The following is a 57,671-nucleotide window of genomic DNA, read 5'->3' as shown; positions in this document are numbered from 1 at the left end:
GAACGGCGAGACGGTTGGTAAGACGCTTGTCGGCACGCATGGCGGCTCCACGATCGAGCATCAGGCCAAGCCACTCGTCGCGGCTGAGATCGCCGGCTTGGCTTTGTTCGGCCAATTCCCGGTAGTCGCCATTCCACCAAGGTCGAGACCTGCATCTGCTTGAGGGTTGGATGTGTCAGCATGGTTGGTTTCCTTTCCTTCATTGGTCATAGGAGCTGCCGCGGATGTTGGTGTGCGATGGCGTGGGCTTGACCGGCTCGGCCACGGGCGGGCACGCGGTCGAGGCCGGATTTGAGGATGGCGTTGACGGAGGAGTAGGTGATCGCGTTGATGGTCAGCGCCCGCTCGCAGGCCGCCTCAAGCCGATCCCGCTCGTAGCGACGGGCCAGCGAAAGGATACCAAACGCGAAGCGGTATCCCTGCTCGGGATGGGGACGGTCGCGCATCATCCGCTCGACCAGGATGCGGTGTTGGCGCCGATCCCGGCTGCCTGCCGGATCAGGTTCGCCGGCGTCGTGTTGGCATAGCGCTGGTGCGCCTTGGGCATTAGCGGAATCACTGTGCCGTAATTACTGAAATCGCTGTCCGCGAATTAGCGGAATGGCTGTCCGCGAATTTCTGAAACACGCACACCACCTCGTCGCGGGCGAATTCCGGCTCCATATAGTCCGGAATCGCCGCGCCGAAAGTGTCGCCGTTGCGTTCCGGCTCCTCTTTGAGCTTCTCGCGGCCGACACTCTCACGGATAGCGATGTTAATAAAACTCTTGCTAGAAGTGGCAGATGACGAGCCTCCAGACCGACGAGGATAAGCCAACGGAAATCGTTCAGCGCTAGGCTTCTGGAGCTGGAGCAAAGCTGCGGGAACGCGATCTGGGATTGCCGTTTTCCGGGAACTTTTTTAGGCTTCGATAATTCCGAGGCTTAACGCTTTTATAGCAGCGACCGTTCTGCTGGTGGTACCCAGCTTCCGCATCGCATTTTTTAAATGGAAATTCACTGTATTGTCTGTTATCCCTAATATAATTCCTGTTTCCCATGACGATTTACCTCTCGATGACCACAAAATGCACTCCTTTTCCCGAAGAGAGAGGTTATGAACTTTCTTTGGTGTGCTCGAATTAACAAATTTCGAAATCCTAAGATGGAAATGCAAGGCGGCTATTTCCAAGTAGGTGATCGTTCTCTCTTGGAATTCGCGGTCCGAGGGCTGAGCAAAACTCATGATCGTAAAGCTGCCAGCGGGGCCATGTAGTGGAACAGTAACGCCTGACCTTAGGCCGAACGTCGCCGCTTCGTCTAACACGCGTCGTTCGTTTTCGGTCGTGCTTGCATCAGTGTACACTTCGCTCCATCGAAAGGCGCCTACCCCCTGTCGACTTTTCTTGATGATCGGGTCTATTCTGTCATAGCCCATTTTCAAGTAGCGCTCCTGCCATTCATCGGGATAATTCAAGATGACTGCCGAATCCCGTCTGGCCGGCTTCAAAATCTTTTGGTCGGGTGCAAGAGGACCGTAGGCGATCCACGGGCAATCAAAACTCAGGGCAAACGCAGACAACAGATCGAACAACTGTTCGGATTGAGCGATACCTTCAGTCTTGTCGAGAAATCGGCCTAGCTCGACCGCAATCCGCGGGAGTCCCATGGTCTCTCCTTCAGTTGCGTTGTCCCGGTTCCCAAATGAGACGGCTGTAAGAGCCTGTGGCTCTATGCCCCGTCGGCGCCAGGCCAGCATATGCGCTGTCGATGCGGATCTGTTCAGAGTTCCTGACGCCACGAGGTGCTTTCAAAAGTCGTGCCAGCTTAGCAGCAAAAGATTTTCTTCAGGTTTTTCAACCGGCTGTTTAGGGTACGCTGCAAGCAGGCCGATCAACATTGTGTCGCAGAGTCGACAAAACCGTACAGTAGGTATCGATTGCTGATATTTCCCCAGATGGGACGGATCCGCTTCGTTGTGAAATCAGCATTTCCGTGGACCCTAAAACCACGGCGTGTCGGCCCGACATGACTCCGCGGTGGAGAACATTATTTGTAAATCAAAGTCTTTGCTTGGGGTCCGATTCCGATTTGGTACGCGAAGCTCAGCTCGGCCAGCAATCCCGTGCACGCTCCCGATCCCCTGACATGCCAGAAGTTCATCCGGCGAGCGTCCGTCAAGGAGTCGTTTCTCGAGTACCTGCCGCGCGTGCGCGTCGTCATCGCGCAACACCAAACTGTACGCCCGGTTCGGCTTGCCTGGCCGAACCTGCTGGCGAGATCCTGTTCGAGAAGTTTGCTCAGCATCAGCGACTGAACCGGCAGAGCGAGCGCTATACCCGCAAAGGCGTCAACCTTAGCCTTTCCACATAATATGTCTTCCGCGGCTAAGCCACCCACGTGAATTGGTAGGTATGACGAGCTTGAGGACAAGCTATATTCGCTAAATGAATTCTTGGGAATGAAATCGTTGAGTTTTGTCCCGCAGAAAGACGCGCACTGCCGATCCCAGTGATGTGTTGGCCTTAGCGGAGGAGGTGCCCCCGTTATGGGATAGGGGGTAGGGAGAGGCACAGCGGCGTACCTGAATGGCCGAATCCTCGATGGCAGTTCCGTTGTGTGCGATCATGGAGAGTAGGCACTCATCAAGCACCTGTTCGCGGACGATCCGCGTATGCTGGATGCGGATGCTTCGGCGAGGACGCTGGTGAGGATGTGGTCGGTTGACCCCCGGGATGACGGCTTTCAGATGTTTCGATGAGCGATGTCCGAGCCGGGGGGGGCGGCTAGTATCAGCTCCGCATTTGAGTGGCGCGCGCAAGCGCGCGATGGCGGCGTTGATTTGATGCTGTCGCCGCCAGAGCGACCAGGCCATGATGAAGGACGGGCTGATTGGCGGCCTAAGTAGGAATTGCGGGCAAAGGAGGAGGTTTGCGGCGAGAACAGGCGAGCCTCGTAGGCGAGCGAGGATCGCCCCGCGGCCGTAGGCTTCTTTGAACTGACCATTACCGGTGAATGACGGCCGGAAGCTTAACGACAGCCGCGTCCGTGAACACAATGTAAGAAAAACTGGTGGACACAATGTAGGGAACACGCCATGCTCAGCAACCAAGAAGAAACATACGATGTGGACAAGGTCTTCGATCGCGGCAACACTGTGTACGTCAAAAACGTTCCTGGAAAGGGCCGCGGTGTATTTGCTAATATTCCATTCAAGGCTGGAGATGTTATTGAGCGCGCTCCATCATGGGAATTCGACGATGCGACAGCAAAACTGTTGGATCGTACGGGACTATTTGAGTACTACTTCGTGCGTCACGATCGGAAAATCAAAAAGGGTCCTCTGACGAGCTACGTTGTTTTCGGTTTTATCTCGATAGTGAATCACTCTTCGAACCCAAATGCAGAAACAGTTTGGATCGATAAAAACTCTGGGGCGTGGGCTAGCCTCGTGGCAATAAAGGACATAAGGGTGGACGAAGAAATAACGCACCGCTATGTGAATATTTCCGAATATCCTAGGGCTATAAATTTCGTAGAATGAGGGTGTATCTTTTGCTTCAGCAATGAGGCGTGGCAGGACAGCGGAGGGCCAGTTGAGTTGGGGCGCGATCCTCATTGCACGCCTCCCGCCACAGGCCAGCGCTGTGATGGACGCGCAGCGATATCGAGCCGAGGATATATCATGGTCGATGTCCGTGAGCGGTGCCGCAGCCCATCGCCCTTCTCTTCGAGCCACGCGCCCTCGTTCCCAGGCCGTGTACAAGGCTCTGACGCAGGCGGTGCGATCCACATTAGGGTGTGACGGGCTTCTGGCCAGTCGCAACCAAGGCATCCTTAAGGTTGGCGTTGACGATCTGGCCGTCCTTAAACGCACGATGCGTCGCCCGCTGCGCGTGACCAACACCGTGCGGCGCGTCGTCGGCCCACTCTCGCTAAGTTGTCGGCTCAACGCTTTGCCGACCTCGGCGGATACCGGCTCACCGACGACGTTCGCCGCCGCAGGGTGCGTCGCGGAGCGGCGAGTTGGCCAGCCATCTCGCCTGTGTGCTACCGGCGGCCTTAAAGTGCAGGGATGCTCCTCGAAGCGCTCGAAAGCATTTTCAGCATGTCCTCCCGGGTCAACCAAACGAGCCAGTCGTCTTCGTATATTCGCTGCGCGGGCAAGCGCAGGATTGCCCCATGAGGCTCTTTGTGCTGATAGCCGTTGCGATCTGCTACGCCTTTTTCGATATTCCAGCCAGCGACCAGCGCGTAAATGAAATCTGGCGACCATTTAGCCCAAGCCAGTCCAAATGCGATCCGACCAAGGAAGGCCAGAAGACCGCGTCCCCGAAAATCCTCCCGCAGCCAGAGGTCGCCGCGATATCCTACAAGCCCGGTAATCCCCCGAGCGGACGGTGCGTAGCAGCGACACGAAGAACCAGGGCCTGCTTTGAGTTCAGGGGCCGCGAAGAAGGCCCTGAGCGTCCCAAGGTGCTCATCAAGACTTGTATTGGATAGATCGTACAGCCGCATTGCTTGGACATGCGCTATTCTATCTTCCCGGTCCCGTCCCATGATCCAAAAAGCCTTTCCGGGTAGAAGATCAGAACAGTCCGGACGGAAGTTTGGATCGGTCGGTGACTTTCGGGGAAGCTTGCCCGTGATCCTGACATACTCCTCAAAATCGTCTCCCATTGTGATGTGGAGACCGGACTTGCGCGCCAGTTTGTCCGCTGCACAGATGAACTTCGAAACTTCCAGCGTCGTCACGTTACCCTGCATGCCGGTACATCCTCAAATTCCTGCACTTACGCTGCTAAGCCTCGTGCTGATTAAAGGGGACACCTGCCTGTCAAGCGGGGTCACTCGCATTCCGCCTCAGCGCGTCCGTTGTCGAACATTCGCCGTACAGGTAGACAGAGCCGGTTACAAACGCATCCTTGTCCCATTTCTTGTCGATTCACGCTCGCGAAGTCTGACCACTGTCCATTGGCGCCCGCTATAGCAGCCGTTGCGGATCGTAGCGGGGCGCTAAACTCTCGAAAACACTCGCGCCAGCCCTGCTGCTTGACTGCTATTGCCGTAAGTCCTTTTCGGCTTGTACGTCGCAGTTGCAATCCGTCGCGCTCCCGAGACGGATCAGCTATTCCGCTGGACAACCGCATGCCGGACGATACGGCGACCGTCACCTCTTACCTACTTGCCACCTCCGATCGCATGGGAGGTGAGGGACGGTGATTGCTCCTGTTCGCCGTCGGCCGAAATTGGTGTGATCGACCAACTAATTAGGTCGACGGCGCGCTGAAGTATCTTCTCGGTCTGAGCACGGCTGGGGGAAGCTACCATGACATGTCCGAGACAGTCCCGGTAGTCGCCCGTCCTGACGATTGGCGTCTTGGGTTCAACATACAACTTTACCTCGGCGACACCTGATATAGCCGCCGCCCGATTGTCGCCATCGATCCTGTCGAGGAAGCCATCGCGATCAGGTATTAGTTTCCGCGCGGCCGCGATGTGCGAATGCCTTCTGCGCAAATCCCATTCGTCGCCTATGACAAGCTTGATGTGCTCGGTGATGAGATCGACACCATAAGCCAACTGAACCAGTTGAGGAACGGTCCCACCTGCAAGACGCGGATTGACTTCAATGACGACGGGGCCACGTTTCGTCCATTTGAATTCAATATTCGTCGGTCCCCAGCCGAGGTCGAGAGCTCGCAAACAGCTCAGCGAAGCATCAACCATACGCCTATGCTCGTCACCTGTCAGCAACGCCGGATACGTGCACTCGCGAGCGACGAAATGCGGTGGGCGGCCCCAGGCAATGGCGGCAGTCCCAATGACCTCACTTCCCATTACCTCAGCGCTATAGTGGGGCCCTTTTACGAATTCTTCGACCAGTATCCTCGGCGAAGAGCGCCATATGTACTTCCCGCCCAACAGATAGGTCGTATGTTCGGCTAGCTCGTCTACGTTGCGACACAATCGGACACCGCTGCTGCCGCTGCCTACTGCTGGCTTAACAATCACCGGAAGACCGATCTCCGCAGCAGAGCTTTCTACCTCCGTTGCATTTGCGGCCAGGCGATAAGCAGGTATTGGAACGCCGGCCTTCGCGAGGAGTTGACGTTGAAAGAATTTGTCGCAACACCGTTCAACGGATTCAGGGTTCGGCCCCGGTAGATCGAAATGCCGGCAGAGCTTGCCAACTGTCGCATAGACCTCCTCCTCAGCGGCCGTAATCCCGGCAATATCATAGGTCGCACGCAGCCGCGAACATTCCTGGATCAGCGTATCAAGGTTGTCTGTATCGACACGGATCGCTTCAATGCTTCCCGGCGCATGATAGTCGTAGAGAGCTGGATCAGCCGACAGAGTAATTGGATGAAGGCCAAGACGTTGGGCCGCTTTGGCGTAAAGCGGACCATTGCTCCTTGTGCCTTCAATTAAAATAAGTGCTCTTCTTGCCATTGGCGGCAACCTCCTTCGCGATCTGTGTAGTGGTCCGAGGGTACAACGGCGAGCTTATCTTCCGTGCCTAACTCATCCTTTACGGTGAAGGTACCATTTGCCAGTGATCAGCGGCGCGAAGATTTTGTAAATTTGATTGAAGGATTTGTTTCAACTATCCTCACGAAATATCCGGCGGGATGCGCCAGCGCGCCGTCGTGGCACAAAAATAACGATAGTTTTTTATCGAAGTTGACCTGCGACGGGGTTTTTCCTGCACCTGGAGTTAAAGTCCGCCCTCAAAGAAGGACCGGACGATGTAGCGATCGAAGTTTCACGGAAGAGCAAATCATCGCGGTGCTGCGAGACCCTGGCGGCTCGTCGGTACTCGCTCTGTCGCGGATAGCCGAGCGCAGATTATCCAGCGACAGCCTTGAGTGGGTTTCCGCCGGCACCGGCTGCAGGTCGTAGATCGGAACGATCGCCGAGGATCTCCTCGCCGGACAAGTGCGAGCAACGCAGTAAGGTCCCTAGCATCCGCTCGCCAGGAAAGCGGCGTCTTCATTTCATTTCCGAGCAATCATTCTAGCGTCTGCGGCTGGCGCGAGGAGGGGATAGCAGATTGTGCCTATTCGCCAACCGTCGGAAATGGCTTGATCGACCAATGGAGCGAATCGACGGCACGTTGGAGTATCTCTTCGGTCTGAGTGTGCCAGGGCGAGGTGGCGATGATATGTCCGATCCAGTCCCGGTAATCGCCTCTCCTAACGATCGGCGTCCTGGGTGAAATATAGAATTTGACCTCGGCAACGCCCGGTACAGCAGCTTCTTGACTGCCGTCGGCGATCCTATCAAGGATGCCATCGCGATCAGCAACTAGGAACCGCGCAGCCGCAATGTGCGAATGCCTTCTGCGCAAATCCCATTTTTCGCCAATAGCAATCTTGATGTGCTCGGTGACGAGATCGATACCGTAAGCCAGCTGAAGCAGTTGGGGAGTGGGCGCGCCATGAAGCCGCGGATTGACTTCAATGACGACTGGGCCACGCTTCGTCCACCGGAATTCGATGCCCGCCGGCCCCCAGCCAAGCCCAAGAGCTCGCAAACAACTCAGCGAAACATCGGCGATACGTTCATGCTCGTCATCAGTCAGCGGGGCCGGAATGGTGCACGCACGGCAGACGAAATGCGGGGGAGGGTCGTAGTCAGCGGTCCCAATTCCAATGATCTGATCTCCCATTGTGTCTGCCCAATAGTAAGGACCTTTTGCGAATTCCTCGACCAGCACCCTAGGCGAAGACCACCATTTGTGCTGCCCGCCCAACATATAGGTCGTATGTTTAGCTAACTCATCGAGGTCGCGGCACAATCGAACACCCATGCTGCCGCTGCCTACAGCCGGCTTAACAATTACTGGTAGTCCGATCTCTGCGGCAGAGCTTTCTACGTCCGCCATGTTCGCTGCCAGGCGATAAGCCGGTATCGGAATGCCGGCATCCGAGAGAAGCTGACGTTGAGTGAATTTGTCGTGACATTGTTCGATGGATTCGGGGTTCGGCCCTGGTAGATCGAAATGCCGGCAGAGCTTGCCAACTGTTGCATAGACCGACTCATCGTCACCCGAAAAGCCAGTAATGCCAGCAATCTCGTAGTTCTCTCCTAAGCGGGAAAGTTCGCGGATCAGAGCATCGAGATTGTCTGTATCGACGGCGATTGCCTCCATCCCTTCCGCCGCCAGATAGTCGTACTGAGCTGGATTAGTCGATACGGTGATTGGATGAAGACCAAGACGCTTGGCGGCTTCGACGTATAGCAGACCATTGCCCCTTGAATGACCCTCAAGGAGGATGAATGCTCTTTTGGCCATCTGCTGTTGCTCCGATTTCCCTTGCTTTGCCAAGGTCATGGCACAGCTTCATCCGTGCCTGATCTCAGCCTGGGGTGAACGTACCCTAGTCGGCAATCTGCAGTTGCAAAGGTTCGGTAAATTCATTTGAAGGTTCTGTTGCAGCGGATCATTAATCACAAGGAAGGGTGGCAAACCGCTGTCGGGCAATGAGACACGAACTGCTCTGCCAGTGAGAGCATTGGGATTCAATTTTCGCCTGCCCCTTACGACATCGTCCACATCGATGCTTCGCGATCCGAGCCAGCGCAAGCTGGGACTGCTTGGCCGTTCGTGGCGTTATCGATCGTCACTGACGAAAACATGCGAAATAGGACCACCAATAGGGACGTCCGACATGTTCCAAACTGAACAACCTGAACGAAACCCTCTCTTAACATCAACAAGGCCGCCCAAGACAATGGTAAGGCCGAGCTCATCCAGACCGCCGTCGCCCCCGAGACTACCCTTTTGCGGATCACCCGTGATGCGATGGCCGGCTTGGCTGAAGCGGCCGAGCTTCCTGATGTCGTTATGGATCATCTCGGGGTCTCGCGCTCATTAGTGTCGGACCGGTTCGTCCGGCTCGATATCGCTAAGCCGCGACAGCCCGCCACGCTTGAGAGCCCGGCTGACGGTGGCGGGCGAGACGCCGCCCTCCATGGCGATGTGACTGCGGTTTAAAGGGCTTCGATGTCCCCGCCGTTGGTTGTCGACCGCACCTTCGGCGGGATGCAAGATGGCGCCGCCACGTGCGCCACTACGAGCAGCGCACCGACGTCTCTCCACGCCATGATCCTTGCTATGGGCGGCAATCTCATCCGCAGAGACGCTCATCGCTTTGCGCACTGACCTATGGAGGGAAGGGAACCCAACATTAAACTGAGTGGCAAAGGTCGACGTCAGACTTCATTTTGCCGGATTGATTGAGGTGCGACCGATGGCATTGTGGTTCTCCGTCCAGCCAGCATAGACAACTCCGATCCACTTCCGACATTTTGTGTCGGGTTTGTCAGGTCCGCCACACCGTTTGGCAGCCTTTTTCATGTGCTGCATCGAGAGAAATGGCTGAACAGCAACGAGAAGACTCTTGTTTCAGCTCGTGTCAGCTGAATTGGCACACATATTGAATGCCTTCGTTGTCGAACCAGTACCTCCAGCCGCCATCGACGGGCGCTCGAAGGTCCGAAAACCTGATCGCGACGATATTTCCGGTTCTGGGCCAGAAATAAGCGGAAAGCCTTAAATACTCCCGTTACCAAAGGATCGCTGCTTTGTCGAACAAGATAAAAAGAAAAAGTTATTCTATATTGGATGATGATGCTGAATGCGCGAGAATAATAAATGAAAGAAATGTAAAGATCGCCGATACAGGAATCGACCGGGGGCGCGGCGTCTTTTCTTCCCGTCATTTCCTTCCGGGAGAGGTAGTCATGATTGGGTTAATCGACAGACTTGAGGAAGAGAGGACAATATATAGCATTCAAACTGACTGGAACGTTCATGCTACATTCGAGGAGCCCGTTGTCCTCTCGAATCATTCTTGTAATCCAAATCTAGCGATCGTGCCTAACCGATTCGGTGCCTATGATTTTATTGCTATTCACGAAATCGCTCATAATGTCGAACTGACATGGGATTACGCTACCACTGAATTCGATTCGATTGCGGTACAAGTTTGTCTTTGTTCCTCGAAAAATTGCCGAGGCGCAGCTGGGGGGTTCTCCACGTTGCCTCCTGATCATCCGATGCTCTCGGCGGGGTTTTACGCTCCCTATCTCAAACGACCCTCTGGTTTTCCGAGGGGGATAGGAATGTTTGCAAGTTTGGTTGGCTCGTAGAGCACGTCCTGTCGCGGGCATTTCTATCCGGCCCAGCTGAGTGATAAGAGCATAGGCATGTCGCCGATGTCTCGCTGAGATGTTTGAAAGCTCTCGGCCTGGGTTGGGGGCCAGCAAACATTTGCACACTGCGGCCGCGCGGTACCTAATTCCCGAATGCGATGGCACTCTCGATTGGATCGATGGCGCGAGTCGGGCGGCTGCCGCACCAGGTGTTGCGGAGGTAAAATTGTACGTTGAACCCAAGACGGCGATCATCAGAAAAGGCCATTCTGGAGACCGCATCGCCCATGTCATCGCCACTTCGCCCAACCGTGCTCGGCCCGAGGCGCTACTTCAGCGTGCGGTCGGCTTAATCGATTGGTCAATCGCAGCATTTCCGGCCCGGGGCGAATAGCAACAATCTGCGGCTTCTTGCCTCCGGACTGATGAAGAGAAAAAGGGTTACTGAAGAGCAATCCATCGCGATGCTTTGAGCATGAGGTGGCCACCACATCTATCGATATTGAATTCGCCTTGCGCCGGGGCGGTCGTTCTTTTCGATGACCTTGAAGATCCCGTCTCGCCAGGAGCGCTGCTCTGACGATGCTTCCGCCAAGTGCCGCAAGGCTCGCGATCACATGGAGATCGAGCTGCTGTTGCCCGACTTTCTGCTCCAATTCCCTGATCCGGCGCCTGGCCTTTGTCAGTGCCTTTTCCTGAGGTGCCGGCACGTCGACCGCGCTCTGCAAATGGGCCGGCCCGTCCTGCTGTCGATCTGCCCGGCCGGCCGCGCCGAAGTGACTTCAGATTGCCATGAAGCCTAAGATGATCACGCCACTCGTAAAGACGGTGGCGACTGATGCCAACCTCATCTGCCAACTTGCTAACGGTCTCGCCCGCTTCCATGCGTTGGAGAGGCTCCAGCTTTTGGTCCTCATGTATAAGGATCTAAACTCTTTGCCTCCGCGCATCACTCGAACTGGGCCAAGCACGCATATGACGCAGGTACCCTCGCGAAGAGGCGGGTGCGGGAAATCCGCCCGCCCGGATCTGTGAAAGCCCAATGGCTGAGCTACTCGACCACGATCCCATGACATCAGTCGAGACGACGCGCCGATCTCGCCCGGGTGAGATCAACCCACCAGGAGTGATAGGATGCGGTGCGACTGGAGACGCGGTAACACTACCCCCCCAGCGAACAGGAGACAGCAGGGAGACAACAGTATGCAAGCCATACCGTCGAGTTCGAGTCCGCGAGAGCCTCTGGCCGTGATGCCCATCCAAGGATATATACCACAGAATTTGGAAGTACTTGCCAAGCGCCACGTTGGCGCGCTTCTTCTGAGAAAAATCAGCTTCGATCATCATCCCCGGGCGCAACGGGGCGGGCGGAGATTTTTGCGGCCCGGTTGGATTAGCTTTGCATCGAAAAAGGAGAACGCCGCTATGAGTAAAATAGATTTGATCAACAACTTTATTCCACGTGCCGATGTTGTTAAATGCACAGCGCGCATCGGGGCTGAAATCAAGAACATCAAGCTGTCGGCCGATTTGCCGGACCAAGCCATTGCTGCGATAAACGGCCTGATGCTTGAGCACAAGGTCATCTTCTTCCGCGACCAGGGTCATCTCGACGACGCTGGGCAGGAGCGTTTTGCTCTGCGATTCGGGAAGCCCTCGCCGTATCCGGAAGGAACGACGCGGATTTTCGACATTGATTCCGCACGTGGCGATATCGGGGCTTACGTTTGGCATATCGATTGGTCCTGCATGGACGCCTATCCCAAGATCGCGGTGCTGCGAGGCGTTGTGATCCCGCCAGTCGGCGGCGACACCGTCTGGGCAAACACCGCGGCCGCATATCTCGACTTACCGTTGCCGCTGCAACGACTTGCCAACGAACTCTGGGCTGTTCACAGCTTCCCCGGATCTTATCTCAGGTCTTCTACCGAGCCCCATACTGGACCGATAATCGAGACAGAGCATCCAGTCGTACGCGTCCACCCCGAAACCGGGGAGCGCACGCTTGTGCTCGGCGTTTATGTAACGCGTTTCGTCGGCATATCCAAATATGACGGCCAAAGGCTACTCGATCTATTTGAGTCTCATGTCACCGCGCAGGAAAACACGGTGCGCTGGAAGTGGAAGCAGGGTGATATCGCGATCTGGGACAATCGAGCAACGATGCATTGTGCAACCAACGATTGCGGCGACCAACGCCGCGTCGTTCGTCGCGCGACCATTGAGGGCGAGGTGCCTATCAGTGTCGACGGCCGGTACAGCGTTGCGCGATCGAAATTTATCCAGCCGACGCCGGCGACAAAGGTCGCTTAGACCGTACTTTTAGGATGAAGGTGGGCCGGCCCCGTGAGCTGAATTCGGGGGTGGCTCTGGGTAACCCGGAGCCTTGCCTATGCTTAGCGAGGGCGAGCATTGAACAGAATGGCGTAATTTTCACCGTCTTGGATGCGTAGAAGTTGCGTAGCCGAATGGCGACGATGTCCTCAGCTATTCCTCTAACGGCGATCAGCATCCGGCATTGAAGTCTTGATCGATCGCCAGTCGCATAGGTCGGGGGCCGCACTCAAATCTGAGGATTCGCCTGTCTTATGATGGGTGTGCTTGAAACCCCAACCAAACCTCGCGTCGCCTTGCGCCGGTATGCATCGCAGCCTGATAAATCCGTGCGCCTCACGGCAGCGCGCACGGCTCCGACCGCCGCCCGCATGTTGTCATCTCGTCGCGAGAAGACAACAATCTGCAAACTGAATTGGACGGCCGCGGCCGCCGGCTTTCTATTGCTGATCAAAGACATGACTTTGATAGCAGCCGCCAGGGCGCTCCGAATGATCGAATGCTTTTTTATTGCAGCAGATAGCGTAACGATTGCAAAATCTTGCGTCCAGGTTAAACCTGCAATTCTTATGCGGAGCGTTGCTCCTATTCGCCAGATAGAAGCTGGCCCGACGGAATCTCCGGTGGGGTTCTTCGATCGTTCGCTGGCAGGCTGAGATGACCGCGCGCCACCCTAAGCTGATCGACGCGTGTGGTATCAGCGACCTGTCTGAACGACTCCAGGACATCATCCGACGCCGGGGCACGGTGCTCGGTCCCGGCTACCAGTTTTCCGAGACGATTCCGGTGGAGTTTGTCTCGAGTTTTGGTGCCCACCTAATAGACAGCGACGGCAATGACTATCTCGACGCGTATAACAACGTTCCGGGCGTTGGTCACGCCCACAGGCATGTTGTGGACGCCGTTTCTCGCCAGATTGCCGCAGTCAATAATGATACACGCTACCCCCAGGAGCCATTGGTTGCCTATGCTGAGCGGCTACTTGCGACATTCCCGGCTGAGCTGTCGAAGTTAAGCTTGCCCTGCACTGGATCCGAAGCAAATGATCTGGCAATTCGGGTCGCGAGGTTCCATACGGGCGGCGAGGGTATCATAGCTACTCGTTGGGCTTTTCACGGTCGCACTCGTGAAGTTGCGAGTTTTTCCCCAATGCTAGGCGTTGGATCCCCGCTCGGACCGAACGTCCGACTCATTGACGCTCCGGACCGAAGGCTTTGCGGAGCTGAACGATCTCTTGAGCAATATATGTGGGATCAAGTGCGTTCCGCAATTATTGATCTCGAACGGCATGGATACAGGCTAGCAGCCTTGATTGCCGACTCTGCCTTCACCTCCGACGGCATTTTTACTCACCCAGTCGGCTTCATGCAGGCAATGGTGGACGAGGTTCACGCCGCTGGTGGCCTCTACATTGCTGACGAGGTTCAATCGGGGTTCGCTCAGTTCGGTGATTCGATGTGGGGGTTCAGTCGCCATGGGATCATTCCTGATATCGTCACGATGGGTAAGGCGATGGGGAACGGTTTCCCCATCTCTGGCGTCGTCTTTCGCCCCGAGGTATCTGACGAATTCGGACAGAAGGTCAGCTACTTCAACACACTGGGTGGCAGATCGATCTCTGTAGCTGCGGCGTCCGCAGTGCTCGATGTGTTTGAGCAGGAGAACGTGCGTGAACGCGTTGTCGTGAATGGCGCGACCTTGCTGGCAGGGCTTGAAACGCTGACAAGGGATTCTCCCTATGTTGCGGAAATCCGAGGCGGCGGCCTGTATCTTGGGATCGAGATCGTCAAGGACCGAGCGACGCTCGAGTCCGATCCCATTCGTTGCGAACGGATCATCAAACACCTCCGCGACCGTCGAGTTCTGATCAGCCGGGCCGGCCCTGCGGGCAACGTGTTGAAAGTTCGCCCTCCAGTCGCTTTCACCGCTGCCGATGTGTCCCGATTCCTTGAGACCTTTGCCATCGTAGCGAAACAGCTTCTTTAGAAGGCTCTAATGACGTGAATAGATCACCTGGCGTGGTGTTGCAACGGCTCCTAGAGGAGAGCAGCCTGCTCTCATCAAGCAAATCTATCGACGCCTTGCTGTTGAAAAACATACTTGAGAGCGATTATGGGCTAAGTGGACACTTTGAGCGATTGGGCAGTGAAAAAGGCCATACGTTCAGGCTTAAGACCGATGCGAATGAATACCTCGTAAAGGTGTCACCGTCTGACGAACCCGAACCAGTTACGGCGCTGCAGATTGCTGCGATGCGTTATCTTCATGATGCCGCTCACACCTTGCCGATCCAGCGGATCAAGTCTGCCCTTGACCGAAGGGATTGCGTTCCAATCGACGTAGGGGATGGCACCTGTCGAACACTCAGCGTCTTCTGCTTTGTCGAAGGCCTGTTATGGGACCAATTGGATGCCAACGTTGAGCAGTTGACCAAGGTGGGAGATATGCTCGGGCGAGTAAGCATTGCGCTGCGATCATTTAGGCATCCAGCTGCCGGGCGCAGCTTAGTCTACGACATTAGGCACTTTCTCGATTGGGCGGGACTTGTTGAGTGCGCGCCAGACTCTAAGCACCGACTGCTGGCTCAACGGGTCTTCAAGCTCTTCGAAGAAGTCGTGCTACCGAGGCTCCCCAGCCTTGAAATGCAAGTGATCCACGGTGACTACGCTCCCAACAATGTCGTGGTGGACCCGCACAGCGATGTCTTCGTGAAGGCCATCCTTGACTTTGGTGACACTGTCCATAGCGCGGTGATCTTTGACCCTGCCAACACGGTCGCGCACCTGATCGGCCGCTCTCAGGATCATCCTTGGCAGGATGCCTTTGCCTTTGTCGCTGGGTACGAGCAGAGCCGGCCGATAAATGATTCAGAACTTCCACTTTTGCCAGTTTCGGCTCTCGCCAGGCTCACCATGCTCGCGTTGATCAGATACTGGAAGGCGGAGCGCACGCCTGCCCAGAGCGAGGAGCTACTCGCTAGTGCCGAGTATTACTGGGCGAACCTAGAGCGGGCTATGGCAGTGCCGGTGGATAACGTCATTGCACGTTTCCGCTACTGAGCCGATGATCTTGGTACGTGAGTGCAGGGACCGGAAGTGGTGGGGGCTCGAGGGAAGACCGTGGACTGCGAGGGACGCGATTTCCCTCGTTTCCTGCTCAACGCTACCATCCCTGAAACGGCCGCCTCAAACTGACGGGCAAGGGGCTTTGGGAGCCAGAAGCCTCCTTAAGCGGACCTCCACCACTCCCTATTGCAGCCAACTCCGTTGCCAATATCGAAATTTCTGGCTGTCGGCTGGTCGGCTGGGCTACCATGCTCCGATGAGCCGCACCTGAGGCAAAGTGAATCATGGCTCTGAAATGATTGGGAAAAAGGGTCTTTCTTGTGTTGTGATGTCAGCCAGGGAGACGGCTGCCGCAGACCTTCCCGACGACGTTGACGCGCTGAAGGCGATGGTCCTGGCGCTGACCGAAAAGGCGGCGCTTCTGGACAACCAGGCTGCGCGAAACGAACGCCATACGGCCGAGCGGATCGCGATCTCTGATAGCCGGGCGGAGCGGCAGAAGCGCGCATCAAGGCCGCCGACGAACGTATCGCCACCCTGACGGCGATTGTGAAGACTGGAGCGGTCGCGCTATGGCACGAGCTCGGAGCGGCTGGGCATCAGTGGTCTGACAGACGAGCAATGTGCCTTCGTGTTCGAGGAGGCCGAGAGCGGCGTCGGCGACGCGGTTGCGGATCTGGAAGCTGTAGCCCCAGATCGTGCGAAGCGCGCACCACGTCCGCGCAAGGGGTTTGCCGCCCATCTTGAGCGGGTGGAGCAGATCATCGAGCCGGAGGTGCCTGAGGATTGCGAGGGCCTGGATCGGCTGCTGATCGGCGAGGATGTGTCGGAACGTCTGGACGTCACGCCGGCGAAGTTCCGGGTGATCGTCACCCGCCGCCCGAAATATGCCTACAGAAACCATGACGGCGTGTTCCAGGCGCCGGCACCTGCCCACATCATCGAGAGCGGCATTCCCACAGAGCGGCTTCTGGCTCAGGTCGCAGTCTCCAAATTTGCCCGAGGGGCTGCCGCTCTATCGACAGGAAACCATCTATGCCCGCGATGGCGTCGAACTCAGCCGCGCGCTGATGGCCCAATGGATGGCAAGATTGGCTTCGAGCTTCGGCCGCTGGCCGATTATTTATTGGAGCGCATCCGCCAAGCTGAAAGGGTGTTTGCGGGCGAGACGTCGCTACCAACGCTTGCGCCGGGCAGGGGCAAAGTCCGGAAGGCATGGTTATGGGCATACGCCCGAGATGATCAGCCGTTTGGCGGGACAGCGCCGCCCATGGTGGCGTATCGCTTCGAAGACAGTCGCGGCAGCGAGTGTGTCGCACGGCACGTGGCGGGCTTCACCGGCATTCTGCAGGTTGACGGATACGCCTACACCAAGCTGGCCAAGGCAAGTGCTGGCACCAATGATGCCATGACGCTCGCAGGATGCTGGGCGCATCTACGCCGGCGCTTCTATGAGTTGCACATCAGCGGCGCTTCGCGTCTGGCGTCACAGACGGTCACGACGATGGCCGGCTTGTGGAAGGTAGAGGATGAGATCCGGGGCCATTATCCGATGGCTCGCATGGCTGCACGCCAGGATGCGTATTTCAGGCGATCGTGAGCACGGATTTCACCGCATGAGCACGGATTTCACGGGATCATGAGCAACGATTTCAGACGATCGTGAGCAACGATTTCAGATGATCGTGAGCACCTTTTCGGAGGTGCGGGACACTTCGGCCGACAACTCAGCCAGTTTACAGGATGCCTCGTTCAAAACGAGGAAGCCTGATGCCAACCCAGAGATTGTCGATGCGCCGGATCCGAGAAGTTTTACGTCTAAGGTATGTCCAGGGCCTGACCGAGCGTGCCATCGCGCACACGCTCGGGGTGAGTAATGGTGTCGTGCATGGTCATCTGCGGCGCGCCCGTCTTGCTGGGCTGAGCTGGCCGCTGCCCGAAGGGATGGATGACGAAGGCCTCGAGCTGCTGCTCTTCCCGGCGCCGAAGGCGGCCTCGCAAAGCCCCCGGCGGCCGGTGCCCGATTGGAGCTATGTGGAGAAGGAGTTACGCCGCCGCGGCGTAACGCGGGTGCTCCTGTGGGACGAGTATCGCGCCGCTAATCCCGACGGCTTTGGCTATACCTGGTTTTGCACGACCTTCGAGGCCTGGAAAGAGCGCGCGCGCCCGACGATGCGCCAGACACATCTGGGCGGCGAGATGTTTGTTGATTTCGCCGGCGACACGATCGACATCTTCGATCCCGTCACCGGCGAAGCGCACCCCATGAAGCTGTTCGTCGCAACGATGGGCGCCTCGAACTACACTTACGCCGAGGCGTGCCCGAGCGAGAGCCTGTCCGACTGGATCGGCGTGCACACGAACCTCTTCACCTTTCTGGGCGGCGTGCCGAAGTTCGTGGTCTGCGACAACCTCAAGGCCGCCGACACCAACCCCGATCGCTACGACCCCGGTCTCAACCGGACCTATGCCGAGATGGCGAGCCATTACGGCACCGCAGTTCTCGCAGCCAGGCCGAGACGCCCAAAGGATAAGGCAAAGGTCGAGGTCGCCGTGCAAATTGCCCAGCGCTGGGTGCTGGCGCGGCTGCGCAACCAGCGCTTCTTTTCCCTGGCGGAGCTGAACGTCGCCATCCGCCTGCTCGTCCCCGAACTCAACGCCCGCCAGATGCGCGGCTTCGGCTCCAGCCGCGCCGAACTCTTCGCCGAGATCGACAGGCCCAAGCTGGGAGAACTGCCGGACCAGCCATACGTCTTTGCGCGCTGGAAGCGTTGCCGCGTCGCGCCCGACTATCACGTCGAGGTCGACGGGCACTGGTACTCCACGCCCTACCGCCTCATTCGCGAGCTCGTCGATGTGCGCATCGCCGACAACACCGTCGAGGTCTTCCACAAGGGGCAGCGGATCGCCAGCCACGCCCGTGCGCCCAACCGGCGGGGCCATACGACCGTTGCCGATCATATGCCGAGCGCGCATCGCCGCTACGGCAAGTGGACGCCAGGAGGATTGATCGCGGCCGGCGAGAAGATTGGTCCTTCCACCGCAGCCTTCTTCGAGGCCGTCATCGATGACCGGCCGCATCCCGAACAGGGCTTTCGCACCTGTCTCGGCATCCTGGCGCTGACCAAGAGCTACGGCAACGCGCGCGTCGATGCAGCCTGCCAACGCGGCATCCTCATCAAGGCTCGCTCCGTCGCCTCGATCCGTTCGATCCTCAAGAACGGCCTCGATCGCGCTTTCTTCGACGAGACGCCCGACCACCAACCCCTGCGCCACGGCAACATCCGCGGTCAGGGCTATTTCCACTGAACCATGGAGTTCCCAATGCTCACCCATCCCACCCATGAACGGCTCATCGCACTCGGCTTGACCGGAATGGCCAAGGCCTTCGAGGAGCAGCGACGAACACCGGACCTCGATGCCCTGTCGTTCGAGGAGCGCATCGGGCTTCTTGTCGATCGCGAAGCCGCCGAGCGCGACACCAAACGGCTCACGACGCGGCTCAAATTCGCTGCGCTGCGCCAGAGCGCATGCGTGGAAGATGTCGATTTGCGCACCCCGCGCGGCATCGACCGCGCCGTCTTCGCCAGGCTCGTCGCCGGCGACTGGATCGACCGCCACGAGAATCTCTGGTCACCGGCGCAACCGATCCCACGACATAATGCACACCTCGCTATGTTATTGAAAAAGCTGGATCTGCTGATCCTGTGATTGTGATAATGGACTGTGTCCGCTCCTGCCGGATTGGTGCTGGATATCGAGTTGCTCGATATCTTCATGACGGATGATCCAGGGCGTACCCTTGCAATACTGCTCGGCCTTCAGATCGCCGGCGCGGATCATGCGCAGCACGGTCATTGTCCGCAGGCCGAGCTTCGCAGCCGTTTCCTGCAATGTATACTCGCCGCGCTCCGACCGTTCGTCCTTTTTGTAGACGGCGATGTCGTGCTGGTTGCGGAAAGTGCAGACACGGGACTGCGTCCATCCGTTCAGACGACCCGTGGTTTTGCCGAGCCGGTTGAGAAGCGATGCGATCGCTCTATCCGGCAATTGGCGTGCCAGGGCACGGATCAGGTCCTCGATGTCCGGCGGGGCGCCCCAACGGTGATGGCCTGCCTTGTTCTTCCTGACCGAAAGCGCGGTATGGTCGCCGCCCTGCCAATGCACCAGCATTTTGATGTGGTCGTCTTCGATGGCGACGACAATCTCGCGGATCACGGCACGGATGATCCGCTTGCGCGTGGTGGCGGTGGCGTTGCCATGATGCCATGCCAGTTCGAGATCGGCGCCCATGCGCAGCAGGCTCCGCCGTTCCTCTTCTCCCAGAGCCTCAGGCTTGTGGCGGTCGAGCGCGTCAAGCTCGTCCTGACGCTCGCGGACGGCTACGAGCGCGGCATTCCAGCGTCGCTCCAGTTCGCCTGCTACAGGCCGGTTGTCCGGGTCGACGGCGTCATACTGGCGGCGTGCATGGGCGGCTTCATAACGTGCCTGCTCGAGTGCGAGCTCCACATGGCGCCGCTTCTCTCCAGCCTGCACGGTGGAGGTCTCGATGGCCTTGATCGCCGCTTCCATGCCGAGCGGTTGAAGGCGTTGAAGAACCTCCGCGCTGACCGCCTGATCGACCCGCAACGATCCGAAGCCGATGCACGGGTCGGTTCCGTGGTTGACCTGCGCTCCGCGGCAATGATAGCGCCCCGTATTGCCGTTGCTGCCGGAATAGGAGACATGCAGCTTGCGGCCGCAATGGCCGCAGCGCAAGAGACCGCCGAGCAGCAACTCGCCCCGGCGAAGAGCACCGCGCGGCACCAGGCCTTTGCTTGTGGCATTGTCCGTGATCAGGCGCTGATTCCTCTCAAAATCGTGCCAGCTCAGGTAACCTTCGTGATGGTCGATGAGCAAGACCTCCCAGTCGGCGCGATCGCGCCTGATCCCACGCAAAATCCGTTTGCGTCCGGCCTCTATGGTGACTTTGCTGCAGGTTCGCCCGAACGCATAGGCGCCGGCGTAGATCGGGTTGGTGAGAATGTGGTGCACCGTATTGTAGACGGGCAGCTTCCAGACGATCGCCCTGTCCGCCGCGCGCGTGTAATTTACGGCAGGGAGCATAATGCCCTCGCGGCGCAACCACAGATGCACCTGCCGGATGCTCTGCAGTTCGTCGAAACGCCGGAATACAAGATCGATCGCCTCGCGGATCCGCAGGTCCGGGTCTTTCTCGACCCGGTTCCGGCCCGACTTGACGTAACCGATCGCCACCGTCAGGAAAAGTTCGCCCCGTCGTGCCTTCTGCTTCAGGGCTTCGATCGAGCGGGCCCGCAGGATCGAAAGCTCCAGTTCGCTCATCGTGCCCTTCATGCCGAGCAGCAGCCTGTCGTTGGGATGACGCGGTTCGTAGATGCCGTCCTCATCGATGATGAGCGTTCCGACAAGGCCGCAAAACTCGATGAGCGTATGCCAGTCCCGGCCATTGCGGGCCAGCCGGGAGGCTTCAATGGCGAGGACCGCACCAACCCGACCTTCGCAGATCGCCGCCAGAAGCTTCTCAAAGCCCGGACGGCTGATGCCAGACCCTGAACGACCGAGATCTTCATCGATGACGATGGCGTCTTTCCAGCCAAGGGACCGCGCTCGCTCGGCAAGGCATATTGGCGTCGCCGGCTCTCGGGATTGTTGACGAGTTGATCGGCCGTCGACTGCCGGACATAGACATAGGCACCGCGCGCGAGATGTTCAGCGGTGATCTTCATGATCTGCCTCCCGTCCCGTCTGGCTCACCACCGCTTCCCTCAGCAAGGTCTCGATCAGCGGGAGGGTGCGTTCCCGGACTTCGCCTGGAAGACTCGATGGCGGAGCCTTCTTGGAAAACAGGTCTGGCTGGTCGGTTCGGCATTGCCTGCGCTGCATGGTCGTCTCCTGGCTGGCGTGAGTCGCTCTGCAGAAAACGTAGACATGCATCGACCTCGCGGCGCAGGTCGCGCAGGCATGAAAGGGGAAAACGGGGCGCCTCGCGAACCGCCATCGTCAGGGCGATCTCTTCCGTCATCCAGATCGGAATCAGCGCCAGGCTGCCATCCGGTTGTCGCCCGACATAGGCCGGCTCACCGCAATAACGCTGACGGCCTGTGACGAAAATCTCCCCGCCCGAACGTGGATGAAAGGCGTAACGGACAATCTTCTTTGCCTCGCCATCCTGATAACGGGCATTATGAGCCCAGTCCGACCGGCCTGGGCAAGAGTTGGCTCGCCTGCGCCCTCGGCCACAAAGCCTGCCGCGACAATCGATCGGTGCTCTATCATCGCGTCCCGCGTCTCTTCGAGGCGCTCGCGCTGGCGCGCGGCGACGGGCGCTATGGCCGCTTGCTCAAGACGCTCGGGCGCGCCCAACTCCTCATCCTCGACGACTGGGGGCCTGTCGGTTCTCAATGCGGCCGAGCGCCGCGATGTTCTGGAAATCCTCGATGATCGCCATGGCCGCGCTTCGACCATCGTCACCAGCCAAATCCCCGTGCAACACTGGCACGACGTCATCGGCGATCCCACCCTCGGCGACGCGATTCTGGATCGCTCGTTCACAACGCTCACCGCCTTCAACTCACCGGAGAAAGCATGCGAAAACACAACGCTCGCGTCCACGCTCTNGCTCGTTCACAACGCTCACCGCCTTCAACTCACCGGAGAAAGCATGCGAAAACACAACGCTCGCGTCCACGCTCTTGACGCAGCTGCAAACACCTGAATCAATGAACAGGGACGGTCGAAGCGGCCGCTCATGATCGCGTGAAAAACATGCTCACGATCAAGTGAAATGAGCGCTCACCATCGCGTGAAATGGCTGCTCACAATCAGCGAAATGCGCACCAGGATCGGTCCGCGGCGATCGTTGCCGACCTGTTCAGGCTATGGGAAAAGGAATTGCCTCCCATCTCCGGAAAGTCAAAACTGGCCGAAGCGATCCGGTATGCTACGTCACGTCTTGCGGTGCTCGAACATTTCCTCATCGACGGGGGCCGAAATCAACTCCAATATCGTCGAGCGCGCCATCAGGCCGCAAACAATAATCACAAAAAACAGTCTCTTCGCCGGCTCCCATTCACTCTCTTTACGATTTTATGATTCGCAGTTAGCAAGCACTTCACCGCGGACTGAATGTGTGGCGGAGCAGGAATTATCTCATCTCGATGGCTGGGTCTTAGCTGCATCTCGCCGCCAGATGACGACGATATAGAAACTGCATTTGACGCAAGCCGCTAGGACGTTTGAATGTCTGCCTGGATCAAAATCCGAACGTTAAGCAATAGCTTCGAACATCGGTCCGATGCGTACTGTGGCGTAACCGAACCGCACATGGCAAATCATTGAGGTGAGATATGACGACGATGTCCTCAGGTATTCCTTTGACGGGTGTCCCGTTCCCGAAATCCGAGTACGAGCGCAGGCAGCTCAATGTGCTGGCGGCAGTGGCGAGTGCGGGGCTAGACGCACTTGTAGTGACTGCCCATGGCCATCTTCGGTATCTTAGCGGATATGATGGCAGTGGTGGATACTTCGCACCGTTTCCTTTGATCATGGTGCCCGGTCGGTCGCCAATATTTGTTGTCCGAGAGTATGACGAGCAAGCGGTTCGTTCGTATAGTTGTATTCATGAAGTGGTTACTTATACCCACCAGCAAGATTTTGGGAAAGTGTGTGCCGATGTCCTCCGTCGGTATGGCTTCCAAGGCAAGAGGATCGGTTTTGAGCTTGGCTGCTGGAACCTCGCGGTGGCAGATGTCAATGCGCTTCAGGCGCAGCTTCCCGGCTTAAAGATCGCTGATGCGACTCGGCTAGTTTCTTCGGTGGCAGCGGTAAAGGGCGAGCTAGAACTCGAGTGCATGCGCGACGCAATGCGCATGACTGACCTGGCAGTGCGAACCTTCCAAAGCTCGCTACGCGAAGGTGTTACCGAACTGGAGATGGCGGCGACTATGGCGGCGGCCGTCAGGGCAGACACCAGCAACGCTGGCGGGGAGGTTGGGCTTTCTGGCGGCACCATTTTGTTCGGGGAACGAACGAAGTTGCCGCATGGCCCGCCATCTCAGCATCCAATTAGTAATAACGAGCCGGCTTTTTTGGAAATCGGCGCATCAAAACACGGATACACCATGGGGATGGTCCGGTGCGCTGTGCTTGGTCGACATCCTGAGACTGAGTCTCTACACGCCTTGGCCGAAGAGGTCATTGACGCCCTCATTGCCGCAGTTAGGCCGGGCACATCCGCGGCGGCAGTCGACGCTGCCGGCCGAGACGTGCTGAAGCGATCTGGGAGAAAGGGAGTCTTTCGCCAACGAACTGGATACCAGACTGGCATCAATTGGACTGAGCGCGGTGACCTGAGCTTGGAACCGGGCGCGGAGGATATCCTGAAGTCCGGCATGACGTTGCATATGCCAAATATATTGTGCAGCGAAAACGGCTATCTATTCGGAGCTGGCGCTCACGTTCTAGTGACAGAGGGTGGTGCAGAACTACTTAGCCAAACACCGTCCACGCTGTATCGCGCATGATGCCTTAGCAAAGTCGAATCAGGACGAAGCATGGATAGAATGGATGTCCGCGGTGCGGTCTCCGTTTTTGTTCTCGAGCGTGGCTTGAAGGATCTTGCTCTGATCCCCGATAACTGGATCGTTTTTGGTTGGAGTTTTTCGCTGTATTTTCCCGGCTGGGAGAAGGAGCGGAATGATGAAGGCATCGAAATTTTCGGACGCGCAGAAGGCGTTCATTTTGAAGCAGGGCGAAGATGGCGTGAGCGTGGCGGAGATCTGCCGCAAGGCCGGGATCAGCCAGGCGACGTATTTCAACTGGCGTAAGAAGTATGCCGGCTTGCTGCCCGATGAAATGCGCCGGCTCAAGGCGTTGAAAGATGAGAATGGGCGCCTGAAGAAGATCGTTGCCGACCTGACGGTCGATCGGGAGATGCTGCAGGATTTTCCGCCGAAAAATCTAAGGCCTGCCTGGAAGCGCAAGCTGGTCGACGGGATGCTGGCGGAATGGGGATATCGATCAGGCGGGCTTGCAAGACGCTGACATTCGACACCTCCACCTACCATTACAAATCTCGCCGCACCGGTCAGGCCACGCTCGAACGACGGATCCGGGAGATATGCGAGACGCGAATTCGCTACGGCTACCGTCGAGTCCATGTGTTGTTTCGCGTGGAGGGATGGATCGTCAAAATGAAGAAGACAGGCAGGATTTACAATGCCAGGATGCTGTCGGACCGAACGATGTTTGGGCGATGGATTTTGTCCATGACCAGCTTGCAACGGGCAACAAGATGCGCATCCTGACCATCGTCGACACCCATTCGCGCTATTGTCCGGCGACCGATCCGCGCTTCACTTATCGCGGCGAGGATGTGGTGCACTCGAACGTGTATGCGGCCGGATTGGCTATCCGAAGACAATCAGGGTCGACAATGGCAGTGAGTTCATCGTTCATCTCGCGCGACCTTGATCTGTGGGCTTACGCCAATGACGTCACGCTCAATTTCTCACGGCCGGGAAGCCCGCCGACAACGGCTATATCGAGGCTAGCAAGCTCAGGGCTGAATGCTTAAACGCGCGTTGGTTCCTGACGCTTGCAGATTCCCGTGAAAAGTTGGAGGATTGGCGTCGATACTACAACGAGGTTCGTCATCACAGAGCAATCGGATATAACGTTCCGGTCGCGCTGCAAAATCTCGGTGGCGCTGCCAGCCCGTCACCATGATCGCAGCCGGAAAATTCCAGCCTCCGGCGCTCCAAACTTCGTCTCAGAGCAACCATGATCGCAGCCGGGAAACTCTACCTTCCGGCGGTCCAGATAATGGTATCGGAGCAAGGTGCCCCGGACTCTCCATTAAACTGGTGGGAACACGGGTCTCAGGTCATCAGTGCATCTCGCTCCTAGATGACGCTATATGTAAACTGTATTTGACGAAAACTCCCGTGCCACCCATCATCTCTGACAAGATTGCGGCGCTGGAGTCCCGCCTTATGGCATGGGCTTTCGGGTGAACGGGGTCGAGCCGATGCTGGCTTTCTGCAGTCGGAAGTCAGGGCCACTAAAAAATGGGGAACTAAAATGAGCTTTTGGCTAAATCGCAGACGTTTCATGCAAGCGACCTCGGCGGCTATCGCGGCCGGCGCACTGTCCTCCGCTCGCCCGACTTCGGCGCAATCATCGGGTGAGTTAAGGGTGACGGTTGGGGGCGGCGATGTGGGTAAAGCCACCATCGAGGCCTTTGTCAAACCATTCGAAGCTGAGACAGGTATCAAGGTGACTCCGATCACCGAGGATGCAAACCCTGGCGCGATTGAGTTGATGGTGAAATCGAGCAACGTTACGCTTGACGTTGGCGCTGTGGGGCAAGGTTCTGTGCTTACCTTAGAGGGAAAAGGCCTCCTCGAGAAGATCGATTATTCGATTTACAAGAAGGAAGATCTAGACGGCATGTATGACTTCGCCAAGCAACCGTCCGGCATCGCCTGGCCCGTCTATTCGTACAACATGGTTTACAATACTGAATCGTTTCCTGCCGGCAAGCCGAGGCCCATAACCTGGGCCGATTTCTGGGATGTCGAAAAGTTTCCAGGCATCCGAACGCTGGTGTCGGGGGCGTACGGATCGGAAGGGCCTTGGGAGGAAGCCCTGCTGGCTGATGGCGTGCCCGCCGATCAACTTTACCCGATGGACATCGATCGCATCTTCACCAGTCTGGACAAGATCAAGCCGCATATCCGTAAGTGGTGGGGCACGGGCTCAGAGATCCAGCAAATGTTGCATGATAAGGCGGTTGATGTCGCGCAATCATATGATGGACGAGCCCTCCTTCTGATCGATCAGGGCGCACCAATCGAGATCAATCGGAATCAGGCAAAGCTAACATGGGACTATTTTGTAATTCCGAAGGGGGGTCCGAACGTGCAGAATGCGCAGAAGTATATTGAATTTACTACTCGCGCTGACCGCCAAGCGGCATTCTGTCAGATATTTCCCCAAGGTCCCACCAACCGCAACGCCTTTAAGCTACTCCCGGATAAGGTCGCCCGCAAACTTACTACCCATCCTGACTACATGAAGAGCAGCGTTTTCATTAATGGACAGTGGTATAATGATATCGGGCCGGATGGCCTGACCAACACCGAACGGCTCATTCAGCGCTGGAACGAATGGGTTCTTCAATAGACCTGGATACCACTCCAGTTATTCTGGCCGGGCGACGGTCACACGTCGCTCGGCTTTGCCGACACAAGATGAAACAATCAAAGTCTACCCCACCCCTTTTTTTTAGGAAACTTGGGATTGCGCGTAATGGCGCCGAAACACTGGCTGGATGCGGGGGGGCTACCGCTGTGTTCTACATCGAGTTGGCGGCAGCAGCTACGGTTAAATAGCAGGGGTCCGTCAGCGGTCGGATCGTGCTGGAGGAGCAACAGTGAACATGCATGGAACCCCGCCCGTCCCGCTTTCAGAGGTTGACGCGTTGGAGAAAAGTCCCGTTCTGCCGCAGATTGAATTCCGAAGCGTCACTAAGACTTACGGGAAGATCACTGCGGTCAGAGATTTGTCATTGAAAGTTAGTCGTGGAGAGTTCCTGACCATTCTCGGTCCGAGCGGTTCGGGCAAAACTACAACCCTGATGCTGCTCGCCGGCTTTGAGGCCCCGACTGCGGGTGATATCTTTATCGCTGGGCGCTCCGTCGCCGCAGTGCCCTCCTATCGGCGCGACCAAGGCATTGTGTTCCAAAGCTATGCGCTGTTTCCGCATCTTACGGTGACACGGAACCTGGAGTTCCCGCTCGAAATGCGCGGCATAAACGCTGCTGAGCGGACAACACGGGCCCGCCGCATGCTGGAGCGTGTGCACCTTAATGATCTTGGCGGCCGCATGCCGTCGCAATTGAGCGGCGGCCAGCAGCAGCGCGTGGCGCTTGCCCGCGCGCTAATCGCAGATCCGCCCTTCCTCTTGCTCGACGAACCGCTCGGCGCCCTCGATCGTAACCTCCGCGAGCAGATGCAGATCGAGATGAACAGCCTGCACAAAGAGTTCGGCATCACTACGGTCTGTGTTACGCACGATCAGGAGGAGGCGCTCACTCTATCCGACCGCATCGTAGTTATGCGCGCTGGGCGAATCGAGCAGACCGACAGCCCGGAGGCCCTCTATGACCGGCCGGCAACATCCTTCGTGGCAAAATTTATTGGCGAGGCGAATATCCTCGAAAATCCCAACTTCAAGATTGAATCCGATGCAGCGCAGCCCTCCGGCACTGTGGCTATGATCCGGCCCGAACGTATTTGCATTGTCGCTCCTGATGCGCGGAAGCGCAGCGATGCAGACCAACGCCAGTCCGTCACTGGCACCGTCGACGATATGATTTATGCCGGCCCCTTGCGGAAATACCATGTGCGCGTAGGGAGCAGCGTTTTCATCGTGCGTGAACATGTCGCCGCAGGGCAGCCAATCTTCCGACCCGGCGACGGGGTGTGCCTCGACTGGCTGCGGTCCGACATTCGCTTCGTCGCGGCGTGAGGCACCAAGAGGTAGACCTGATGAAGACTTTTCAAAAATTGGGCCGAATGCCCATCTTGCTCACTGGGCCTGCTCTCGCCGTTTTGCTGGTTGTCTTCGGAATACCGATCATCCTTCTGTTCTTGACCAGCATCAATGCGCCAGCCTTTTCGGCAACCAATTATTATGAGTTTTTCGGCCAGCCCGCGAACGTCCGCGTACTCTTCCAGACCATCGAAGTGAGCGTCGTGGCCACCGTCATCTGCCTCATCGTCGGCTACCCCACGGCCTATCTGATCGTGACCGCCTCGAAGAGCGTGCGCATGATCCTCATTGTGCTCGTCATCATCCCCTATCTCACCAGTGGGTTGGCTCGTACATATGCATGGATTGTCATTCTCGGCGATCGCGGCGTGATCAACAATCTGTTGCTCCACCTCGGGGTGATCCACAGCCCACTGCAGCTCATCTACAACACCATGGCCGTCTATATCGGCATGGTACACATCATGCTGCCGGTGATGATCCTGCCTCTGGTTAGCGCCATGATGGGCATCGACAGGTCGCTGATGGCGGCGGCGCGCAGTATGGGCGCGCGGCCGCTCACAGCTTTTTGGCGGGTGTTCTTCCCGCTCAGCTTGCCAGGCGTGCGCGGTGGCTCACTGCTGGTCTTCGTGTTCTGTCTGGGGTTCTACGTAACGCCAGCTGCCCTCGGCGGGTTGCGTGATGCCATGCTGTCTAACTTTATCGCGGGGCAAGTCGCAAGCTCCTTCAACATCTCACGAATCGCTACCTCAGCCTTCATCCTCCTTGCCATCGCCGTCGCCGTGCTTTCCGTGCTAGGGCTCGACCTCGCGGGTACCCAAGGACGCGCGGTGACACCAGCGCGGAAGTCTTGGGTTGTGCGGCTACCCATATTTGGCATGCTGAAACGCTATTTTGATGAGTCTACCAGTCCCTATCGGGCGAAGCTTTGGACGACCCAGCTCTACCAGGCAGGAGATGACAGCCGTATGTCGAACATCGTCGGCACGGTGTTCGTATTGCTCGTCATGGTCTACCTTCATGCTCCTGGTCTCATCGTCATTGTCATGTCGTTTAGTGCCGGGACTTTTCTGGAATTCCCGCCCTCGGGCCTTTCGCTCCAATGGTACCGCACCTTCTTCGGCGATCCGTCCTGGAATGGCGCCGCTTGGACCAGCATCCAGATCGGCGTAGCGGTGGCTATTCTGTCGACTATCGTCGGAACGCTCGCGGCCTATGGCCTCAACCGCACCCATCCTCAGCTACGCGGCTTCCTGACAATGACGATTCTGACTCCGGTCACCATCCCCGTCATCGTCGTCGGCATCGCGACCTATCTCGGGCTGGTCAATCTCGGACTGATAGGCTCGAAAACTGGGATCGTCCTAGCCCACAGCATTGGCGCCATTGGCATTGTCGTCGTGATTGTATCAGCAACGTTGGCGAATTTCGACCGAACGCTTGCGAAAGCAGCCAAAAGCATGCGTGCGGGACCCCTGCAGACCTTCATGAGGGTGACACTGCCGCTGATTCGGCCGGGCATAGTTGGAGGTGCCGTGTTCGCGTTCCTCCACTCCTTCGACGAATTCGTCATAACATCGTTGATTAGCGGGTATTCGATCCGTACCCTCCCGCTCAAAATGTATGAGAACATACGCAACCAGATCGATCCCACGATCGCCGCGGTGTCGTCCTTACTAATGCTTGTGCCCTTGCTTTGGCTCATCGTTCTCTATCTTGCGTGGTGGCGGGCGCGGCCGAGAGATCACCACTCGCTCCCGGAACTTGCGACTTAGCTGCAGGCCCTTCAGGTTGCGTCGCCTGCGAAGCGTCATGCTGCGCCGATTTGCACGTGCCCCTGCGCAATCGACGCGATCGGAGCCACGGCCGGGGGAATGCCCATCCGCCGCCCTGCGCCAATGTATCTCGCCGTCGGACAGCCTAAACTGTAGCACCCACATCAGGCGCACCGTCTCGACCCGCCGATATCGCGTACGCATCCGGTGAAGACCGCAGACGTGCGCATCCGGCAGCCAGGAGAACCTGAGCACCGGAGTGCTGGGGTCAAGCTTTCTTTGGGGAGACGCGATGATATTCTTCGAGGAGGAGTTTGACCTCCTCGATGCCTTCATCGGTGAAGGCCAAGATCCCGTCGTCATCGTTGGCGCCGTAGACCCAGATGACGCCGTCCTCGGGCTCGAGACCGAGGGTCAGGTCCTGGATGAGCGCTTCGCTGACGCCGAGGTCCCTGGCGACACGATCGACGGTGTAGACGTGATGCACCTTATTGCGCTGCATGATCAGGCCGCCGCTGGTTGGGTCCNGCAAATCATCGATCCGATGGGCCGGATAGGCGGGCAGTCGGGCGAGGACGTCGGCGAGCCAGGCCTGCGGGTCGACATCGTTCATCTTGGCGCTGACGATCAGGCTGTAGAGAACGGCCGCGCGCTGTCCGCCGCGATCGGAACCGCAGAACAGCCAGGACTTTCTGCCGAGAGCGAAGACCGATTCATTATGCACCTCCTTTTCAAATGGCGGAAAACAGCGATTCCTGGTTGTCGTCGTGGATGCGATGCGGAGTATTGCGCGCCAAATCGGCCTTGATCCGTTCGTCTTCGAGGTCGCTGGCGCGGATCTGGTAGGGTGCGCCGCGCATGACCTGCTCGGCAGGCAAGAGGCCATCCCTGATGAACCGGCGGATTTTGACGTGCGAGACTCCAAGCCGGGCGGCCGCGTCCGACATGGTGAGCCACTCGCCATTCTTGTCGGAAGAGCGATAGCCGCTGATCTTGTGCACCGTGCGCAGCGATTGGACGCGACGCGCGGTCCAGGTCTTTCCCTGACCGGTCTGCATGCCCATGCGGTTGAGTGTGGCAGCGATTTCGGCATCCGACCATCGGGTTGCCATGGATCGCATGATCGCCAGAGCCTCCTCAGGCGTACGCTGGCCATGCTCTCCGGATTTGGGCTTGCGAACCCGTACCTGCGAGTGCTGGCCTCCGTGCCAGTGGATGGTCAAGATCACGTCGCGCGCATCGTCATCGACATCCGCCACGATGTCCTTGATGAGCGTGCGCAGCAGTTGCTGACGACAGCGCATGTCGACACTTGGCGCGTTCCAGGTGGCCTCGAGATTCTGGGCGAGGCCCGTGAAGTCCGGAACCGCGTCGACAGGCTCCACACGCTGGACTTCGCTCAGCCGGGCCTCGCAGGTCTCCACGCGCCTGAGCATGGCTTCCCAACTCCTCTCGAGCTGGGCCGCAATAAGCCGGTTCTCCGGGTCGCAAGCGGCATAGCGGCGCTCGGCGAGCGCTGCCTCATAGCGCGCCTGCTGCAGGTCCATCTCGATCATCTGCCGCCGCTTGGCTTCGCTCTCCAGCTGCATCCGTTCAGCCTCCAACGCCGCTTCGATCGCCATCGGCGCAACCGCCTCCAGCGCTTCGCGGGTCACCGCCGCGTCGGTGCGAAAGCCGTTGAACGACATGCATCGCGCCTGGGCCATCATGAGGTTGCCGCGCTCGCAGCGATATACCGGATAACCTTGGCCGCGTCCGGCATACATGACAACCAGTCTTCGCCCGCATCGACCACAGGAGATGAGACCGGGGAGCAGTGCGCGACCGCCGCGGCCCGACTTGACGCCGCCGGCTTTGCCATAAGCGTTGGCCGCGAGCAGTTCCTGGTTCCGTTCGTACTCGCTCCATCCGATGTAGCCTTCGTGATGGTCGTTGAGCACCACCGCCCACTCGCTAGCCGGCTTGTAATGGCCATAGCTCTTGCGAACGCGGCCATCGACGATCTCAGTGCGCTTCTCGCTCTTACCATAGACATAGGCGCCGGCGTAGAATGGGTTCTTCAGGATCGAGATCACGTTGCGGTAGCGGATCGGAACCCAGTCGAAGGACACCATCTTCTTGCCGTCGGAGGGTCTGGGGAAATGCACGTCATCGTCGATCATCGAGATCAGGACCTGGCGCGCACTGCCGAGTTCGCGGAAGCGCGCGAATATCAGGCGAATGGTCTCCTGCAGGCGCATGTCGGGATCGAACCCGAGACCGTAATCGCGGTGCCAGACATAGCCGAAAGGCACGGAGATGCGCAGTTCCCCGCGCTGTGCCTTGGCGCGGGCGGCCTCGTACATGCGGGCACGCAGCACGCCGAGCTCGAACTCGCTGATGCTGCCCTTCATACCGAGCAGCAGGCGGTCGTTCGGCAATCCCGGATCGTAGACTCCGTCCAGATCGATCACGCGTGCATCAACTTCGCCGCACAACTCGAGCAGCCGATGCCAGTCCGGCCCGTTGCGCGACAGGCGGGACGCCTCCAGGCAAAGCACGGCGCCCACATGGCCGGTGCACAGATCGTCGACCAGGCGCTCGAAACCGGGACGCTCCACAGCCCAGCTTGCGGTTCGTCCCAGATCCTCGTCGATCACCTCTACTTTGCGGAATCCCCAGCGCCGCGCGACGTCGACAAGCTCATATTGCCGACGTTGGCTCTCAAGGTTGAGCTGGACCTGCGCCTGAGTGGACTGACGCACATAGACGACAGCCTTGCGCTTGAGGACGGCAGTCGGAATCAGATTACCGCTCGTCATCGCAGCTCTCCTCCTCCGTTGCCACGCCGGCGGCGGCCATCAATACGTTGGCGAGCCGGGCGATCACTATGGTCCGTTGCGCTGAACTCAGCCCGTTCAGCTTCTGCGAGTCGAGCGGCAAGCTGAGTTGGCGAACGACCACGAGAGATCGTGTCGGTGGTGGCAGGGTTCTCATGTTGCGCCTCCGCGATGGTGAAACCATCCGGACAGCCTCGCCGGAAACGGCGTTCGATCAAGAGCTTGTGAAGCTCAAGCAGCGCGGCAAGCGATACGCGCGGGGAGCCCAGGTCCATCGCCGCGCAAGCCACGGGATCGATCATCCAGGCCGGAGCGGTAATGACATGCCCGGGCGCGACTACGAGATGAATGATCCGGCCGTTGGCGCGCTCTTCGCTGTTCTCGCAGCGAAGCCGATGTCCGAAATACGGGTGCCAACGGTAATGGACCTCGACCTCCTGCCCAACATGGGCAGAATGACCCCGAGATGGCGATGCCGCGCAGGGCTCGCTCGGCTGCATTGTTGGATAGGCAAATCCGCCCATCGTCGAGGAACCGGGTGAAGGATGACCAGCGGCGCAGCATGTAGTTGAAGGCCTTGGTCAGATCGTGTCCGCGCGAGAGCTTGTCGCGCGTCTTGATCATCCAGCGCTCGAACTCGGTGACCAGCGGCGCGCTCCGCTCTTGGCGCACGGCGTGGCGTTGGGCCGGCGACAGGCCGTTGATCGCGCGCTCGATATCGAACAGGGCATCGATGCGCTTCACGGCTTCGACCGCCAGCGGATAGACGAGGTTGGGCTTCTCGCCGTGCGCCTTCTTGCGCGCCGCCGCTTCGACATCGGCCAGCTCAAATACTTTGCGCCGGCTGTGGGCCCAGCAGCTGGCCTCCAGAACAGGCGCCGGCTGACGACCCGTCGCATAGAGATCGCCATAACCTGTCGGGCGAATTGAGAAACTGACCCCCTGACGAAATGACGAACTGACCCCCTCGGTTATGAGAGGAGGCATGGATGACGATTGGGATTTCGGCGATTCCTGCATTGTCGAGAACGATGCAGGGAGAGGAGATGCTTCAGCCTGAAGAGGTGGCAGCGATGGTGCGGCTGTATGAGCTTGGCTGGGGAGCGAAGCGGCTGGCGAAGGAGTTCGGGTGCGCGCGCAACACGGTGCGTCGGTATCTGCGCGAAGGCGGGACTGTTCCGTTTCGCAAGCCTGTGCGGCGGAGCGCGTTTGACGGGCTAGACGATTGGCTGCGAGAGCGCTTCTTCCGCCATGGCGGCAACGCCGATGTGGTGCGCCAGGAACTGGAGAGCGAACATGGGATCGTCATAGGGCTTCGGTCGGTGGAGCTTCGGGTGCAGGGTTGGCGTCGGGAGTTGAGGGTCCAGAAGCGCGCGACGGTTCGGTTTGAGACGGCGCCGGGACATCAGATGCAGATCGACTTTGGCGACACGCGGGCGTGGATCGGCGGCGAGCGTGTTCGGGTGCACCTGTTTGTGGCAACGCTGGGTTACTCGCGTCGGCTGCATATCCGTCCCTCGCTTCGGGAGCGCCAGGCGGACTGGTTCGAGGGGATGGAAGGAGCCTTCCTTCGCTTCGGCGGGGTTCCAACGGAAGTGCTGTTCGACAATCCGAAGGCGCTGGTCGAACATCACGATGCGGCAACGCGGGAGGTGCGGTTCAATGTGCGGCTGCACGCCTTTGCCCGCTATTGGGGATTTACGCCACGGGCTTGTGCGCCCTACCGGGCGCGTACGAAGGGGAAGGACGAACGCGGGGTCGGCTATGTCAAGCGCAATGCGATTGCCGGCCGCCGGTTCGAGAACTGGGCGGCGTTCGAGGCGCATCTGGACCGGTGGACACGCGAGATTGCTGATCAGCGTGTGCATGGCACGACCGGCGTGGCTCCTGCGGAGCGCTTTGCCGAAGAAGCCATGGCGCTTCGCCCTCTGGGCGGACGGGCACCGTTTGGGCAGCTGCGCGATCTCGTGCGCAAGGTCCAGGCGGACTGCGCAATCGACCTGGACACGAACAATTACTCGGTTCCCTGGCGGCTGATCGGGGAGAGCGTCCAAGTCGTGGTGCTGGGCGGCCGCGTTATCGTGCGTCATGCGGGCGAGGTGGTGGCGGATCATGCCTTGTGCCGCGGGCGTCGCCAACGGATTGTCGAGCGGGCGCATCTTGCCGGCGTGGTCGGCGCTGCTGCGCCGGTGCGATCGGCGCCGGCGGAGATCGTTGCGCCTTCCGCTCTGTTGCGGCCGCTGGCCGAATATGAGGCACTGGTGGGAGGCAGCTGGTGATGACGACGGTCGATCACGAGATGCTGGTGGCTCAGCTCGACCGGCTGAAGCTGACCGCGATCCGGGATCAGCTCGATACGCTGCTGGACGAAGCGGCGCGTTCGCAAATGACCTTGCGCGAGGCTTTGGCCTTCCTGGTGACGCGCGAGATCGCGCGGCGCGACGAGCGGCGCATCTCCATGGCAGGCAAGATCGCGCAGTTCCCGTTTGTGCGCGAACTCGATGGCTTCGACTTCGACGCGCAGCCGTCGCTGGATCAGCGCCAAGTCCGGGAGCTGGCGACCTGCCGCTGGATTGCTCATGGCGACACGGTCCTGTTCCTTGGACCTCCGGGTACGGGCAAGACACATCTGGCGGTGGCTCTCGGGCGCGAGGCGATCCGGCAGAACCATAGCGTCCAGTTCGTCACGGCGGCCACGCTCGTGGCGATGCTGGCCAAGGCCCATGACGACGGTTCACTCGAAAAGCAGCTGACGACCCTGTCGCGGCCGAAACTGCTGATCATCGACGAGCTCGGCTATCTCCCGTTCGAAGCCAATGCCGCACATCTGTTCTTCCAGCTGGTGTCGCGGCGTTATGAGCGGGGAGCGATCCTGATCACCTCCAACCGCTCGGTGGGCGAATGGGGCAGCGTGTTTGGCGATCCCGTGGTGGCAACGGCGATCCTTGATCGCCTGCTTCATCATTCGACAGTGATAACCATCCGTGGCGACAGCTACCGGCTTCGCGAAAAGCGTCGTTCCGGCCTATTGCAGAAGGCCGGAACGACGCTCGGCACCAACGAAACCGCAAAACAATGAGGGGGTCAAATCTTCAGTTCGCCCAGGGGGTCAAATCCCCACTTCGCTTGACATAACCACCAAAGGCATCGGCCTGCAGAATGCCGCTCCAGCCGGCGAGATGCGTCGCGGGATGTTCGCCTCGGCGATCGCGGGAATAGTAGAACACTGCCGCCGGCGGATCGGCGCCGCCGAACGGTCGGTCATCGCGCACATAGGTCCATAATCGGCCGGTATCGGTCTTGCCCTTGGCCAGGACCGGCACCGTCGTGTCGTCGCCGTGCAGACGCGAAGCGGCCAGCACATGGGCTTCGAGCTGCTTGAACAGCGGCATCAGCGCCGCGGCGCCGGCGCCGACCTGGTCGGCAAGCGTCGACAGGCTGAGCGGCACGCCTTCGCGGGCATAGCGTTCGGCCTGGCGGTTAAGCGGCTGATGCTGGCCGAACTTCTCGAACAGGATCATCGCCAGCAGGCCGGGACCGGCCCAGCCGCGCGGGGTGGCGTGGAAGGGCGCCGGAGCCTGGCTGATCGTCTCGCAGTCGCGGCAGGTGAACTTCTCCCGCACGTGCTGGATCACCTTCCATTGCCGCGGCACCACCTCCAGCGTCTCGGTGATATCCTCACCCAGCTTGCGCAGCCGATGACCGCCGCAGCAATGGCAAGCGGCCGGCGCCGGCTCGACCACGCGTTCGCGCGGCAGATGCTCGGGAAATGGCTGGCGCGCCGGTCGCTTGCGCATGTAAGGCGCCACCTCGGTGGTCCGGGCCGCGGCCTGTTCGGCGGCGATCTCGTCTTCCGTCGCGGTGCTCTCGAGTTCCTCGAAGGTGAGTTCCATCTGGTCGTGCAGGCGGGCTGAGCGTTCAGAACTCTGACCATGCAGCGCCCGCTGCAGCTTCCGGATCGTCAGATGCTGATGCGCGATCAGCGCCGCATCATCCGATGCCTTGGCCCTGGCGACCGCCAGTTCGGCCTCGACCAGCGCAGCGCGCGCGGCCTCGTCTTCGGCTCTGGCCAGCGCCGCGGTCAGCGCTGCTCTCAGCGCGCCAATATCGTCCGGAACAGCATCCTGGGCGGTGGCAACCATGCCCTGGAGTGAATCATAAAACGCGTCCGCTGACTCGCGGAAAATGGCGCAAACTCAAAGAAAAACTCAGCCCGCGCGCTGCGGGCGGAACGTGTGAAGCGGGTTGCGCCAATCGATCCCGTCGAGCATGTAGGCGAGCTGCGCCGGTGATATGGAAACCGTGCCGTCCGCCGGCGACGGCCATAGAAACCGGCCCTTCTCGAGCCGTTTTGCATACAGCGACATGCCGAGCCCATCATGCCAGATAATCTTGATCAGATTGCCGCTGCGGCCGCGGAAGACATAAATATCGCCGGCATGCGGGTCCCGGCCCAGCGTCTCCTGAACCTGCAGAGCGAGGCCTTGCATCCCGCGACGCATATCGGTCCGGCCGACCGCCAACCAGATCCGCACCTGGCTCGGAACCGGGATCATGAAACGCCCAGCGCCTTCACCATCGCTGCCGCCAGTGTTGGCGGCGTGGTCAGCGGAATCCGCAGCCGCACCTTGCCGGCGACCTCCAGCTCGATCACCGCTGGGGATGCCGCCGGCCGCGAAACGGCGACAGGCTCATCGGGAGCCACGACAACTTCGGCAAAGCCCGTCTCGCGGGCTCTCACCGTGCGGCGCCACTTATAGATCAGGCTGGTCGCGACATCGTACTGACGCGCTACCGCCGCCACTGTGGCCCCGGGCGCGAATGCCGCGGCCAGTATCCGGCACTGATCCTCTTCACGCCAACGACGACGACGCTCAGGCCCGGTCAATAACGTCACATGGCTCATGCTGTGCTGCTAACTTCGCTCGTAAGGGCGACCTTAAGAGCGCAGCCTCGCTACCGTGCCGTCCTCTCGCAAGGCGGCCTTCGCCGGAGGGTATCGATATCGCGCGCAAGTGTAGGTGCATCCGGGGCAAGATCGCCCCAGGGATACGGTGCCCATCCTCTCCCATCTCGCGAGCGTGGTGCCGACGCGCCGTTTCCTTGCGGGCAAGCGGGTGGCTAATGTTGGCCGTTGGTAGCGCTCGACCAACGAGGCGCTGCCTGCGCTCGCAGCCAATCTGGCGCTGCCACAGCCAACACCTCCACGGGATGGCGCATGCCTTTGGTGGTAAGACCTTATGTCCTTTCTGGTTGCCGGCTGTGAGGTGGTTCGCTCTACACTGGCAGTGTTGAAACGAGGGTTGCTCATCGAGCCTATCTCACGCCAGGAGGACCACCATGGAAGAATATAGCGAAGTTTTCGTAGGATTGGATGTTGCGAAGGATCGGCATGCTATTGCTCTCGCCGAGAGCGGGCGTACCGGCGAGGTTCGATATGTCGGAGAGATATCCTCCGATAGTGATGGTGTGGAACGGCCCTTCGAAGCGGCATCGAAGGTGCCACCGTGATGATGCCTATCGCCACGAAACAGAAGGAACCGTTCCATGGAAAAGATTACCACAATCGGTCTGGACTTGGCCAAGTCGGTCCTCGAGGCCCACGGCATTACAGAAGATGATCGCGTTGTTGTCCGGCGCGCGCTGCGGCGATCGCAGATGCTGGACTTCTTCGGGGGCCTTGAACCCTGCCTCGTCGGCATGGAGGCCTGTGCTAGCGCGCACCACTGGGTTCGGTCATACAGTGAGGATTATGCCGCCGGCTTATGTTAAAGCCTATCTGAAGCGCAATAAGGCCGACGCAGCCGATGCGGAGGCAATCTGCGAGGCGGTAACGCGTCCGACCATGCGCTTCCCTCGGCGACGCGATTCTGGATCTCCTCGTTCACAACGCTCACCGCCTTCAACTCACCGGAGAAAGCATGCGAAAACACAACGCTCGCGTCCACGCTCTTGACGCAGCTGCAAACACCTGAATCAATGAACAGGGACGGTCGAAGCGGCCGCTCATGATCGCGTGANAAACATGCTCACGATCAAGTGAAATGAGCGCTCACCATCGCGTGAAATGGCTGCTCACAATCAGCGAAATGCGCACCAAGGCGCGGCCGTCGTTGCGATCCGTTTTGTTCGGCATCGTTTTCATCGCCGCGTTGGCCTGCCGGGTCTCGATGCAGATCGCCGGCAATCCTTCGGCGCGAACGCCGTCACAAAGCCAGGCGTCAGCAAGCAGGCTTCGAGCCCGATGCGCTCCAGCGGCAGATCGATTTTCCGCAAGGTCTCATAAAGCGCCCTCGGCTCACTCGCCGCCCGACCCTTCCTTCACGATCCGGCCGCTCTCGTCGACAACACAGATCGCGGTCTCTTCCAAAGACACGTCAAGCCCGGCAAAATACTTCATGGCTGCTCCTCCTGATGTTTGTGGCGATCTACATCGACTACGTTCTCACATCTCGACAGCAGCAGCCGCCCTCAATTTGGCTCGGGCGAGACCCAGATCACCCCATCTGTTTGGCTCTGAGGATGGCTTCGTCGCCGTTGTGATAGGCGAAGGTGACTTCGATCGAGCCGTCGTCGAGCAATCCAGCGGAGGCATCGCCAGTGACCTTGTCCATGTCGTCGAAGCCGGCCCATGTGAAGAACACCATATTAGGCCATAGCTGAGATCGAGGCCGGCTTGCATGGCGTCAAAGGCGATCTCGCCGTGGTTGTCGGCGCCGATGACGGACGGTAGCGGGTAGCCGCGGTCCCAAAGATCGGCCTCGGGGATCCGCCAGTGGCCGATCGACCGACAGTTCGCCGGCGCACTCAGCGGATGATCGCGTCGCCCCCGCGCTTCAAGGTCCACATAGCTGAACAGCTCCCCCGACCGCGCGTCTCCACCGCGCACGATAAACTCCCACCTCTTGGTTGCCAGAGTGAATCACGAATCCGGGGCTGTTGCGAGACCTTTTCAACAGCCCGCTAGTCTAAGGAGGTGATCAAAACTGCGGAATATATACAGCGGCGCCGCCCTGAATTGCCGAGTCATGTGCGCAAATGCCAGGTGCGGTCCAATTCGCCGCAGCTACTTCATCAATTGACGGTCGCCGATTCTCGACAATACTCCGAACGAACTCGTGAACGAGGTGTGGGTAGGCTCCCCCGTTATAACCATCAGCAAACTGGATCAATTCGGCAGGCAGTAAGTGCGAGAAGCTGGGCAAACTTATGCGCGCGGCCTCGGACCGTCTGGCGCCAGGAAATTCCCCTAGTTTTGACAAGCGGAAGAGCACTGGCGCCTCTTCTTCGATCTGTTGCCACTCGAAAGTTGCGTCCTCTCCGTAAACCGTGAATGCTTCCGTATAGGCCCGCGCCGAATGAAAAAGTGCCCTTGAGACTTCCATAGCCAGCGGTTCATCGCCTTCCAGGGAGAAGATGGCAGTTTCTATTGGGAACGGATTCTCGTAAGACTTATGCAGCTCCTCCCGTAGATGGCCACTGCCAAAACAGTGCACTTTCACCGCACGTTTTTGCGTGAGAGCAAGCAAAGGCGCGACGGCGTGGGTCGCATACCACATGGGCGGCAAACCGGCCCAATAGGGCCGCCGGTTCTCCATATCTTGATAGTGGGCCCCGCGTAGGAACTGAACTCGTCCAAAAACACCTTGTCGAGCGAGTTCATTCACATGGAGAAATTCCCGCGAATAGATTTGGGTCTCCATCATCATATACTTCTTACCGGACTTGTGGACAGCCGCGATGATAGCCTGGATCTCGCTGATGGAGGTCGCCATCGGAACCGCGCAGGCGCAGTGTTTCCCTGCTCCAAGAACTTGAATCGTCTGACGGGCGTGGTCCGGGATGCCAGTCGAGAGATGAACCGCGTCTATTTCCGGATCACTCAGCACCTCGTCGAGATTGTTCGCAAGGCGAGTGATACCGAAACTTGCTTTCTGGTCCCTGAGACGCGATTGCCGCCGGTCGCACAGCGTAATGTTACCTACGTCCGAGTGCTGCCGATAGATGTCGACGAACTCGCTTCCAAAGCCGAGCCCTACGATCGCGATATTGAGCTTTTTCGATGCCATCGTCGTAACCCCTCAAACGTCAACTGGGCGGAACTGCCTGATGATGCTGTGAACAAACTCCTCATTGGCATGGATTGTGCGGCCAGCGTTGTGAGGAGTATGGACAACGTTGTCACGCCCCAGCAGTGGATCGTTGAGGGGCAACGGCTCGATGTCGAACACATCGGCCGCCAACGCCAACTCGTTGGCAAGAACGCGTCGGCGGATCGTTGGAACGTCACAGATTGTCGCCCTCGTCACGAGTACGACCAAGCAACCCTTTGGCAAAGTTTCGATCAATGGAGCGGTAACGAGACCCTTGGTGGAATCCGTCAGCGGAAGCATCGGTACAAAAATCTCAGCGTCTTGCACCAATTGAGACAGATGCCACTCACGACGAGCCCCAGCCCTATGGAAGCAAGGGTCTTGAGCGAAGGGATCCCAGGCTGCCACATCCGCGCCGAGCATATGGCAGAACGAAGCGAAGCGGCTTCCAATGTTGCCGACGCCGACGACACGAACGCGCTTCCCGGCAATTGTGCCGTTCGTGAAATTTGCATCGTCGCCGAATTGCGTCCCTCTTTTGCCGTGCCAGGGACCGCTGGCGGCCGGCTCATAGTCCCACGGGGACAGGTCGGTCAGGATCTGATGGTGAGTTTGCGGAATGCGACGCAGAGCCCCGAGTGTAAGTGCCAAGCCGAACTCAGACACTGACTGGCCCCAATAGCCTTCAGAAGTGGGCGCGTAGATTCTGATAGACCGCCTCTGCGCTTCTTCGACGACCTCCTTGCTTAGCTCGACCGCTCCGAGACCAATCTCTTCGAGTTGGGGGAAGGCTGCCAGGCCCTGCAAGTCAATTTCAGCGCCGAGCAGCGCGAGACGACGGGTGTCGGCCGACTGGACGCCCTGGAAGGATGTTGTGAGTTCGGTGCCGTCGCGACGCACAAATTCCACAGGGCCTGCCTCGCGCCAAAGGTCGCGCCAGTAATTCGCCGAGAAAGGCCAGCGGGCGTCGAAATAGGGATTGACGATGATCGCGCTTTTGATCTGGGTCACGGTATCCTCACTATGCCGAGTTCTGACATATCGACCTTCATTGCTGTCTTCTTTCCTAGAGATCAAATAAGATTAACCAGTGTGCCATTTAGCGGCTTTTGCCGCCGTACAACGAACATCAAGAGTCGTGCCAACTGCACAGGAAGCGACCCAGGAAAACTGTTCTGCATATTATTCAATGGCTTCACTGAAAGCGCGGCGGCACGCCAGCCAGACATCACCGTGTCGCGGAGTCGACAAACCCGACAGTAGGGGGTCAATGCAAGGTACGTCGGTAACTTAGGGACAGATTCGAATATACCTCTCCTGAGGGAGCTCTGCGTGCATGGAGGATATATTTCGGCCAAGCACTTTACCGAGAGAACCGGCCTGGTCAGGAACAGCATCTGGAACGCGCTGAGCAGCTTGCGGCAGTATGGTCTGGTGTAAGCGTCCGATATGCGGGAGGTTGCGATGCTCAAAGGCCGTCAGTTCGATCAATCAGTGATCCTGCTGTGCGTGCGCTGGTACCTGGCCTCACATGGGCTTTTTGGGGTCAAGGGTTAAATTCAGCAACGCATGAGCAGAACTCCAGGACTGTTTCGGCATCCACGGTCTGAGCCCGATTGCATGACCGGCCGTCTCCGAGCACGATCAACCTCACATGCGGTCGCCGTTCAGGACGGCTGCACCAATATCCCGCTTGCGGCGGGCAAGGGCTCAAGAGGATGAGACCATTCTACAAAACGGCATTCAGGCCATGCCGGGTATCGACGTCGAGACGGAGATCTCCTGCCAGGCAGCACCGCGTCCCTCGATTTCGATCAACACGCGGCAATCGAGATGCCGGTCGTTAAGACCGAGAACGGCATGATTGGTCGACTGCTTGATGACAGGCAAGATACCGATGCATGGACTGGGTTGCGCCGTCTGTTCCCGTCCGGATGTCAAGCCGAAAGGCTTCACGGGTCCAGTTCCAGGCCGTTCACGGCCAATGAGTAAGTGTCCCCGAATTTTGCGCCAGAGAGAAGCGTATCGGCGTCAAGGACGAAATCCGTTGGTTTCTTCCCTTCCTCTCCGCGAAGGGCCCGGCGTGAGTCCCAACGATCGAGCCAACTATGAAACACTCTGATTGTTTCCTAACTCGCTCGCTCGCTCGCCAGCGGCCTGGTCCTGGATCGAACAGGCCGTATAGTGCGACCAGAAGGGTCGAAAGGCCAAACGCGTCAATCAACAAGTAGCTGACAACAAGTAACGCCACGACCGCCGACATCTTTCACAAAGGCGCATGAAATCGACCTCCGACACCTAATCGGATGGAGCCATACAGAAATACAAAATAGGTCGAAATAACGATAAGAAGGCTGCTGTAATGCGTCGGCATACGATAGCGAACCCGGTGCTCACATCATTGCGACCTTGGAACAGCGAAGACATATCGCCGACCAACCACGTCACAATATTCTCACCACTGGATGCGAGATAAGAGCTTTGTACCTTCATCCATATGGCGACCAGAACCCCCAAAATAGTACACCGAAAAACCCCACGCATAACTGTGAGGCCGGCTTCATTGAGCTCTTGCTGATGATCAACATGCGGCAGCTTCTTCAATCCGTCTCCAATTCTCCAAAGATCATGAACAACCGTATAGAGCAAAATGAGACCTGCGAAGAAAAGATAAAACACCAGGCACATGTATAGGCAAGCGAGCCCCGTAAAAAGACTGTTTCTGGACAGATATGACCTCAGGACTCACAAGAGCTATTTTTTCCCAATCCATGGCATAGTTGCCACCGCCCTTCATCAACGGGATCAAGGACACGCCGATTCATTGAAAAAAACCCGTGAACAGCAAGCAAATCAAAAAAACCGACCAATATGTGTACGAGGAGGCCTCAACGTTGCGCAACCAAGCGTCGTCGCTTTCCACCTGATCGCCCTGCGCTGCGAGCTTTCTGCGCCCCTCACTTTTCCAGAAGACCAGCAATTCTATAACGAAGAAGAAAAACAGCGGTAAGAACACCATAAAGTCGAGTGTCCAATTTGCGGCCCAAAGGAATCCAACCTGCTTAACGAGCCCGTCCGCTCGCTCGTAGGTGACGTTGTGGATACCAATGATGTACGACAAAAAGCCGAGGGCGGTCATGCCGGCAAACACCGACGCCGGCACATTCAGGGGAGATCCGTGACTAAAAACGCCTCCGATTTCCTCGCCAAACTAAAACGCCGCCTCGGCCCCTTGGCGTCAGTATCCTGTTTTAGCTCTGCCGGAGACGCTGTGTCGTCATCGAAGGTCGCAGCCAGCGCTCTGTATCTGGGATCTCCTGTGCAACGCTGCTTCCAGGATGCTCGCGGCCATCACCGTTGACTTGAACCGAGCATGGACCGGACGCGGCGTTTGACGCGTTGGTGGTCCTGCTCGATGGGGTTGTTCAGATATTGGCTTTGGCGAATGCGGATGGTCTTGATCGGTCGCTGTGATCGATCCCGCAACCGGTTTTCAGCATCCAGGAAATGATCGCTTCCCGGTTTGTCTGACTGCCGTCGATGACGATGCGATCGGGTCGGCTATGGCGCTTGAGGGCTTTTCTGAGGAAGCGCTTTGCTGCGAGGAGGTCACGGTGCTCGCTGAAGAGGAACTCAACGGTATCACCGGCACTGTCAATGGCGCGGTAAAGGTACATCCACTGGCCGCGAACCTTGATGTAGGTCTCGTCGACATGCCACCTCGTCGTCACCGAACGCTTGCGCTTGTTGAAACGCTCCAGCAGTTTCGGCGCGAAGTGGACGACCCAGCGATGCACGGTGGAATGATCAACGCTCAGGCCGCGTTCGGCCATCATCTCTTCCAAATCGCGCAAGCTGAGATTGTAGGACACGTACCAGCGGACACACAGCAGGATTACCGACTGATCGAAATGGCGGCCCTTGAACATGGCAGGCTCCTTTAATCTTGAGGCGCCTTCTATGCCAAACCACGCTTACCGAAGCGTTTGCGACAGAGCCTCGGCGAGCGCCACGAAGCTCTTGCCGCCGAGCACGACATGGGTATCCTCGAAGCCGGAATAGGCGAGCCGGAAACGATAGAGGCGGTGGGTCAAGCGGCCGACCGGCGATGGTGACGCCGGCGGCGGCCATGCGAGCTCGAGGAAAAGTGAGGGCGCGATGCACGGCGATTTTGCTGTGGCGCAATGCCTGGCCCGAGTTCATCCCGTTCCTGGACTACGGCCTCGAGATCCGGCGGGTGGTCTGCTCGAACAACGCCATCGAGTGCCTCAACGCCCGCTACGGCCGGGCGGTCAAAGCCAGAGTTCACTTCCCGACCGAGCAGGCCGCGATGAAATGCCTCTACCTGGTCACCGGTCGACCTCAATGGCACCGGCAAGACACGATGGGTAGTGCGGTGGAAGCCCGCCCTGAATGCCTTCGCCGTTACCTTCGCCGACCGGATGCCAGCCGCCGGGAACCACTAACACGATGAAACGCCACTTAAACCGTTGATCTGAAAGATCTTCTGACAGTCGCCTGGATCAAGGCTGAACCATTGGGTGGATGGTGAGGCTGTCGATTCGGAGCATCGGTGGTTGGAGGCAGCACCAGATGACCGCGTCGGCGACTTGTTGTACTGACATCCTGCCGGCCTGGAGTCCGGGCTCGGGGTCGGGTGCGGTTGCGATCCATCCCGGTTGGATGACGACGACCCGGATTCCGTTCTCGCGATGTTCGAGTCCGGTGACCTCGGAAAGGGCAACAAGCGCTCTTTTTGTGGCGCAGTACACGCCGCCGTTGGCGACGGCGCGATAGGCGAGGTCGGAAGCGATATTGATGATCGTGCCCGACTTGCGCTCGATCATTGCGGGTAGCACGGCCTGGGTGAAGGCGAAGGGAGCGGCCAGTTCGACCATCGTCGAGTCGACGAAGGTCTGAACTCTCATCTCAAGGATGGGAGCGAAGGACTGCAGCGCCGCGTTGTTGATCAGGATCGTCGGCGGGCCGATTTCAGCGGTGACAGCCTTAACGACCTCCGTAGCGATGGTTGGGTCGCGGAGGTCGGCGGGAAACGCGGCCGCTTTGTGGCTGCCGTCCTGGAGCGCTGCGGTCGTTGCGTCAAGATCATCAGAGGGCCGGGCGACGAGGGCGATGTTCGCGCCCTGTGCCGCCAGCGCTCGTGCGATCGCAGCGCCGAGGCCGCGGCTTGCTCCGGTGACGAGTGCGATCTCACCGTCGAGTGGTGTGCCAGCGTCCATTACCCGAGCCCCATGCCGCCGTCGACGTGCAGCGTGCTGGCGGTGATGAAGGCGGCATCGTCGCTGGCGAGGAAAGCGACTGCGGCCGCGACCTCTGCCGGCCGACCGAGGCGCCTCATGATGTTGTAGCCCTCGTCGAGTTCCGCGTCTTCGAGTTGACGCTTCGTCGCTGCCGGATCCGAGGCGCTGGCGAAGTGCATTTCGGTCACCATCCCGCCAGGCGCGACCTCATTGACGCGGATGCGGTACTGCCACAACTCTGCTGCGAGCGAGCGGGTGAGTCCACCAATCCCCGCTTTAGTCGTGTCGTAGATAGTTTTTGAGGAACGGGGCCTGAAGCCAGCTTCCGACGAGACGTTGACGATCGCCGCGCCCCGGTCGCGCAGTAACGGCAGCAGCGCCTTTGTGAGCAGCAGCGGTGCGCGCAGGTTGACGGCGACCTGCAGCTCCCAGTCCTCATCGCTGATCTCCTCGAACCGCGCCGGGCGGACGATCCCTGCGTTGTTGACCAGCACATCGAGGCCATCGACAGCTGCGGCAGCTTGTTCTGCGAGTTGGGCGGCCGAGTCGGTGCGACCGAGGTCAGCTTCGAGGAAGACGTGGCCGCCGCCCGCCAACGCTGTCGCCAGCTGCTGTCCTTTGCTCGCGTCGATGTCAGCGACCAGCAGGCGGGCGCCTTCGTGAGCGAGCCGTTTCGCAATCTCCGCGCCCAGGCCCATCGCCGCGCCCGTCACAAGCGCCGTCTTGCCGTCAAACCGCCGCAGCGCCACGGAATCCGTCCGGCTTGTCGTCACGCGGCCTTTTCCATGAGGGTTCTTAATGTTCATTCCTGATCTCAATTCAAAAGATTAAAAAGGGGAGGACGTCAACGGACGAACCCTTTCCTGTCCCCACGATCGAAAAAGAAGCGGATCACGCTCTCCTTCGTAGCCTGACGCTATCAGTCATACTGAATTTTAAAGAACAAAGTGACTTAGTTTGACCTTATTGAATTCTCAGTAGCAGTTCTGTCACAAATTGCCCATATTCATGCACGATAAAAAGTATACAAACTGTACAATGCTTCTAAAGAGTTGATCAATGCTTCATCATCTTCGCAATCGTCTTGTGTGATCCCGCTAGATCGATAGGCATCAGTTGTTTTTGGTGGCGCGAATACCAGCCAATATGCGCCACGTGGCGTAGAGTTCGCCAATATAATTTCCCGGACAGTGCCATCGTGTTTTCAGATGGCTGGCCACGATACGCTTGGACAAAGCCATCATGTGCAGCCCGTGTGGGGACGACCGGACCGACGGTCCGGATTACGCATCCATTGCACCCTCTGAAGGGCAAGACGTTCAAGGCGATTAGGACGCTTCCGCCGACGACGCCAGCGAAGAGGATAGCCGATCTCATCCTCGGCATTGATCCGGCATGTATTTGCATCGAGGCTGGATTTGAGAAGGAGAATTGCAGGAATGATCAGAAGCAGCCCGATCACCCGGGATCTGGAAGGCCGCTCCCGCAGAACGGAAGAGGCGGTCATCGTCGCCTTCCGGCGCTACACGCTGCTGCCGCTGGACGATTGCCTCTATGCGCTTCAGCCCACGATCCCGCATCTGACGCGATCTTCATTGCCACCGCTGCCTGCAGCCATGGCATCGGCCGGCTTCCCGATGTCGAGGGGGACAAGCCAGCGAAGAAGAAGTTCAAGAGCTACCCGATCGCCTACTTCCACATCGACGTTGCCGGAGGTGCGGACCGAGCAGGGCAAGCTCTATATGTTCGTCGCCATCGACCGCACCTCGAAGTTCGCCTTCGTGGAGTTGCACGAGAAATCTACCACGGCCGTTTCCAAGGGTTACCCGCTGCGCCTGATTGCGGCCGTTCCTTACAAGATCCACACCGTGCTCACCGACAACGGCATCCAGTTCACCACGCCCGGTGCAGGCGGGTCGGCCGTACCTCTCATCAAGGAGGCTCTCGACATTGGCGAGACTGTCTGGGCCCATGCCCTCGAGCTCACCTGCGCCAAGAACGATATCGAGCACCGCACCACCAAGGTAAGGCATCCATGGACCAACCGCCAGGTCCAGAGAATGAACCGGACTATCAAGGACGCCACTGTCAAGCGCTACTACTACGAGAGGCACGATCAGCTCCGGCAGCACCTCACCGACTTCGTCGCCGCCTACAACTTCGCCCGTAGGCTCAAGACCCTCAAGGGGCTCACGCCCTACGAGTTCATCTGCAAAGCATGGGCTGACCAGCCCCAACAGTTCATCGTAAATCCGCTCCAGCTAATGCCGGTGCTAAACATCTAGGTAAGCTGCGGCAAAGGCGGCATCCCAATGTCGCGGCTGTCGCGCTCGCCAACAAGAATGCGAGGATCGTGTGGGCCATGCTCTTGGGCAGCACATTCTACGAGCCGGCACCGTCGGTGAAAGCAGCTTGAGGCGAAGCGGCAAACGAACGAATAACAGAAGGAGGTCTCACGCCCGGCAATTGCAACAAAATGGTAGGAGATGGTGAGACGTCATTCCGGGTGGACCGGGTTGGCTTCGGCCAATGTCTACGGGCCGATGAGGTGGAAGCACGCGGAAATCCATCAGGGCTCGCGGCGAAGACGTTGTTCAGCCGCATCAGGAAGCCGGATATACGTCAGCAGTTGTGACCAATGATCCTGATACAGCCGACCTGTTGCAATCGGGCGGCGTCAGTACGCTGCCTCGTCCGCAAGCTCGGACGCCGGGTGTACGATTGAGATTTTGCTATGAGGCTGGACCCACCGGATACGGTCTGAAGCGGGAGTGCCGACTTCGCCTATATGGTGGAGGTTGCGGGATTCACGGACGGTGCGAATAAGTTCATAGAGTCGGAATCGCGATCGATGCCATGATTTGCCCGTGCTCCGTCCTTCCGCTCGTTCATTTTGCGCGGGCTTTCGATTGTCCAGATTCTCCCACAGGTAAGAGGGTGTGCTTGTAGCCCGGCCGAATGCGATTGAATCGTGCTGTCCATGTTGCAGCTGCCGAACCCGCCGCGCCCACAGTCACTACATGCGCCGGTTGACCGATCTTGCCTTGTGCAGAGCGGATTATCGAAACAGCTTCAAGCTGAGGATTTCGGTGCGCCGATCCACAATGCCCCGCGACGGATTTTCACCGAGACGAGACGCTTCGACCGAAAGCTTGACGCACGGTTCGGTTCGGCGAACACCTGGCGATCGGCTTCGGGCGGGTACCGAACCGGACCGCACCTATCGGACAACGGTTTCGCGCGTAACGGCGATTGCCACACGACCACGGCGGCTGCGCGGACCCCACCATCGGTCCGCGGCACGGATCGGATGGGGGGGCCGGCGGCCGCGAGCAAGATGATCACACCGGCAACCACAGCCGCCGCAGGGGAAGGGGAAGGGGAAGGGGAAGGGGAAGGGGAAGGGGAAGGGCTCTTCCGCGCATGAGCCGCGGCATGAGCCGCGCCCTCGCTCCTTGCGAAGTTCGCAAGCCAGATGCCGCTCATATGCCGACGCATACCGCCAGTATCAGCGCCGCCGGCGCAAGCACCGATTGCCGTGAGCCGCGACTGCTCGGCTGGTCATCGACTATGCGTCGATGCCCGTCGATCAACAGGCCGAGCCTCAGCGCGCGCTTCTCGTGGCGCGGTACGCCTTCACGACTAACCTGCCCAGCTTGATCTTCGCGCGCATATCCTTTTGCGAGGTACCCGGAGCCGACTCCGGCTGGGATCTGCCCGGCCGTTCCGAAGGAGCGGCATCGAAGTACGCAGTAATACATCGCCAGGCGTGACGTCCCTGTCGCAGCGCCCTTGAACATCGAGCAGCGGGTAGTTCCACCAAGGCAGGCGGCGGCCATCTAAGAGCGCGATGGCACCGCTCGGAACATTATATTGGCGAATTGAAGACAGCTCGGCGCATACTCATACAACGGAGAAACGCAAACTTGGCGCCTGGTCACCTGAATTCTCGCAATAGGATGAACAATGAGCGAATCACCTCATCTTACGTTTGATCTCGACACAGCTGGCGTAAGCACGGGGCACCTTGTTGTCCCCAAAGGCGCGGACTGCGAAGCTCTTTCGCTCCCAGTCTTCAACTGCAATAGAGGGGAGGGACCGAGCCTACTTATCACTGGCGGAAATCATGGCAATGAACTGCAAGGGCCCATTGTTGCTCGGCGGCTTGTTGAATGGCTACCTGAAGCGCAGAAGTGCGGAAGAATTATCATCGTACCTGAGATCAATCCACTTGCCGTGCAAGCTTGCACCCGCAATACGCCAATTGATGGAAAGAATCTCAACCGAGTGTTTCCGGGCCGCCCTAATGGCTCGGTGAGCGAACGGATCGCAGATGCGATTTCAAGCCTATTGTTGCCGATAGTGGACAACATACTTGATCTGCACAGTTTCGGACCAAAATGGGATTGTGCACCGTCGATCATCACGCATCCTATTGCTGATGTCGATCTGATGACGAAGACGCTCCGCATTTCAGAGGCGTTCAAATTGCCGGTGACGTTGCTCTGGGAGCACAACGACACGGCTGGAATGTTCGACACTTGGGTACATAGCCTAGGCAAGATATTCATATGCACTGAATTTGGCGGCGGCGAGGCGCACGCCGAAGCTCTCACAATCTACGAAGCTGGGGTGCGCAATGGCCTCATTGCACTAGGGCTGGTCGAGGGCAAGACCGAGTATCCAATGTTTCGTCAGCAGAAGTCCGGCCGAACACTCGAAACAAATCCCTCCGACCAGTTGAAATCTCCTGCACCGGGCATCTTCGAACCGCGCTGTTCGGTGATGGATGAAGTGAAGCAGGGAGATCTCATAGGCATCCTGCATCCGATGGATTCGCTGTCCGCCGGTTCCATCGATATTCGCGCGCCAACGACGTCCGTCGTCTTTGCCATCCGATCAGCAGGGTGTGTCCAAGGCAACGAAGAAGTGGCGATGCTCGCGCGACCCTTAGCACCCTGAGGATCGGATGTTCGTCGACCGCCCGGGAGAGCAAGAGGAAAAATGATGACATGCCGGGCGGTGTCATGCGCAGCAGACATCACTTAGGAATGATGTGCCTTCGCCGTCAACGTTCTCTCTAGACTAGCACAGCAGAGCGTCGACGGTGTTCGCAAGCGGACGCGCTTGGCGAAACAGTGAAAGGGTTTTCGTTGGGACAGGCACCGGCTATCTCAAAACGCGATAGCACTGTCCGGAACATTATCTTGGCGGACCCAATGCCTAGAGGCGACTTGCGAGTATGCCGAACGAAGCTGCATCCCGCCGCCACGCCGGTCCCACAGAGGGTCGCGACCAGAACCGCAGATAAGGAATAGCACGCATGACGAGCCTTAGTTACGCTGAGCGCCTACGGATGCTGGAACCCCCCTCAGGACGGGTACGGTGCGTTCTCGATACCGACACCTACAATGAAATCGACGATCAGTTCGCCATCGTGCAAATGTTGCTGTCATCTGACCGTCTGGAACTGCAGGCAATTTATGCGGCACCGTTTTTTCTCGCACCCTTTTTTCCCAGCGACCGCTCGGAAAGCCCTGGCCATGGAATGGAATTGAGCCACGAGGAGATTTTTCGGGTGCTGGAACGTATGCAAATTCGGCCTGAGGGGTTGGTATTCAAAGGCGTTACGGACTACGTTGGTCCGCAGAAGACGGTTCGTGAAGCACCTGCCGTCGATGACTTGATCAGGCGGGCGCGAGCAAGTTCGCCGGAAGATCCGCTCTACGTTGTGGCAATCGCAGCGATCAGCAACGTCGCGTCTGCCCTTATCAAGGCACCAGACATCAGCGATAAAATCGTTGTTGTGTGGCTGGCTGGTAATGCTTTGGAATGGCCAGACACCAACGAATTCAATCTGTGCCAGGATGTAGGCGGATCTCAGGTCCTCCTTGATAGCGGTGTTCCGCTCGTGCTCCTTCCTTGCCTGGGCGTTGTTTCCCATCTTTTGAGTACCGTCCCGGAGGTCGAGCGGCATGTAGAACCGTATGGAGATATTGGCCGCTTCCTCGCCCAGAGGTTTAAGGAGTTGTCCGACGATCACGTCGGCTGGTCGAAGCAACTTTGGGACATGGCGCCTGTTGCTTGGCTGCTCAATCCCGATTGGTGCGAGAGTGTCATTGCCCCGACCCCGATTGTAACGGCACAGCTCACTTGGAGTGTCGATCGCGGACGGCATCCCATGCGCTATGTCTACCGCATCCATCGCGATCCAATTCTCAAAGATTTCTTCTCAAAGCTGAAAGAGAAGCACAGCTAGCGGAGGTTTCCCGACGGGTGGTGACCCTTGGTTCAAGGAAGCGCCTGAATACTTGAGGGGAATCGCATCTCTGATCCTCGAGGAGGCTCCCACCTTTGAGGATTCGGCGAGGGACCAAGCGGCACAGTGGTCCCTCGCCCCCGACATCATCTGAAGTGTAGCGCAAAATCAGCTGCACATTAATCCGCGATAGGAGGCGCTCTATCAGGCTGTTGAAGAAGGATCACGTTTGGCCTTGAGGATAGCCTCGTCGCCGTTGTGATAGGCGAAGGTGATTTCGATCGAGCCGTCGTCGAGCAATTCAGCGGAGCCGTCGCTGGTGACTTCGTCCATCTCATCGAAGCCGGCCCATGTGAAGAAGACCATTGAGGGGCTGTACCCGAGATCAGTCCGGCTTGCAGGGCGCCAAGGCGATCTCACCGTGGTTGTCGGCCCCAATGGTGATCGTAGCGGGTCCGCCGAGGTCGAGATAGCCGTACGCATCCGGTGAAGACCGCAGACGTGCGCATCCGGCAGCCAGGAGAACCTGAGCACCGGAGTGCTGGGGNAGATGACGCCGTCCTCGGGCTCGAGACCGAGGGTCAGGTCCTGGATGAGCGCTTCGCTGACGCCGAGGTCCCTGTCGACACGATCGACGGTGTAGACGTGATGCACCTTATTGCGCTGCATGATCAGGCCGCCGCTGGTTGGGTCCGCAATTTTGCGGATCTCCAATTCCACGGCAGCAAATCATCGATCCGATGGGCCGGATAGGCGGGCAGTCGGGCGAGGACGTCGGCGAGCCAGGCCTGCGGGTCGAGTCAACAGCCGCTCCGAGCGGATCGAATNGCAAATCATCGATCCGATGGGCCGGATAGGCGGGCAGTCGGGCGAGGACGTCGGCGAGCCAGGCCTGCGGGTCGATGTCAACAGCCGCTCCGAGCGGATCGAATAGAACGCCTGCAAAAGCATCGCCCGCACCAGCTTCTCCGGCGGGGTCGACGGCCGCCCGATCGGCGAGTACAGCGCCGCATACTCCCGCTCCAACGCCGAAAGCGCCTCATTCACAATCGCCCGAATACGCGCAACGGATGATCGCGCCGCACCCGAGCCTCGAGGTCCACGTAGCTGAACAGTTCGCCCGTCTGTCCGTCACCACCCGGTACGATTCACTCCCACCTCTTCCTGGTCTGAGTGACTCACGAACCTGACACTCTCGAGACCCCCCAATCACTCCATCTGTTGAAAAACTGTTTTGTTCACGGAACGTATCAGAATCAGACCGAGCACAAACCAGATTCAAAACGGGTATCTCCGATCCTTTTTCCACCGCCTGCTAGGTCTGCGCCTCCGGAATGCGATTGATGCCTGTCCTGCATCTTGTCGAGGACGCCTTTGTGTTCCGAGCGCTTCAGACGCTTGTATTTGTCGGGAGTGAAATCTGCCGCGCGCTCTTCCTATTCCAGCGCATGTGCAGCGTCAGGCACAGCCATTCCGGACCGACCCATTCGATGGCCTCAGCGAGCGTGTAGTTCATTTCGGCCAGCCAGTCAGGCCGGTTTTTAGCACCAGCGCAGCACCCAGCATCTCGCCGGCAGACATACTCCAAACCCGCCGTGCTTGGCATCCTGAGTCCTTGGTAATGATGTGCCGTGGCGGACGACCACATCATCAGGTGATTTTTACATAGACTTAACGCACGCAACTCGCCGCTGCGATTTGCCGGGGTGCCACGGCGGTCGAACCGTCGAACCGCCCCCCCGACTCTGTCATGTTTGTCGGATTCGGCACAAAAGGCCTATTTAGCCATTCTCTTGTGTCGCTTTAGCCTAAACCACTGAAAAGCAACCAAAAAAATCTTCTTTCACTCGTTCAGCCGGCTGGCATGATTTTTGAAACATTCATTGATGTGTTAAGCGCCGCCAGTGCTTGCACATCAAGTGAGAAGTTCTCCTCATAAAGGTTACGTTCGCGCGAAGGACACAATATATGCAGCATATACTGGAGCGTTTAACCGCCAAGATAAGGCAAACCGATGGTGATCAACATTCTTCCGACAAGTTCCGTCTGGAAAATCTGTTAGATCATGAGCTATTTGGCGAGATCTTGCCGCGCATTCCCGGAGACGATCTCTATCGGTTTACCGGTCACCCTGATGCGATGGTAGACGGGGGTAGTCTGACAGGAAAGACCACCGAACGGCGCAAACCCGAGGATCGCCTGCTCCCAAGCAGCATGCGTGATACTCACTATAGGACGAACATAAAAGTTCACGACATCCCCACGATTCTAGACGACTTTGGGGATTCCGTAAAGGTACTCTCGCTTGACTGTTTCGATACGTTGCTATGGCGCAAGACATCGACACCTAGAGACGTTTTTGCCGTGCTCGCCGATAATCCCGTCGCGCGAAGGTTAGGGATAGCTCCTCACCAACGCGTTAGCGCTGCTGCGCGTGCCTATCGGGTGAAGCCATTAGAGAACGGATCGGGGGAGATCGATCTCGGTGATATTTATCGGTTTTTTACATCGCTTTCTCGAGAGGAGCGGGAGCTATTGGCCGAGGCGGAAATCCGAACCGAAATGGATGTTTGCTTTGCATTCTCACCGTACGTAGAACTGATCAGGCTGGCGCACGCCCGTGGTATCAAAGTTATCATCGTGAGCGATACGTATTTGCGCGAATACGAGTTAAGGCGTCTCTTGGCTCGGCATTTGCCTGAGGACGTTATGCAGTCAATTAGCAAGATTTACTGCTCTGTCGATTACGAGACGTCGAAGAGCGATGCCCTTTTTCAGTTTGTAATCAAGGAGTGTGGCGTGCCTGCAGCGCAACTACTCCACATCGGAGATAATGATGTAGCCGATGCCCAAGCGCCGCGGAAATTGGGCGTACGTGCGCTGCATTTCCTGCCGTTTGATCATGAGGTCACAGACTTCTTGCGCCTACAGCACGCGGCATCGTCGTTGATTGTACTCGATCAGGCCGCGCCGGAAGCAGTTATTCTGCCATGCTATAGTCCGTTTCGACCAATATTCGCTGTAGCAAACCTGCAGACGTACGCGCCTGAGACGGTGATCGGGTACATGTCGTTTGGCCCTGTGCTATACGCCTATGCCCGTTTTCTTATTGATGAGGTGGAGGCACTACAACAGCAGGGCAAGCGAGTAAAAGTCTTCTTTCTGTTGCGTGACGCCTATCTTCTTTCAGCTGCGTGTGAGGCCTATGCGCGCAAGCCCGTTGGCAAACCGGTACGAATCCGCAAATTTCTTGCTATTGCAGCCTCTTTCAAAACCCGCGCCGATGTCGATTATTACATCAGCGGGATTGAACACGAAGTTGACGATTTTCATGCCACTGCAAAACAGCTTTTGATTCCGCCTGAAGTGACTGAATTATTAGTACGGATCGCTCATCAATCTGCCGATCCACAAACGGCATTCCATCAGTTGCTGCACGACGATGATGTGCTCGAGTTGATATTCAAGAAGTCCTTTGATTTGCGTGCCCGCTTAGCGAGATATATATCAAAGGAACTGAACGTAGAGGAAGGTGATACCATTATTTTCGCGGACATAGCCTACTACGGCAGAACGCAGGAATATTTGAGTCGGACGTTTAGCGAAGAGTTGAAAGTCGAAATAATTGGACGCTATTTGGTGGCCTCAGACGAGCCGTACCGCCCGCCGAACGGAAAAGCACTTATTACCACGTCTTGTTGGGATTACGATTTATTTGAGCAATGTTGCATCCTCAAAGAAGGAATGGTTGTAGACTATGATTTGGAAGGCGAGCCAGTTCTCGATGGGATAAAACTTAGCGAGAGGCAGTACGAGATGGTTGCCAAAGTTCAAGATGAATGCTTGCGATTCATCAATGATGCGAGATCGTTTTTTACGAAGTCCGGTGTGACGCACGAGTTTTCTATTTTGCAGCGCGCCGCCCACGCAGCTCTGTTTCGTCATGGCTACATGCCTATCGAAGCGGAGTTGGAATATTTCGAGGGCTTCCAGAACGACAAGTTTATGGGGCCAGATGGCACGAAAACCCTCTTTCATCTAGACGGGGCTTGGAAGAATGTGAGGTGCCTGCCCTCACCTTATCGGCTGGGTGCATTTGAAACGCGCAGTTTGGGGCTTGACTTCGTATTCAGCGGTCTAGTGCAAAGAAGATTTCAACTTGACCTAAGACCAGAAGATATGAATGTGCGGTCTTCACCTCTGAAAGTCTCGGTAGGGAGCATACGAGAGTACAAGGTATCCTCGCTTAGAGCGCACCCTCTCCATGACGGATATTTCTCCATTATGCTGCCATATGAAAGTGGCACCAGTGTGAAAATGCTTCTGGGCGAGCACTACGTTTGGTTGCAGATCGAAGGTATACAACTTTTGAATAACGCAAGAAGGGTGTGTAGTGATGTGTCGAGCTCTCTCGATCTGGAAGAAATCAACCGGGACGGAGAGATTTACCAGTGCTTGTCACAGGCAAGTGCCGCGACAATACGTCCCGTTGATTTTCGACAGTTAAAAACGCCTCACTACTATCATGTGATCTTTCGCCCGTTGGTTTTGAGGGCATCTGATCAGCCGCGGAAGCCAGGCGCTTCGCAATAAAGGAGGAAAGATGGTGCCGCCGGGCGCAGCGGTGATTCGGCTCCGAAGGGATTCGGAGGATCGCGAATGAAGCCTTGTCGGCGCTGATTGAGGGATTGAGGCCGGGGCTTCAATGAAAGTATCGACGCATCAGGCGCCTGCTCTGATCCCCTGACACTGGATCGTTCTTGGGTAGAGTTTTCCGCGTGTGCTTCCCGGCTGGAGAAGGAGCGGAACGATGAAGGCATTGAAGTTTTCGGAGGCGCAGAAGAAACGCCTTCTCCAGCAAGCCTTATGATCACGGCGTTGTTGGTCTCCTCGCGCCGCAGGTAGCCCTCATATTGCAGCTCTCGGCACAAGTGAGCAGGTCCGGATCGACCTTGGTGGCGCCGATCGTGGCACGGATCGAACGCATCGATTTCCGGACGGCATCCAAGGAAGGCAGAACTTGCGTTCTCCATGAGATGCCAGCGACCGGCGAAGCGGCGGCGGATTGTGACACTGTTGCCGGACCGGGAGATTGCGACCGTCCAGGCATGGCTCACCGATCATCAGGAGATCGGAATAATCGCACATGACCGCGGCGGCGGCTATGGCGATGCGGCGGCGAAGGCGTTGCCACGCGCGCCATCCGGTGCGGCAATATCAGGTTGCTGGTTGAGGGCTCTCCGAATTGAGCGGTTGACGCGGCGGCATGCTTTCGATTCAAGAATCTGATGAATCGACCCGGCGAACCGACTGTTGAAGCGTTGATAGATCGGAAGAGCACACGTC

Annotated in this window: 39 protein-coding genes and 25 pseudogenes (1 of these 64 running past the window's edge); 33 read left to right on the top strand and 31 right to left on the bottom strand. The window is 58.1% G+C overall.

All coding sequences use genetic code 11. The features are described 5' to 3' along the window. The 4 genes and pseudogenes from X757_RS1000000169485 to X757_RS136570 all read right to left on the bottom strand — a co-directional run. Positions 1-115: pseudogene (locus tag X757_RS1000000169485) on the bottom strand (AAA family ATPase) (its annotated part extends 50 nt beyond the left edge of the window); the annotation flags it as partial. Positions 116-199: 84 nt separating this feature from the next. Then, a pseudogene (locus X757_RS1000000167380) lies at positions 200-562 on the bottom strand (IS21 family transposase); the annotation flags it as partial. Further along, complete coding sequence (locus tag X757_RS136565) at positions 556-816, bottom strand: hypothetical protein (protein WP_156933503.1); 261 nt, start codon at positions 814-816, stop codon at positions 556-558. The gene X757_RS136565 and the pseudogene X757_RS1000000167380, both read right to left, overlap by 7 nt. Before the next feature lie 84 nt (positions 817-900). Beyond that, positions 901-1,647: a LuxR family transcriptional regulator gene (locus tag X757_RS136570; RefSeq protein ID WP_023727992.1), complete on the bottom strand. Its 747-nt coding sequence runs from the start codon at positions 1,645-1,647 to the stop codon at positions 901-903. Between the two features lie 585 nt (positions 1,648-2,232). Between X757_RS136570 and X757_RS1000000169890 the strand changes: the two are divergent. Further along, positions 2,233-2,348, top strand: a pseudogene (locus tag X757_RS1000000169890) (transposase); the annotation flags it as partial. Between the two features lie 727 nt (positions 2,349-3,075). Continuing rightward, a complete protein-coding gene (locus X757_RS1000000165945; protein ID WP_023727990.1) occupies positions 3,076-3,522 on the top strand; it encodes an SET domain-containing protein-lysine N-methyltransferase in 447 nt (148 codons plus the stop codon). 518 nt (positions 3,523-4,040) lie between these two features. On the opposite strand, the gene X757_RS136580 is transcribed toward X757_RS1000000165945, so the two are convergent. The 4 genes and pseudogenes from X757_RS136580 to X757_RS1000000167370 all read right to left on the bottom strand — a co-directional run. Next, positions 4,041-4,745, bottom strand: a complete 705-nt coding sequence (locus tag X757_RS136580; RefSeq protein WP_023727989.1) for a hypothetical protein — start codon at positions 4,743-4,745, stop codon at positions 4,041-4,043. Between the two features lie 414 nt (positions 4,746-5,159). Next, the gene (locus X757_RS136585; RefSeq protein WP_023727988.1) at positions 5,160-6,434 is read right to left on the bottom strand and encodes an acetyl-CoA carboxylase biotin carboxylase subunit family protein; all 1,275 of its coding nucleotides are present in this window, start codon (positions 6,432-6,434) and stop codon (positions 5,160-5,162) included. Positions 6,435-7,041: 607 nt separating this feature from the next. Beyond that, positions 7,042-8,280, bottom strand: a complete 1,239-nt coding sequence (locus tag X757_RS136590) for an acetyl-CoA carboxylase biotin carboxylase subunit family protein (RefSeq protein ID WP_031251711.1) — start codon at positions 8,278-8,280, stop codon at positions 7,042-7,044. Between the two features lie 495 nt (positions 8,281-8,775). Continuing rightward, a pseudogene (locus tag X757_RS1000000167370) lies at positions 8,776-8,970 on the bottom strand (IS481 family transposase); the annotation flags it as partial. Between the two features lie 602 nt (positions 8,971-9,572). Between X757_RS1000000167370 and X757_RS1000000167365 the strand changes: the two are divergent. From X757_RS1000000167365 to X757_RS1000000165940, 3 genes and pseudogenes are all read left to right on the top strand, one after another. Then, the gene (locus X757_RS1000000167365) at positions 9,573-10,139 is read left to right on the top strand and encodes an SET domain-containing protein-lysine N-methyltransferase (protein WP_156933502.1); all 567 of its coding nucleotides are present in this window, start codon (positions 9,573-9,575) and stop codon (positions 10,137-10,139) included. A 24-nt stretch (positions 10,140-10,163) separates the two neighbouring features. Beyond that, a pseudogene (locus X757_RS1000000168725) lies at positions 10,164-10,536 on the top strand (hypothetical protein); the annotation flags it as partial. Positions 10,537-10,681: 145 nt separating this feature from the next. Then, positions 10,682-10,945: a hypothetical protein gene (locus X757_RS1000000165940; protein WP_023727985.1), complete on the top strand. Its 264-nt coding sequence runs from the start codon at positions 10,682-10,684 to the stop codon at positions 10,943-10,945. 16 nt (positions 10,946-10,961) lie between these two features. Here X757_RS1000000165940 and X757_RS1000000169885 read toward each other — a convergent pair. Next, a pseudogene (locus X757_RS1000000169885) lies at positions 10,962-11,027 on the bottom strand (helix-turn-helix domain-containing protein); the annotation flags it as partial. A gap of 540 nt (positions 11,028-11,567) precedes the next feature. Here X757_RS1000000169885 and X757_RS136600 point away from each other — a divergent pair. The 8 genes and pseudogenes from X757_RS136600 to X757_RS0135250 all read left to right on the top strand — a co-directional run. After that, on the top strand, positions 11,568-12,455 hold the full coding sequence (locus X757_RS136600; RefSeq protein ID WP_023727983.1) for a TauD/TfdA family dioxygenase: 888 nt from the start codon (positions 11,568-11,570) through the stop codon (positions 12,453-12,455). 275 nt (positions 12,456-12,730) lie between these two features. Beyond that, complete coding sequence (locus X757_RS136605; RefSeq protein WP_023727982.1) at positions 12,731-13,132, top strand: hypothetical protein; 402 nt, start codon at positions 12,731-12,733, stop codon at positions 13,130-13,132. Between the two features lies 1 nt (position 13,133). Continuing rightward, positions 13,134-14,462, top strand: a complete 1,329-nt coding sequence (locus tag X757_RS136610; RefSeq protein ID WP_023727981.1) for an aspartate aminotransferase family protein — start codon at positions 13,134-13,136, stop codon at positions 14,460-14,462. 14 nt (positions 14,463-14,476) lie between these two features. Next, positions 14,477-15,535: a phosphotransferase enzyme family protein gene (locus tag X757_RS136615; protein WP_198024438.1), complete on the top strand. Its 1,059-nt coding sequence runs from the start codon at positions 14,477-14,479 to the stop codon at positions 15,533-15,535. A 283-nt stretch (positions 15,536-15,818) separates the two neighbouring features. Continuing rightward, positions 15,819-16,082, top strand: coding sequence for a hypothetical protein (locus tag X757_RS1000000165930; RefSeq protein ID WP_156933501.1), 264 nt, complete (start codon positions 15,819-15,821; stop codon positions 16,080-16,082). Positions 16,083-16,097: 15 nt separating this feature from the next. After that, positions 16,098-17,141 carry an IS66 family transposase gene (locus X757_RS01000000165430; protein ID WP_084629741.1) on the top strand — a complete coding sequence of 348 codons (1,044 nt, stop codon included), beginning with the start codon at positions 16,098-16,100 and terminating at the stop codon, positions 17,139-17,141. A gap of 170 nt (positions 17,142-17,311) precedes the next feature. After that, positions 17,312-18,850, top strand: a complete 1,539-nt coding sequence (gene istA, locus X757_RS136620; protein WP_031251708.1) for an IS21 family transposase — start codon at positions 17,312-17,314, stop codon at positions 18,848-18,850. Positions 18,851-18,865: 15 nt separating this feature from the next. Then, a pseudogene (locus X757_RS0135250) lies at positions 18,866-19,188 on the top strand (ATP-binding protein); the annotation flags it as partial. 31 nt (positions 19,189-19,219) lie between these two features. Here the strand turns inward: X757_RS0135250 and X757_RS01000000165425 are convergent. Both X757_RS01000000165425 and X757_RS1000000168340 read right to left on the bottom strand, forming a co-directional pair. Beyond that, entirely contained in the window at positions 19,220-21,136 is a 1,917-nt protein-coding gene (locus tag X757_RS01000000165425) for a recombinase family protein (protein WP_245275132.1), read from the bottom strand. A 135-nt stretch (positions 21,137-21,271) separates the two neighbouring features. Next, a complete protein-coding gene (locus tag X757_RS1000000168340; protein WP_156933500.1) occupies positions 21,272-21,445 on the bottom strand; it encodes a hypothetical protein in 174 nt (57 codons plus the stop codon). A 312-nt stretch (positions 21,446-21,757) separates the two neighbouring features. Here X757_RS1000000168340 and X757_RS1000000167360 point away from each other — a divergent pair. The 9 genes and pseudogenes from X757_RS1000000167360 to X757_RS136645 all read left to right on the top strand — a co-directional run. Beyond that, positions 21,758-22,258: pseudogene (locus X757_RS1000000167360) on the top strand (ATP-binding protein); the annotation flags it as partial. A gap of 126 nt (positions 22,259-22,384) precedes the next feature. Continuing rightward, positions 22,385-22,766: pseudogene (locus X757_RS1000000169230) on the top strand (transposase); the annotation flags it as partial. A 142-nt stretch (positions 22,767-22,908) separates the two neighbouring features. Continuing rightward, positions 22,909-24,084, top strand: coding sequence for a Xaa-Pro peptidase family protein (locus tag X757_RS136630; RefSeq protein WP_023727969.1), 1,176 nt, complete (start codon positions 22,909-22,911; stop codon positions 24,082-24,084). 175 nt (positions 24,085-24,259) lie between these two features. Then, positions 24,260-24,777, top strand: a pseudogene (locus tag X757_RS1000000169880) (transposase); the annotation flags it as partial. Continuing rightward, positions 24,681-25,136 carry a DDE-type integrase/transposase/recombinase gene (locus X757_RS1000000169875; protein WP_373432865.1) on the top strand — a complete coding sequence of 152 codons (456 nt, stop codon included), beginning with the start codon at positions 24,681-24,683 and terminating at the stop codon, positions 25,134-25,136. The pseudogene X757_RS1000000169880 and the gene X757_RS1000000169875, both read left to right, overlap by 97 nt. Continuing rightward, a complete protein-coding gene (locus tag X757_RS1000000169870; protein ID WP_373432866.1) occupies positions 25,103-25,288 on the top strand; it encodes an integrase core domain-containing protein in 186 nt (61 codons plus the stop codon). Before X757_RS1000000169875 ends, X757_RS1000000169870 begins: the two co-directional genes overlap by 34 nt. A 354-nt stretch (positions 25,289-25,642) precedes the next feature. Beyond that, positions 25,643-26,746: an ABC transporter substrate-binding protein gene (locus X757_RS136635; RefSeq protein WP_031251703.1), complete on the top strand. Its 1,104-nt coding sequence runs from the start codon at positions 25,643-25,645 to the stop codon at positions 26,744-26,746. Between the two features lie 256 nt (positions 26,747-27,002). Further along, entirely contained in the window at positions 27,003-28,094 is a 1,092-nt protein-coding gene (locus X757_RS136640; protein WP_023727965.1) for an ABC transporter ATP-binding protein, read from the top strand. A gap of 20 nt (positions 28,095-28,114) precedes the next feature. Beyond that, a complete protein-coding gene (locus tag X757_RS136645; protein ID WP_031251701.1) occupies positions 28,115-29,893 on the top strand; it encodes an ABC transporter permease subunit in 1,779 nt (592 codons plus the stop codon). 529 nt (positions 29,894-30,422) lie between these two features. On the opposite strand, the pseudogene X757_RS1000000168335 reads toward X757_RS136645, so the two are convergent. From X757_RS1000000168335 to X757_RS1000000167355, 4 genes and pseudogenes are all read right to left on the bottom strand, one after another. Then, positions 30,423-30,596 (bottom strand): annotated as a pseudogene (locus X757_RS1000000168335) (transposase domain-containing protein); the annotation flags it as partial. Positions 30,597-30,624: 28 nt separating this feature from the next. Beyond that, on the bottom strand, positions 30,625-32,694 hold the full coding sequence (locus X757_RS136650; RefSeq protein ID WP_023727962.1) for a recombinase family protein: 2,070 nt from the start codon (positions 32,692-32,694) through the stop codon (positions 30,625-30,627). After that, complete coding sequence (locus X757_RS1000000168330) at positions 32,681-32,869, bottom strand: hypothetical protein (protein ID WP_128178386.1); 189 nt, start codon at positions 32,867-32,869, stop codon at positions 32,681-32,683. The genes X757_RS136650 and X757_RS1000000168330 overlap by 14 nt, the downstream gene beginning before the upstream one ends. A 272-nt stretch (positions 32,870-33,141) precedes the next feature. Further along, positions 33,142-33,627, bottom strand: a pseudogene (locus X757_RS1000000167355) (transposase); the annotation flags it as partial. Between the two features lie 74 nt (positions 33,628-33,701). Here X757_RS1000000167355 and istA (X757_RS136665) point away from each other — a divergent pair. Both istA (X757_RS136665) and istB read left to right on the top strand, forming a co-directional pair. Continuing rightward, complete coding sequence (istA, locus tag X757_RS136665) at positions 33,702-34,991, top strand: IS21 family transposase (RefSeq protein WP_031251700.1); 1,290 nt, start codon at positions 33,702-33,704, stop codon at positions 34,989-34,991. After that, entirely contained in the window at positions 34,991-35,791 is an 801-nt protein-coding gene (gene istB / locus X757_RS136670; protein WP_023727958.1) for an IS21-like element helper ATPase IstB, read from the top strand. Before istA (X757_RS136665) ends, istB begins: the two co-directional genes overlap by 1 nt. Positions 35,792-35,843: 52 nt before the next feature. On the opposite strand, the pseudogene X757_RS136675 reads toward istB, so the two are convergent. The 3 genes and pseudogenes from X757_RS136675 to X757_RS0135215 form a co-directional block, all read right to left on the bottom strand. After that, positions 35,844-36,854, bottom strand: a pseudogene (locus tag X757_RS136675) (IS66 family transposase); the annotation flags it as partial. Between the two features lie 66 nt (positions 36,855-36,920). After that, the gene (gene tnpB / locus X757_RS136680; RefSeq protein WP_023680052.1) at positions 36,921-37,268 is read right to left on the bottom strand and encodes an IS66 family insertion sequence element accessory protein TnpB; all 348 of its coding nucleotides are present in this window, start codon (positions 37,266-37,268) and stop codon (positions 36,921-36,923) included. Then, a complete protein-coding gene (locus tag X757_RS0135215; RefSeq protein WP_031239744.1) occupies positions 37,265-37,618 on the bottom strand; it encodes a transposase in 354 nt (117 codons plus the stop codon). Before X757_RS0135215 ends, tnpB begins: the two co-directional genes overlap by 4 nt. Before the next feature lie 434 nt (positions 37,619-38,052). Here X757_RS0135215 and X757_RS1000000168325 point away from each other — a divergent pair, with 434 nt between their 5' ends. The 3 genes and pseudogenes from X757_RS1000000168325 to X757_RS1000000168320 form a co-directional block, all read left to right on the top strand. Next, positions 38,053-38,223, top strand: a complete 171-nt coding sequence (locus tag X757_RS1000000168325; RefSeq protein WP_198024437.1) for a hypothetical protein — start codon at positions 38,053-38,055, stop codon at positions 38,221-38,223. Positions 38,224-38,259: 36 nt separating this feature from the next. Then, positions 38,260-38,566 (top strand): annotated as a pseudogene (locus X757_RS136685) (IS110 family transposase); the annotation flags it as partial. Further along, positions 38,565-38,687 (top strand): annotated as a pseudogene (locus tag X757_RS1000000168320) (ATP-binding protein); the annotation flags it as partial. The pseudogenes X757_RS136685 and X757_RS1000000168320, both read left to right, overlap by 2 nt. 113 nt (positions 38,688-38,800) lie before the next feature. On the opposite strand, the pseudogene X757_RS1000000168720 reads toward X757_RS1000000168320, so the two are convergent. The 8 genes and pseudogenes from X757_RS1000000168720 to X757_RS01210 form a co-directional block, all read right to left on the bottom strand. Further along, positions 38,801-39,112: pseudogene (locus tag X757_RS1000000168720) on the bottom strand (IS110 family transposase); the annotation flags it as partial. Positions 39,113-39,209: 97 nt separating this feature from the next. Continuing rightward, the gene (locus X757_RS1000000169225) at positions 39,210-39,359 is read right to left on the bottom strand and encodes a hypothetical protein (protein WP_023727953.1); all 150 of its coding nucleotides are present in this window, start codon (positions 39,357-39,359) and stop codon (positions 39,210-39,212) included. Between the two features lie 333 nt (positions 39,360-39,692). Then, positions 39,693-40,781 carry a Gfo/Idh/MocA family protein gene (locus tag X757_RS136690; RefSeq protein ID WP_023727952.1) on the bottom strand — a complete coding sequence of 363 codons (1,089 nt, stop codon included), beginning with the start codon at positions 40,779-40,781 and terminating at the stop codon, positions 39,693-39,695. A gap of 12 nt (positions 40,782-40,793) precedes the next feature. Next, the gene (locus X757_RS136695; protein ID WP_023727951.1) at positions 40,794-41,816 is read right to left on the bottom strand and encodes a D-isomer specific 2-hydroxyacid dehydrogenase family protein; all 1,023 of its coding nucleotides are present in this window, start codon (positions 41,814-41,816) and stop codon (positions 40,794-40,796) included. Positions 41,817-42,548: 732 nt separating this feature from the next. Then, positions 42,549-42,695, bottom strand: a complete 147-nt coding sequence (locus X757_RS1000000168310; protein WP_023727950.1) for a hypothetical protein — start codon at positions 42,693-42,695, stop codon at positions 42,549-42,551. Between the two features lie 101 nt (positions 42,696-42,796). Further along, positions 42,797-42,922: pseudogene (locus X757_RS1000000169865) on the bottom strand (dienelactone hydrolase-related enzyme); the annotation flags it as partial. Beyond that, positions 42,912-44,140, bottom strand: a pseudogene (locus X757_RS01000000165405) (RcgA family putative transporter); the annotation flags it as partial. The pseudogenes X757_RS01000000165405 and X757_RS1000000169865, both read right to left, overlap by 11 nt. Positions 44,141-44,171: 31 nt before the next feature. Beyond that, positions 44,172-44,734: pseudogene (locus tag X757_RS01210) on the bottom strand (IS6 family transposase); the annotation flags it as partial. A 239-nt stretch (positions 44,735-44,973) separates the two neighbouring features. Between X757_RS01210 and X757_RS1000000167350 the strand changes: the two are divergent. Continuing rightward, positions 44,974-45,271 (top strand): annotated as a pseudogene (locus X757_RS1000000167350) (transposase); the annotation flags it as partial. Positions 45,272-45,328: 57 nt separating this feature from the next. Here X757_RS1000000167350 and X757_RS136700 read toward each other — a convergent pair. After that, positions 45,329-46,045 carry an SDR family oxidoreductase gene (locus X757_RS136700; protein WP_023727944.1) on the bottom strand — a complete coding sequence of 239 codons (717 nt, stop codon included), beginning with the start codon at positions 46,043-46,045 and terminating at the stop codon, positions 45,329-45,331. Next, complete coding sequence (locus X757_RS136705) at positions 46,045-46,872, bottom strand: SDR family NAD(P)-dependent oxidoreductase (protein ID WP_084629739.1); 828 nt, start codon at positions 46,870-46,872, stop codon at positions 46,045-46,047. Before X757_RS136705 ends, X757_RS136700 begins: the two co-directional genes overlap by 1 nt. A gap of 564 nt (positions 46,873-47,436) precedes the next feature. Between X757_RS136705 and X757_RS01225 the strand changes: the two are divergent. The 4 genes and pseudogenes from X757_RS01225 to X757_RS136710 all read left to right on the top strand — a co-directional run bounded on the left by X757_RS01225 (position 47,437) and on the right by X757_RS136710 (position 52,325). Beyond that, positions 47,437-48,351, top strand: a pseudogene (locus X757_RS01225) (DDE-type integrase/transposase/recombinase). After that, positions 48,348-48,482, top strand: a pseudogene (locus tag X757_RS1000000168300) (IS110 family transposase); the annotation flags it as partial. The pseudogenes X757_RS01225 and X757_RS1000000168300, both read left to right, overlap by 4 nt. A gap of 1,550 nt (positions 48,483-50,032) precedes the next feature. Further along, complete coding sequence (locus X757_RS0135185; protein WP_031251694.1) at positions 50,033-51,028, top strand: succinylglutamate desuccinylase/aspartoacylase family protein; 996 nt, start codon at positions 50,033-50,035, stop codon at positions 51,026-51,028. A gap of 361 nt (positions 51,029-51,389) precedes the next feature. Then, the gene (locus X757_RS136710; protein WP_023727940.1) at positions 51,390-52,325 is read left to right on the top strand and encodes a nucleoside hydrolase; all 936 of its coding nucleotides are present in this window, start codon (positions 51,390-51,392) and stop codon (positions 52,323-52,325) included. Between the two features lie 671 nt (positions 52,326-52,996). Here X757_RS136710 and X757_RS1000000167345 read toward each other — a convergent pair. Further along, positions 52,997-53,125, bottom strand: a pseudogene (locus X757_RS1000000167345) (transposase domain-containing protein); the annotation flags it as partial. Positions 53,126-53,231: 106 nt separating this feature from the next. Continuing rightward, positions 53,232-53,473: pseudogene (locus X757_RS1000000167340) on the bottom strand (transposase); the annotation flags it as partial. 820 nt (positions 53,474-54,293) lie between these two features. Between X757_RS1000000167340 and X757_RS136720 the strand changes: the two are divergent. Beyond that, positions 54,294-56,918, top strand: coding sequence for an HAD family hydrolase (locus X757_RS136720; RefSeq protein WP_023727935.1), 2,625 nt, complete (start codon positions 54,294-54,296; stop codon positions 56,916-56,918). A 278-nt stretch (positions 56,919-57,196) separates the two neighbouring features. Here the strand turns inward: X757_RS136720 and X757_RS1000000169860 are convergent. Then, positions 57,197-57,376: pseudogene (locus tag X757_RS1000000169860) on the bottom strand (ISL3 family transposase); the annotation flags it as partial. Positions 57,377-57,671: the final 295 nt, after the last annotated feature.

Source organism: Mesorhizobium sp. LSHC412B00, from assembly GCF_000503035.1.
Classification (GTDB): domain Bacteria; phylum Pseudomonadota; class Alphaproteobacteria; order Rhizobiales; family Rhizobiaceae; genus Mesorhizobium.
The sequence above is the reverse complement of the archived record's forward strand: the minus strand, read 5'-3'. Positions and strand labels throughout refer to the sequence as shown.

What these genes read in the sequence shown, in the direction of transcription:
- X757_RS0135185 (WP_031251694.1), top strand. Translation starts at nt 50,033, where the DNA reads ATGAGCGAATCACCTCATCTTACGTTTGATCTCGACACAGCTGGCGTA.
- X757_RS1000000168340 (WP_156933500.1), bottom strand. Translation starts at nt 21,445, where the DNA reads ATGCAGCGCAGGCAATGCCGAACCGACCAGCCAGACCTGTTTTCCAAG.
- X757_RS1000000165940 (WP_023727985.1), top strand. Translation starts at nt 10,682, where the DNA reads ATGACCTTGAAGATCCCGTCTCGCCAGGAGCGCTGCTCTGACGATGCT.
- X757_RS136605 (WP_023727982.1), top strand. Translation starts at nt 12,731, where the DNA reads ATGATGGGTGTGCTTGAAACCCCAACCAAACCTCGCGTCGCCTTGCGC.
- X757_RS136630 (WP_023727969.1), top strand. Translation starts at nt 22,909, where the DNA reads ATGACGACGATGTCCTCAGGTATTCCTTTGACGGGTGTCCCGTTCCCG.
- X757_RS136705 (WP_084629739.1), bottom strand. Translation starts at nt 46,872, where the DNA reads ATGAACATTAAGAACCCTCATGGAAAAGGCCGCGTGACGACAAGCCGG.
- X757_RS136635 (WP_031251703.1), top strand. Translation starts at nt 25,643, where the DNA reads ATGAGCTTTTGGCTAAATCGCAGACGTTTCATGCAAGCGACCTCGGCG.
- tnpB (WP_023680052.1), bottom strand. Translation starts at nt 37,268, where the DNA reads ATGATCCCGGTTCCGAGCCAGGTGCGGATCTGGTTGGCGGTCGGCCGG.
- istA (WP_031251708.1), top strand. Translation starts at nt 17,312, where the DNA reads ATGCCAACCCAGAGATTGTCGATGCGCCGGATCCGAGAAGTTTTACGT.
- X757_RS136590 (WP_031251711.1), bottom strand. Translation starts at nt 8,280, where the DNA reads ATGGCCAAAAGAGCATTCATCCTCCTTGAGGGTCATTCAAGGGGCAAT.
- X757_RS1000000168330 (WP_128178386.1), bottom strand. Translation starts at nt 32,869, where the DNA reads ATGAGAACCCTGCCACCACCGACACGATCTCTCGTGGTCGTTCGCCAA.
- X757_RS136580 (WP_023727989.1), bottom strand. Translation starts at nt 4,745, where the DNA reads ATGCAGGGTAACGTGACGACGCTGGAAGTTTCGAAGTTCATCTGTGCA.
- X757_RS136640 (WP_023727965.1), top strand. Translation starts at nt 27,003, where the DNA reads ATGCATGGAACCCCGCCCGTCCCGCTTTCAGAGGTTGACGCGTTGGAG.
- X757_RS1000000165945 (WP_023727990.1), top strand. Translation starts at nt 3,076, where the DNA reads ATGCTCAGCAACCAAGAAGAAACATACGATGTGGACAAGGTCTTCGAT.
- X757_RS136690 (WP_023727952.1), bottom strand. Translation starts at nt 40,781, where the DNA reads ATGGCATCGAAAAAGCTCAATATCGCGATCGTAGGGCTCGGCTTTGGA.
- X757_RS1000000169225 (WP_023727953.1), bottom strand. Translation starts at nt 39,359, where the DNA reads ATGGTGTTCTTCACATGGGCCGGCTTCGACGACATGGACAAGGTCACT.
- istB (WP_023727958.1), top strand. Translation starts at nt 34,991, where the DNA reads ATGACGACGGTCGATCACGAGATGCTGGTGGCTCAGCTCGACCGGCTG.
- X757_RS136645 (WP_031251701.1), top strand. Translation starts at nt 28,115, where the DNA reads ATGAAGACTTTTCAAAAATTGGGCCGAATGCCCATCTTGCTCACTGGG.
- X757_RS136710 (WP_023727940.1), top strand. Translation starts at nt 51,390, where the DNA reads ATGACGAGCCTTAGTTACGCTGAGCGCCTACGGATGCTGGAACCCCCC.
- X757_RS136600 (WP_023727983.1), top strand. Translation starts at nt 11,568, where the DNA reads ATGAGTAAAATAGATTTGATCAACAACTTTATTCCACGTGCCGATGTT.
- X757_RS136570 (WP_023727992.1), bottom strand. Translation starts at nt 1,647, where the DNA reads ATGGGACTCCCGCGGATTGCGGTCGAGCTAGGCCGATTTCTCGACAAG.
- X757_RS136720 (WP_023727935.1), top strand. Translation starts at nt 54,294, where the DNA reads ATGCAGCATATACTGGAGCGTTTAACCGCCAAGATAAGGCAAACCGAT.
- X757_RS136585 (WP_023727988.1), bottom strand. Translation starts at nt 6,434, where the DNA reads ATGGCAAGAAGAGCACTTATTTTAATTGAAGGCACAAGGAGCAATGGT.
- X757_RS1000000169875 (WP_373432865.1), top strand. Translation starts at nt 24,681, where the DNA reads ATGCGAGACGCGAATTCGCTACGGCTACCGTCGAGTCCATGTGTTGTT.
- X757_RS0135215 (WP_031239744.1), bottom strand. Translation starts at nt 37,618, where the DNA reads ATGAGCCATGTGACGTTATTGACCGGGCCTGAGCGTCGTCGTCGTTGG.
- X757_RS136700 (WP_023727944.1), bottom strand. Translation starts at nt 46,045, where the DNA reads ATGGACGCTGGCACACCACTCGACGGTGAGATCGCACTCGTCACCGGA.
- X757_RS136650 (WP_023727962.1), bottom strand. Translation starts at nt 32,694, where the DNA reads ATGACGAGCGGTAATCTGATTCCGACTGCCGTCCTCAAGCGCAAGGCT.
- istA (WP_031251700.1), top strand. Translation starts at nt 33,702, where the DNA reads ATGACGATTGGGATTTCGGCGATTCCTGCATTGTCGAGAACGATGCAG.
- X757_RS1000000168325 (WP_198024437.1), top strand. Translation starts at nt 38,053, where the DNA reads ATGGAAGAATATAGCGAAGTTTTCGTAGGATTGGATGTTGCGAAGGAT.
- X757_RS136610 (WP_023727981.1), top strand. Translation starts at nt 13,134, where the DNA reads ATGACCGCGCGCCACCCTAAGCTGATCGACGCGTGTGGTATCAGCGAC.